Origin of the sequence: Streptomyces sp. NPDC048172 (genome assembly GCF_043202595.1) — a bacterium.
Taxonomy (GTDB): Bacteria; Actinomycetota; Actinomycetes; order Streptomycetales; family Streptomycetaceae; genus Streptomyces.
Window position 1 is genome coordinate 70,152 of sequence record NZ_JBIDAT010000009.1, and the last position, 56,120, is coordinate 126,271.

Annotated in this window: 52 protein-coding genes (1 of these 52 only partly in view); 30 read left to right on the forward strand and 22 right to left on the reverse strand. The window is 73.7% G+C overall.

Annotated elements, in window-relative coordinates:
• Window positions 1-432: 432 nt before the first annotated feature.
• Complete coding sequence (locus ACGF3A_RS34210) at window positions 433-1,485, reverse strand: 2,3-butanediol dehydrogenase (RefSeq protein ID WP_393734335.1); 1,053 nt, start codon at window positions 1,483-1,485, stop codon at window positions 433-435.
• 200 nt (window positions 1,486-1,685) lie between these two features.
• The gene (locus ACGF3A_RS34215) at window positions 1,686-2,360 is read right to left on the reverse strand and encodes a FadR/GntR family transcriptional regulator (RefSeq protein WP_393734336.1); all 675 of its coding nucleotides are present in this window, start codon (window positions 2,358-2,360) and stop codon (window positions 1,686-1,688) included.
• 22 nt (window positions 2,361-2,382) lie between these two features.
• On the opposite strand from ACGF3A_RS34215, the gene ACGF3A_RS34220 reads away from it, so the two are divergent.
• Window positions 2,383-3,696 (forward strand): CynX/NimT family MFS transporter, encoded by a 1,314-nt coding sequence (locus ACGF3A_RS34220; protein WP_393734337.1) that lies wholly within the window; start codon window positions 2,383-2,385, stop codon window positions 3,694-3,696.
• Between the two features lie 35 nt (window positions 3,697-3,731).
• On the opposite strand, the gene ACGF3A_RS34225 is transcribed toward ACGF3A_RS34220, so the two are convergent.
• A complete protein-coding gene (locus ACGF3A_RS34225) occupies window positions 3,732-4,235 on the reverse strand; it encodes an Lrp/AsnC family transcriptional regulator (protein ID WP_393734338.1) in 504 nt (167 codons plus the stop codon).
• Between the two features lie 63 nt (window positions 4,236-4,298).
• Here ACGF3A_RS34225 and ACGF3A_RS34230 point away from each other — a divergent pair, with 63 nt between their 5' ends.
• On the forward strand, window positions 4,299-5,219 hold the full coding sequence (locus ACGF3A_RS34230) for a DMT family transporter (RefSeq protein ID WP_393734339.1): 921 nt from the start codon (window positions 4,299-4,301) through the stop codon (window positions 5,217-5,219).
• Window positions 5,216-6,196, forward strand: coding sequence for an aldo/keto reductase (locus ACGF3A_RS34235; RefSeq protein ID WP_393734340.1), 981 nt, complete (start codon window positions 5,216-5,218; stop codon window positions 6,194-6,196). Before ACGF3A_RS34230 ends, ACGF3A_RS34235 begins: the two co-directional genes overlap by 4 nt.
• Here the strand turns inward: ACGF3A_RS34235 and ACGF3A_RS34240 are convergent, their stop codons facing one another.
• Window positions 6,197-6,442, reverse strand: a complete 246-nt coding sequence (locus ACGF3A_RS34240; RefSeq protein WP_393734341.1) for a hypothetical protein — start codon at window positions 6,440-6,442, stop codon at window positions 6,197-6,199.
• Window positions 6,443-6,539: 97 nt separating this feature from the next.
• Between ACGF3A_RS34240 and ACGF3A_RS34245 the strand changes: the two genes are divergently transcribed.
• Entirely contained in the window at window positions 6,540-6,824 is a 285-nt protein-coding gene (locus tag ACGF3A_RS34245) for a putative quinol monooxygenase (protein WP_393734342.1), read from the forward strand.
• 14 nt (window positions 6,825-6,838) lie between these two features.
• Here the strand turns inward: ACGF3A_RS34245 and ACGF3A_RS34250 are convergent, their stop codons facing one another.
• Entirely contained in the window at window positions 6,839-7,411 is a 573-nt protein-coding gene (locus ACGF3A_RS34250; RefSeq protein WP_393734343.1) for a helix-turn-helix domain-containing protein, read from the reverse strand.
• A gap of 96 nt (window positions 7,412-7,507) precedes the next feature.
• On the opposite strand from ACGF3A_RS34250, the gene ACGF3A_RS34255 reads away from it, so the two are divergent.
• Window positions 7,508-8,563, forward strand: coding sequence for an alpha/beta fold hydrolase (locus ACGF3A_RS34255; RefSeq protein ID WP_393734344.1), 1,056 nt, complete (start codon window positions 7,508-7,510; stop codon window positions 8,561-8,563).
• Between the two features lie 134 nt (window positions 8,564-8,697).
• Complete coding sequence (locus ACGF3A_RS34260) at window positions 8,698-10,965, forward strand: MMPL family transporter (RefSeq protein WP_393734345.1); 2,268 nt, start codon at window positions 8,698-8,700, stop codon at window positions 10,963-10,965.
• A 51-nt stretch (window positions 10,966-11,016) separates the two neighbouring features.
• Here the strand turns inward: ACGF3A_RS34260 and ACGF3A_RS34265 are convergent, their stop codons facing one another.
• From ACGF3A_RS34265 to ACGF3A_RS34290, 6 genes are all read right to left on the reverse strand, one after another.
• Entirely contained in the window at window positions 11,017-12,192 is a 1,176-nt protein-coding gene (locus tag ACGF3A_RS34265) for a CaiB/BaiF CoA transferase family protein (RefSeq protein WP_393734346.1), read from the reverse strand.
• 36 nt (window positions 12,193-12,228) lie between these two features.
• Window positions 12,229-15,519 (reverse strand): lantibiotic dehydratase, encoded by a 3,291-nt coding sequence (locus ACGF3A_RS34270; protein WP_393734347.1) that lies wholly within the window; start codon window positions 15,517-15,519, stop codon window positions 12,229-12,231.
• Window positions 15,516-16,877 carry a lanthionine synthetase C family protein gene (locus ACGF3A_RS34275; RefSeq protein ID WP_393734348.1) on the reverse strand — a complete coding sequence of 454 codons (1,362 nt, stop codon included), beginning with the start codon at window positions 16,875-16,877 and terminating at the stop codon, window positions 15,516-15,518. The genes ACGF3A_RS34270 and ACGF3A_RS34275 overlap by 4 nt, the downstream gene beginning before the upstream one ends.
• A gap of 144 nt (window positions 16,878-17,021) precedes the next feature.
• Window positions 17,022-17,174, reverse strand: coding sequence for a hypothetical protein (locus ACGF3A_RS34280; protein WP_393734349.1), 153 nt, complete (start codon window positions 17,172-17,174; stop codon window positions 17,022-17,024).
• 247 nt (window positions 17,175-17,421) lie between these two features.
• Window positions 17,422-19,407 carry an ATP-binding cassette domain-containing protein gene (locus ACGF3A_RS34285; RefSeq protein ID WP_393734351.1) on the reverse strand — a complete coding sequence of 662 codons (1,986 nt, stop codon included), beginning with the start codon at window positions 19,405-19,407 and terminating at the stop codon, window positions 17,422-17,424.
• A 266-nt stretch (window positions 19,408-19,673) separates the two neighbouring features.
• A complete protein-coding gene (locus ACGF3A_RS34290) occupies window positions 19,674-20,588 on the reverse strand; it encodes a DUF2867 domain-containing protein (protein ID WP_393734352.1) in 915 nt (304 codons plus the stop codon).
• Window positions 20,589-20,632: 44 nt separating this feature from the next.
• Between ACGF3A_RS34290 and ACGF3A_RS34295 the strand changes: the two genes are divergently transcribed.
• The 8 genes from ACGF3A_RS34295 (at window position 20,633) to ACGF3A_RS34330 (ending at window position 32,662) form a co-directional block, all read left to right on the forward strand.
• Window positions 20,633-21,241, forward strand: a complete 609-nt coding sequence (locus tag ACGF3A_RS34295; RefSeq protein ID WP_393734353.1) for a TetR/AcrR family transcriptional regulator — start codon at window positions 20,633-20,635, stop codon at window positions 21,239-21,241.
• 286 nt (window positions 21,242-21,527) lie between these two features.
• Complete coding sequence (locus ACGF3A_RS34300; protein WP_393734354.1) at window positions 21,528-23,768, forward strand: serine/threonine-protein kinase; 2,241 nt, start codon at window positions 21,528-21,530, stop codon at window positions 23,766-23,768.
• Window positions 23,769-23,803: 35 nt separating this feature from the next.
• On the forward strand, window positions 23,804-25,903 hold the full coding sequence (locus ACGF3A_RS34305; protein ID WP_393734355.1) for a PQQ-binding-like beta-propeller repeat protein: 2,100 nt from the start codon (window positions 23,804-23,806) through the stop codon (window positions 25,901-25,903).
• A gap of 33 nt (window positions 25,904-25,936) precedes the next feature.
• The gene (locus ACGF3A_RS34310) at window positions 25,937-28,231 is read left to right on the forward strand and encodes a PQQ-binding-like beta-propeller repeat protein (protein WP_393734356.1); all 2,295 of its coding nucleotides are present in this window, start codon (window positions 25,937-25,939) and stop codon (window positions 28,229-28,231) included.
• Between the two features lie 161 nt (window positions 28,232-28,392).
• Complete coding sequence (locus tag ACGF3A_RS34315; protein ID WP_393734357.1) at window positions 28,393-28,974, forward strand: DUF1707 domain-containing protein; 582 nt, start codon at window positions 28,393-28,395, stop codon at window positions 28,972-28,974.
• A 259-nt stretch (window positions 28,975-29,233) separates the two neighbouring features.
• Entirely contained in the window at window positions 29,234-31,852 is a 2,619-nt protein-coding gene (locus ACGF3A_RS34320; RefSeq protein WP_393734358.1) for a DEAD/DEAH box helicase, read from the forward strand.
• 50 nt (window positions 31,853-31,902) lie between these two features.
• Window positions 31,903-32,121, forward strand: a complete 219-nt coding sequence (locus ACGF3A_RS34325; protein ID WP_393734359.1) for a hypothetical protein — start codon at window positions 31,903-31,905, stop codon at window positions 32,119-32,121.
• A gap of 85 nt (window positions 32,122-32,206) precedes the next feature.
• Window positions 32,207-32,662 carry an SRPBCC family protein gene (locus tag ACGF3A_RS34330; RefSeq protein WP_393734360.1) on the forward strand — a complete coding sequence of 152 codons (456 nt, stop codon included), beginning with the start codon at window positions 32,207-32,209 and terminating at the stop codon, window positions 32,660-32,662.
• Window positions 32,663-32,686: 24 nt separating this feature from the next.
• Here ACGF3A_RS34330 and ACGF3A_RS34335 read toward each other — a convergent pair whose 3' ends face one another.
• Complete coding sequence (locus ACGF3A_RS34335; RefSeq protein WP_393734361.1) at window positions 32,687-34,147, reverse strand: amidase; 1,461 nt, start codon at window positions 34,145-34,147, stop codon at window positions 32,687-32,689.
• A gap of 96 nt (window positions 34,148-34,243) precedes the next feature.
• Here ACGF3A_RS34335 and ACGF3A_RS34340 point away from each other — a divergent pair, with 96 nt between their 5' ends.
• The 3 genes from ACGF3A_RS34340 (at window position 34,244) to ACGF3A_RS34350 (ending at window position 35,941) form a co-directional block, all read left to right on the forward strand.
• Window positions 34,244-34,834 (forward strand): TetR/AcrR family transcriptional regulator, encoded by a 591-nt coding sequence (locus ACGF3A_RS34340; protein ID WP_393734663.1) that lies wholly within the window; start codon window positions 34,244-34,246, stop codon window positions 34,832-34,834.
• An 80-nt stretch (window positions 34,835-34,914) separates the two neighbouring features.
• On the forward strand, window positions 34,915-35,688 hold the full coding sequence (locus ACGF3A_RS34345; RefSeq protein WP_393734363.1) for a phosphotransferase: 774 nt from the start codon (window positions 34,915-34,917) through the stop codon (window positions 35,686-35,688).
• Window positions 35,689-35,740: 52 nt separating this feature from the next.
• Window positions 35,741-35,941, forward strand: a complete 201-nt coding sequence (locus tag ACGF3A_RS34350) for a hypothetical protein (RefSeq protein ID WP_393734364.1) — start codon at window positions 35,741-35,743, stop codon at window positions 35,939-35,941.
• Between the two features lie 30 nt (window positions 35,942-35,971).
• On the opposite strand, the gene ACGF3A_RS34355 is transcribed toward ACGF3A_RS34350, so the two are convergent.
• Window positions 35,972-37,036, reverse strand: a complete 1,065-nt coding sequence (locus ACGF3A_RS34355; protein ID WP_393734365.1) for an aldo/keto reductase — start codon at window positions 37,034-37,036, stop codon at window positions 35,972-35,974.
• A 135-nt stretch (window positions 37,037-37,171) separates the two neighbouring features.
• On the opposite strand from ACGF3A_RS34355, the gene ACGF3A_RS34360 reads away from it, so the two are divergent.
• Together ACGF3A_RS34360 and ACGF3A_RS34365 are read left to right on the forward strand one after the other, a co-directional pair.
• Window positions 37,172-38,026, forward strand: coding sequence for a helix-turn-helix transcriptional regulator (locus tag ACGF3A_RS34360; RefSeq protein WP_393734366.1), 855 nt, complete (start codon window positions 37,172-37,174; stop codon window positions 38,024-38,026).
• 105 nt (window positions 38,027-38,131) lie between these two features.
• A complete protein-coding gene (locus ACGF3A_RS34365; RefSeq protein WP_393734367.1) occupies window positions 38,132-38,398 on the forward strand; it encodes a GlsB/YeaQ/YmgE family stress response membrane protein in 267 nt (88 codons plus the stop codon).
• Window positions 38,399-38,425: 27 nt separating this feature from the next.
• Here ACGF3A_RS34365 and ACGF3A_RS34370 read toward each other — a convergent pair whose 3' ends face one another.
• On the reverse strand, window positions 38,426-39,007 hold the full coding sequence (locus ACGF3A_RS34370; RefSeq protein ID WP_393734368.1) for a TetR/AcrR family transcriptional regulator: 582 nt from the start codon (window positions 39,005-39,007) through the stop codon (window positions 38,426-38,428).
• Window positions 39,008-39,103: 96 nt separating this feature from the next.
• On the opposite strand from ACGF3A_RS34370, the gene ACGF3A_RS34375 reads away from it, so the two are divergent.
• The 6 genes from ACGF3A_RS34375 (at window position 39,104) to ACGF3A_RS34400 (ending at window position 46,887) form a co-directional block, all read left to right on the forward strand.
• Complete coding sequence (locus ACGF3A_RS34375) at window positions 39,104-40,381, forward strand: NADH:flavin oxidoreductase/NADH oxidase family protein (protein WP_393734369.1); 1,278 nt, start codon at window positions 39,104-39,106, stop codon at window positions 40,379-40,381.
• A 278-nt stretch (window positions 40,382-40,659) separates the two neighbouring features.
• Window positions 40,660-42,033: an alkaline phosphatase family protein gene (locus tag ACGF3A_RS34380; protein ID WP_393734370.1), complete on the forward strand. Its 1,374-nt coding sequence runs from the start codon at window positions 40,660-40,662 to the stop codon at window positions 42,031-42,033.
• Window positions 42,034-42,117: 84 nt separating this feature from the next.
• Window positions 42,118-43,440, forward strand: coding sequence for an MFS transporter (locus tag ACGF3A_RS34385; RefSeq protein ID WP_393734371.1), 1,323 nt, complete (start codon window positions 42,118-42,120; stop codon window positions 43,438-43,440).
• An 18-nt stretch (window positions 43,441-43,458) separates the two neighbouring features.
• On the forward strand, window positions 43,459-44,556 hold the full coding sequence (locus ACGF3A_RS34390; protein WP_393734372.1) for a zinc-binding dehydrogenase: 1,098 nt from the start codon (window positions 43,459-43,461) through the stop codon (window positions 44,554-44,556).
• A 59-nt stretch (window positions 44,557-44,615) separates the two neighbouring features.
• Complete coding sequence (locus ACGF3A_RS34395; protein ID WP_393734373.1) at window positions 44,616-46,082, forward strand: aldehyde dehydrogenase family protein; 1,467 nt, start codon at window positions 44,616-44,618, stop codon at window positions 46,080-46,082.
• A 46-nt stretch (window positions 46,083-46,128) separates the two neighbouring features.
• Window positions 46,129-46,887 (forward strand): class I SAM-dependent methyltransferase, encoded by a 759-nt coding sequence (locus ACGF3A_RS34400; protein WP_393734374.1) that lies wholly within the window; start codon window positions 46,129-46,131, stop codon window positions 46,885-46,887.
• Here the strand turns inward: ACGF3A_RS34400 and ACGF3A_RS34405 are convergent.
• Window positions 46,874-48,325: a pyridoxal phosphate-dependent decarboxylase family protein gene (locus ACGF3A_RS34405; RefSeq protein ID WP_393734375.1), complete on the reverse strand. Its 1,452-nt coding sequence runs from the start codon at window positions 48,323-48,325 to the stop codon at window positions 46,874-46,876. The two genes, ACGF3A_RS34400 and ACGF3A_RS34405, sit on opposite strands and share 14 nt — an antisense overlap.
• Window positions 48,326-48,528: 203 nt before the next feature.
• Here ACGF3A_RS34405 and ACGF3A_RS34410 point away from each other — a divergent pair, with 203 nt between their 5' ends.
• Window positions 48,529-49,422, forward strand: a complete 894-nt coding sequence (locus tag ACGF3A_RS34410) for a LysR substrate-binding domain-containing protein (RefSeq protein WP_393734376.1) — start codon at window positions 48,529-48,531, stop codon at window positions 49,420-49,422.
• Between the two features lie 31 nt (window positions 49,423-49,453).
• Here the strand turns inward: ACGF3A_RS34410 and ACGF3A_RS34415 are convergent, their stop codons facing one another.
• The 4 genes from ACGF3A_RS34415 to ACGF3A_RS34430 form a co-directional block, all read right to left on the reverse strand.
• The gene (locus ACGF3A_RS34415; RefSeq protein WP_393734377.1) at window positions 49,454-49,873 is read right to left on the reverse strand and encodes a hypothetical protein; all 420 of its coding nucleotides are present in this window, start codon (window positions 49,871-49,873) and stop codon (window positions 49,454-49,456) included.
• Window positions 49,870-50,301, reverse strand: coding sequence for a hypothetical protein (locus ACGF3A_RS34420; RefSeq protein ID WP_393734378.1), 432 nt, complete (start codon window positions 50,299-50,301; stop codon window positions 49,870-49,872). The genes ACGF3A_RS34415 and ACGF3A_RS34420 overlap by 4 nt, the downstream gene beginning before the upstream one ends.
• 120 nt (window positions 50,302-50,421) lie before the next feature.
• Window positions 50,422-51,129, reverse strand: a complete 708-nt coding sequence (locus ACGF3A_RS34425; protein ID WP_393734379.1) for a VOC family protein — start codon at window positions 51,127-51,129, stop codon at window positions 50,422-50,424.
• Window positions 51,130-51,306: 177 nt separating this feature from the next.
• Window positions 51,307-51,540: a hypothetical protein gene (locus ACGF3A_RS34430; protein ID WP_393734380.1), complete on the reverse strand. Its 234-nt coding sequence runs from the start codon at window positions 51,538-51,540 to the stop codon at window positions 51,307-51,309.
• A gap of 115 nt (window positions 51,541-51,655) precedes the next feature.
• On the opposite strand from ACGF3A_RS34430, the gene ACGF3A_RS34435 reads away from it, so the two are divergent.
• Window positions 51,656-52,378: a VOC family protein gene (locus ACGF3A_RS34435; protein ID WP_393734381.1), complete on the forward strand. Its 723-nt coding sequence runs from the start codon at window positions 51,656-51,658 to the stop codon at window positions 52,376-52,378.
• A 52-nt stretch (window positions 52,379-52,430) separates the two neighbouring features.
• On the opposite strand, the gene ACGF3A_RS34440 is transcribed toward ACGF3A_RS34435, so the two are convergent.
• Both ACGF3A_RS34440 and ACGF3A_RS34445 read right to left on the reverse strand, forming a co-directional pair.
• Complete coding sequence (locus ACGF3A_RS34440; RefSeq protein WP_393734382.1) at window positions 52,431-52,724, reverse strand: DUF1330 domain-containing protein; 294 nt, start codon at window positions 52,722-52,724, stop codon at window positions 52,431-52,433.
• Between the two features lie 36 nt (window positions 52,725-52,760).
• On the reverse strand, window positions 52,761-53,354 hold the full coding sequence (locus ACGF3A_RS34445) for a TetR/AcrR family transcriptional regulator (protein ID WP_393734383.1): 594 nt from the start codon (window positions 53,352-53,354) through the stop codon (window positions 52,761-52,763).
• Between the two features lie 95 nt (window positions 53,355-53,449).
• Between ACGF3A_RS34445 and ACGF3A_RS34450 the strand changes: the two genes are divergently transcribed.
• Entirely contained in the window at window positions 53,450-54,406 is a 957-nt protein-coding gene (locus tag ACGF3A_RS34450; RefSeq protein WP_393734384.1) for an alpha/beta hydrolase, read from the forward strand.
• Window positions 54,407-54,451: 45 nt separating this feature from the next.
• Window positions 54,452-55,225 carry an NAD(P)-binding domain-containing protein gene (locus ACGF3A_RS34455; RefSeq protein ID WP_393734385.1) on the forward strand — a complete coding sequence of 258 codons (774 nt, stop codon included), beginning with the start codon at window positions 54,452-54,454 and terminating at the stop codon, window positions 55,223-55,225.
• Window positions 55,226-55,240: 15 nt separating this feature from the next.
• On the opposite strand, the gene ACGF3A_RS34460 is transcribed toward ACGF3A_RS34455, so the two are convergent.
• Entirely contained in the window at window positions 55,241-55,702 is a 462-nt protein-coding gene (locus tag ACGF3A_RS34460) for a winged helix-turn-helix transcriptional regulator (RefSeq protein ID WP_393734386.1), read from the reverse strand.
• A gap of 83 nt (window positions 55,703-55,785) precedes the next feature.
• On the opposite strand from ACGF3A_RS34460, the gene ACGF3A_RS34465 reads away from it, so the two are divergent.
• On the forward strand, window positions 55,786-56,120 hold the beginning of the coding sequence (locus ACGF3A_RS34465) for an MFS transporter (protein ID WP_393734387.1). It continues 865 nt past the right edge of the window; only the first 335 of its 1,200 coding nucleotides appear in the window; it begins with the start codon at window positions 55,786-55,788; its stop codon lies off the right edge, out of view.

Genomic DNA, 56,120 nt, shown 5'->3' on the forward strand with positions numbered 1-56,120 from the left:
GACGGCCAGCGGCCGGAGGCGATCAGCCACCGGAGACGGCCAACCGCCGAAGGCGATCAGCCACCGCAGGCGGTCAACGACCGCAGGCGGCCCGCCACCGGGGACGGCCACCCACCAGACACGGTCCGCCACCGGAGGCAGCCAGCCACCCGAGACGGTCCACCCCCGGAGACGGTCCAGCCACCCGAGACGGCCAACCGCCGAAGGCGATCAGCTGCCGCAGGCGGTCAACGACCGCAGGCGGCCAACCACCAGAGACGGACCACCGCCGAAGGCGACCAACCACGAGGAACGGCCAGCCACCAGAGGCCGTCAGCCACCGCAGGCGGCCAGCGGCCGGGGGAACGGCCAACTGCCGCAGGCGGCCGGCGGCCGGAGGCGATCAGCCACCGGAGACGGCCAGCCGTCGGAAATGGTCAGCCGCCGGGGCCCTCAGGTGAGTTGGAGGAGGATCTTTCCGCCGACGCCGCCTCGCAGCGAGTGGAGCGCGGTGACGACGTCGTCCAGTGGTAGCTCCCGCACCCAGCCGGTGGTGTCGTAGACGCCGTCGGCCATGGCGGCGATGACCTCGTCGAATTCCTCGGGGCGGTATCCGACCGCGCCGACGATCTCCGTCTCGCCCATCATGAGCTGCGTGGGCTGGAAGTCCATCGACTGTTCGTGCAGCGCGACCACCACCAGGCGGCCGCCGGGGGCAAGGGCCGCCAGGGCTGAGGTGACCGCCGGTCCCGCGCCCGCCGCGTCCACCGCGACGTCCACGCCTTCGCCGCCGGTGAGCGAGGCGACGGCGGCCGCGAGGTCCTCGTTCACCGGGTCGACGACCCGTGCGCCCAGCGCGGCGAGGGTCGCGCGGCGGTCCGCGCTCGGCTCGGAGACCAGCACCTTCTCCACGCCACGGGCCTTGAGCGCGAACCAGGCGCCGATGCCGATGGGCCCGGCGCCCGCGACGAGGGCGGAGCCGCCCGGCTCGACGCCACCGCGCGCGACGGCGTGCCAGGCCACCGCCATCGGCTCCACGAGGGCCCCCATCCGCAGGTCCACCCCGTCCGGCAGCACATGCAGCTTCGACGCGTCGAGCGTGGTGTACGCGGAGAGGCCGCCGCCCTCCACGTTCGACCCGAGCGCGCCCATCAGCCGGCAGGAGAACGGCAGGCCCTCGCGGCAGGCGGCGCACTCCCCGCAGGAGACCGCCAGTGGATAGACGGCGCCGCGGTCGCCGACCCGGACGTCTGTCACGCCCTCGCCGACCTCCACGACGGTGCCGGAGAACTCATGGCCGAGGATCTGCGGCAGCGTGGCACCGGTCAGCGGGTGCGGCTCGTCCAGGGAGAACGGCAGCGACTCGGGGTGGAAGAAGAAGTGGAGGTCGGAGCCGCAGATACCGGCGAAGGCGTTGCGCAGTTTCACCTGCCCGGGCCCGGGGCTGGGCTCCGGCACCTCTTCGATACGGAGGTCTTCCCTGGCGTGGAAGCGGGCAGCTCGCATTCTTCTTCTCCTTCTCCGAGGAAAACGGAAGGCGAACGCGGCGCCTGAGCCTGCGCCTGTGCCTGTCCTCGGATGTCCTTCGTTCTTCACCGCACGACCGCGATATCCGCTTGATCGTCGCGTCCCCCCGGCCGTACGGACCACCGCCAGCCGCGGCGGATTCCGGGGACGCGGCCCGCCAATCGCGCGCGGCCGGCCGGTCAGTCCCGGGGCGGGCCCGGCGTGTACGACGCGGCCTCGGCCTCCGCCTCCTCGGGGGCCGAGGCGCGGATCGCGTCGCGCAGGCGGGCGTGGTCCATGTACTGCCCGGGCGGCAGGGACGCGTCGTCGAAGTGGCTGCGCAGCGAGGCCCGTACGACCTGGGCGAGGTCCGCGTAGAGCCCCGCCAGCACCTCGTTGTGGGAGGCGGCGACGACCGCGAGGTGGAATCCCGCGTCCGCGTCCACGAACGCGTCGCGGTCGCCGGACTCCCAGGCGCGCTCCCGCCGCTCCAACGCCTCGTCGAGCCTGCGCAGGTCCTCTTCCGTACGGCGCTCCGCCGCCAGCCGCGCGGCGGTGGCCTCCAGCGCGCCCCGCACCTCGATCACGTCGCGCTGCCCGGCCGCCTCGAAGCGGCGCCGCATCACCTCGGCCAGCTCGCTGGTCGCCGCGACGTAGGTGCCCGAGCCGTGGCGGATGTCGAGCAGACCGTTGTGCGCGAGCGCCCGCACGGCCTCGCGCACCGTGTTGCGGGCCACGCCCAACTGGCGCACCAGCTCGGGCTCGGTGGGGATGCGGGAGCCCACCGGCCAGGCCCCCGAGGTGATCTGCTGCCGCAGCCGCGCGACCACCCCGTCGAAGAGCCCGCTCGGCCGCGGGACTGGACGGAGACTCATCCCATGATTATACGATGCGGGGGTGTCCCGTGAGGAAGTGTCCGGTGAGGCGGCGTCCGGTGAGGGCCTGGCGGCCCAGTACCCGGCGGAGGCGCGGCAGTTCGGGGTCCACGCCCCCGGCGGCCGGGTGCGCCTGCTCGCGCCCGTGGCCCTGATGCTGGCCGCGCTGAACCTGCGGCCCGCCGTCACCAGCGTCGGCCCCGTGCTCGAAGAGGCCCGCGCCGACCTGGGGATGAGCGCCACCACCGCGGGGCTGCTGACCTCCCTGCCCGCGGTCTGCTTCGCGCTCGTCGGCTTCTCGGCCTCGCGCCTGGCGCACCGCTTCGGGCCCGACGCCGTGCTGACGGCCGCCATGGTCACGCTCGCGGCCGGGCTGGCCCTGCGCCCGCTGCCGGGGAGCGGCGCGCTCTTCCTCGCCCTGAGTGCCGTCGCGCTCGCCGGGGTCGCGCTGGCCAACGTGCTGCTCCCCGCCGTCGTCAAGCGGCGGTTCCCGGACCGGGTCGGCGCGATGACCGGCTTCTACTCGATGGCGCTCAACGCGGGCGCCTCCACAGCCGCCGCCGTCACCGTCCCGCTCTCCGGCGCACTCGGCGGCGCCCTCGGCGGCGACTGGCGGGGCGGCCTGGGGATCTGGTCGCTGCTCGCGCTCGTCGCCGTACCACCCTGGCTCGCCCTCGCGCGCGACCGTACGGGCGGAGTGGGCGAGGCACCGCCAACTGCCGCCTCAGCGCCCACGACATCCGCCACCGCCACCGCCACCGCGCGTACGCGCCTCTCCCGCAGCCCGACCGCCTGGGCGCTCGCCGTGTACTTCGGGCTGCAGGCCACCGCCGCGTACGTCGTCATCGGCTGGCTGCCGCAGATCTTCCGCGACGCCGGGCTCTCCGCCGGGACCGCGGGCCTGCTCTTCGCCGTGACCTCGGTGCTCGGCATCCCCCTCTCCTTCGCGCTGGCGGCCGTCGCCGGGCGGCTGCGCGACCAGGGCGGGATCGCGGTGACGATCGGGCTGTTCGGCCTCGCCGGGTACGCGGGGCTGTGGGCGGCGCCCGCCTCCGCTCCGTGGCTGTGGGCGTGTCTGCTCGGGGTCGCCAACTGCTCGTTCCCGCTGGCGCTCACGATGATCGGGATGCGCGGCAGGGACAGCGCGACCGTGGTGCGGCTGTCGGCGTTCGCGCAGAGCACCGGCTATCTGCTGTCGATCCCCGGGCCGGTCCTGGTCGGCGCGCTCTACGAGCACAGCGGCGGCTGGCGGGCCCCGCTGGTCCTCATGGCGCTGCTGATGCTGGCGCAGCTCGCGGCCGGTCTCCTCGCGGGGCGCGACCGCCGGATCGGCTGAGCGAGGGCCGCGCGGGCCGCGAGGGCCGTGAGGGCCTACCGGTGGGAGAGCGACACCGGGAGCGGGCGCGGCGGCACCGGGGTCGAGACGACGATCGACGTCGTCGTACGGCCGAAGAGCAGGAACGCGTCGAGGATCCCCTCCAGGTCCTCGATCGACGGCGCGTGGACCTTGAGGTGGAAGCAGTCCTCGCCGGTGATCCGGTGGCACTCGACGACCTGCGGGGTGTCGACGGCGGCCTTCGCGACGTTCGGCAGCTGGCCGGGGCCCGGGGAGACGCGGACGAGCGCCGTCACCGGCATGCCGAGCGCGGCGGGGTCCACCTCCATCCGGTAGCCGGTGATGACGCCGAGCCGCTCCAGGCGCTGCACCCGCTCGGTGACGGCGGGCGCCGACATCCCGACGCGGCGGGCCAGCTCCGACATGGACAGCCGCGGGTCGTCGTGGAGCTCGCCGAGGAGGCGCACGTTGACGGCGTCGAGGAGCCTGGTTCGTTCGCTGTAGGTCTTCTGGTCGTTCGGCCTTGATTCTCCAGGCATCCCGCGCCCCCGGGCTTCAAACAGACATTCAGTTCGGCTGCTGTGGCCTGCAAGATACCCCTCATGACCCGCACTGCGACGGTCCCGGTCCCGGCCTCCTCGGTCCCGGCGCCGGTTCTCTTCGGGGTCAGCGCGGTCTTCCACTATGTCGGCCCGGCGCTGGCCGTGCTGCTCTTCGCCCACCTGGACGTGCTCGGGGTCGCCTGGCTCAGGATCGCCGGGGCGGCCGTCGTCCTCGCGCTGTGGCGCAGGCCGTGGCGGACGAGGGTACGGCCCGCGCGGGGGCAGTGGCGGGACCTGGCCGGGCTCGGGCTGGTGCTGGCCGCGATGAACTCGGTGTTCTACCTGGCCGTGGCGCGGCTCCCGCTCTCCACGGTCGCCGCGATCGAGTTCCTCGGCGTCATCGGACTGGCCGCGGCGGGCGCCCGTACGGTCCGGAACGTCCTGGCGCTCTGCCTCGCCGTCGGCGGCGTGCTCGTCCTGACCGACATCAGGCTCACCGGGGAACCGCTGGGGTTCGGCTACGCGTTCGCGAACTCCGCGCTGTTCGTGCTGTACGTGGTGCTCGGCCACCGCGCCGCGAACGCCGCCCCCGCCCCGGGGGTACGGGGTCGGCCGGGCGGCATCGACCGGCTCGCCGTCGCCATGGTCTGCGCGGCGCTCGTCGCGACCCCGGCCGGGATCGGGCAGGCGTGGCAGGCGTTCACGCACCCGGTCTGGCTGCTGGCCGGTGTCGGCGTGGGCCTGTGCTCCTCCGTCATCCCCTATGTGGCGGACCAGTTGGCCATGGCCCGGCTGCGCCGCTCCACGTTCGCCCTCATGCTCACCATCCTGCCCGCGACCGCCACCGCCGTGGGGCTGATCGTGCTCGCCCAGCGCCCCACCGTCCCGGACCTGGCGGGCATCGCGCTGGTCGCCGCGGGCATCGCGGTCCATCAGCAGGCGCGGCCCCAGGCACGCACGCCCCGGAAGGAACCGTCATGAAGTACACCAGGCTCGGCTCGACAGGGCTGAAGGTCTCGCGGATCTGCCTCGGCATGATGAGCTACGGCGATCCCGCGCAGTGGGCGTGGCTGCTGGACGAGAAGGCCGCCGAACCCTTCGTACGGCGGGCGGCGGAGGCCGGGGTGACGTTCTTCGACACCGCCGACTCGTACTCGGACGGGGTGAGCGAGGAGATCACCGGGCGGCTGCTCCGCGCCGCCTTCCCCCGCCGTGACGACTACGTGCTCGCCACCAAGGTCTACTTCCCGGTGGGCGACGGGCCCAACGACAGCGGCCTGTCGCGCAAGCACATCCTCTCCAGCATCGACGGCTCGCTCCGGCGCCTGGGCACCGACCATGTGGACCTCTACCAGATCCACCGGTGGGACCACGAGACCCCGATCGAGGAGACGATGGAGGCCCTGCACGACGTCGTACGCTCCGGCAAGGCCCGCTACATCGGCGCGTCCAGCATGTACGCCTGGCAGTTCGCCAAGGCCCAGCACGTCGCGGAGCGGCACGGCTGGACGCCGTTCGTGTCAATGCAGAACCACTACAACCTGGCCTACCGCGAGGAGGAGCGCGAGATGATCCCGCTCTGCCTCGACCAGGGCGTGGGCTGCGTCCCCTGGAGCCCGCTGGCGCGCGGGCTCCTCACCGGCTCCCGCGAGCGCGGCGGCGCGCGGTCAACGGCCCGCTCGGACAGCGACGAGATCGCCGAGGAGATGTACACCGACGCCGACTTCGACGTCGTCGACGCGGTGCGCGAGGTCGCCGCCGCCCGCGGACTGCCGCCCGCGCGGATCGCCCTGGCCTGGCTCCTCGGCAGACCGGCCGTGAGCGCCCCGATCGTGGGCGCGACCAAGCTCTCCCACCTGGCCGACGCCATCGCCGCCATCGACGTCCCCCTCACCCCGGAGGAGACCACCCACCTCGAAGCCCCGTACCGACCACACCCGGTGCTCGGCCACTCCTGATCACGTGCCCTGATACGGCGGGATCCACTGCAGGTTCCGCTGGACGTACGAGGCCATGCGGCCCTCCAGGCGCAGGTGGAGCTGGGTGTGGCCGCACGCCGCGCAGACGTAGGCGTCGAAGACGGGCTGTTTGCCGAGGAGAGAGCCCGACTGCCGCAGCGCGCCCTGCGCCGTGTACTCGCCGCGGAACACCTCGTGCGCGCCGCACACGGTGCAATGTCCGTATCGCATGTCCCCGTTGGTCATGGGCGACAGCGTAGGTGGTGTCTGCTCGCACCGATGAGTTCCGCGTGCCGTCGTGGTCGGTCTCCTCGACCGGTCCCCGACGCGAGGAGCAGCACACATGATCGTCATCGCCGGAACGCTGCGGGTGGAAGCCGCGGAGCGCGACGCCTATCTGAGCGGATGCGCCGAGGTGATCGAGCAGGCCCGGGCCGCCGCCGGGTGCCTGGACTTCGCGCTGTCGCCTGACCCGGTCGAGCCGGGGCGGATCAATGTGTACGAGCGGTGGGAGTCCGACGAGGTGCTCGCGCGCTTCCGCGGCGAGGGCCCGGAGGCCGAGCAGACGGCCCGAGTCCTCGACGCGGAGGTGAGCAAGTACCGGATCTCGGCCGTCGAGGCTCCCTAGGAACGGCGGGGGGCTCAGACGTCCGTGATGTGGACGCGTTCGCCCTGCTGGCCGTAGATGGCGAGCGTCTCCGCGGGCATGTCGTCCCGGGCGTTGCCGATCCAGTGGGCCGCGTTGGTGTCGAACTCCGCGGCCTCGCCCGCCTTCAGCTCCGTCCGGGTGCCGGTGAGCACGAGTTGGACGGTGCCCTGGAGCACGTAGAGCCACTCCCGGCCGGGGTGCGTGTGGAACGTGGGCGGCGGGAGCTGGGAGACGGGCGGGTAGATCACCTTGTACGCCTGGAGGCCGCCCGTCTTCAGGCCCAGCGGCACGAAGGTCAGGCCGTGCTTGCGGAACGGGCGCAGGTGGACGCGCGGGTCGCCGGTGGCCGGTGCGGCGACGAGTTCGTCGAGCGGCACCGCGTAGGCGCGGGCGAGCGGCAGGAGCTGCTCCAGCGTGGGCCGGATCAGCCCCCGTTCGAGCCGGGAGACGGTGCTCGGCGTGATTCCCGTGCGCTCCGCCAGGTCGGCGAGGGTGATGCCGAGGGCCTTGCGGAAGCCGCGCAGCCTCGGGCCGACGTTCTCCAGCACCGCGTCGTCGTCGGTCACTTATCGGCTCCTTCACCTCGGGCCCCCGCGTCAGGGTGATTTGCAATCCTGCAAAAAATGAGACGGGTTCGCAAGGAACCCGCTCAGGATGGCGCCATGACACCGACCCGCAGCCACACCCCCCTCTCCCGTCGCCGCCTCCTCCTCGGAACCGGCGCTCTCTCCCTCTCCCTCGCCGTGGGCGGCACCGTCGGGTGGAGCACGCTCGACGGCGCCGCCGCGACGCCCGCCCCGACCGCCGCGCACTCCTCCTCGTACGACGCAGCGACCCGGCACGACGCGGCGTTCAACGCGACGTTCAAGCACAGGTTCGCGACGGTGCGCGGCGTGCGCATGCACTACGTCACGGGCGGCAGCGGCCCGGCGCTGGTGCTGCTGCACGGCTGGCCGCAGACCTGGTACGAGTGGCGGAAGATCATGCCGAAGCTCGCCCGGCACCACACCGTCTACGCCCTCGACCTGCCCGGACTCGGTGACAGCCAGGGCAGCCCGTCGAGCTTCGACAAGAAGACCCTCGCGCGCTACGTCCACGGCCTGTTGCGCGACCGGATCGGGCTGGACCGCTTCGACCTGGTGGCGCACGACCTCGGCGCCGGGGTCGGCTTCCAGTACGCCGCGCAGTACCCGCGCCAGGTGACCTCCTATGTGCACATGGACTATCCGCTCCCCGGCCCGGCGCTCCCGGCCGACCGGTACCGGACGTTCTCCTGGCACATGGCCTTCAACAGCCAGCAGGGCATCCCCGAGAAGCTCGTCGACGGCAGGGGCGACGTGCGCGACTACATCACGGCCTTCTCCACCCAGGTCGCCCACGGCGGCTCGGCGTTCGGCGGTACGAGGACCGAGCCGCCCTTCTCCCGCGCCGAGACCGCCGAGTACGCCCGTACGTACAGCCGCCCGGACGTCCTGCGGGCCGGGTTCGAGCTCTACCGGAACCTGGACGAGGACGAGCGCGACAACACCGCGGCCGCCCGCCCGGAGACCCCCACGCTGCTGCTGACGGCGACCGGTTCGCTCGCCTCCACCAAGCCGACCCTGAAGCCGCTGCTGCCCAAGGTGGTCCGCGCCGTGGAGATCCCCGAGTCGGGGCACTGGCTGGCGGAGGAGAACCCCCGGGCCGTGGCGCGGGAGATCCTCGCGTTCACCCGTTAAAAAAATCTCACACTGCTCAACTCCTTCGCACACCGCTAACGTCGGCGACGGCGAAGAGGAGGAGGAGCGAGGCGCCGCGCTCCGGACCCATCCCGCCGTATGTCTTCCACCGCGAGTTCCAAAGGAGTAAGTGCGTGTTCGAACGCATAGCCGAGCTGGCGATCCGCCGGTCGCGGCTGGTACTGATCGTCACCGTCGTGGCCGTGGCCCTCCTCGGCGCCGTGGGCGCCACCGCCTTCACGAAGCTGCAGGCGGGCGGGTTCGACGACCCGTCCTCCGAGTCCTCGCAGGCGAGGGACGTCATCGACGAGAAGTTCGGCGGCGAGACGAACCTGGTGCTGCTGGTCCGTTCGCCCGACGGCCGCGTCGACGCCCCGGCCGCCGAACGGACCGGCAAGGCCCTGGTGTCCGACCTCAAGAAGGAGGGCGACCTGGAGAACGTGGTCGGGTACTGGGACACGAAGAGCCCCGACCTGCGCTCCAAGGACGGCCGCGAGGCCATGGTGCTCGCCCGGGTGAAGGGGAGCGAGACGGAGCAGCAGGACAACGCCAAGGGCGTCATCGACGACTACAAGGGCTCGTACAAGGACACCCTCACGGTCAAGGCCGGTGGCACCGCCGGGGTGAGCTACGAGATGGGGCCGCAGACCGGCGAGGACCTCGTCCTGGCCGAGAGCATCGCCGTACCGCTCGTCCTCCTGCTGCTCCTGGTCGTCTTCGGCACCGTGGTCTCGGCGCTGCTGCCGCTGGTCATCGCGCTCATCGCCATCGTGGGCGTCTTCGCACAGCTCGCCCTCGTCGGCGGCGTCACCGACGTCTCCATCTTCGCGATCAACCTGACCACGGCCCTCGGCCTCGGACTGGGCGTCGACTACGCCCTGTTGATGATCAACCGGTTCCGGGAGCAGCTCGCGGCGGGCGCGAGCGTCGAGGACGCCGTCCGCAGGACGATGAGCACGGCGGGCCGTACGGTCGCGTTCTCGGCCGCCACGGTGGCGGCGGCGCTCGCGGCGCTCATGGTCTTCCCGCAGTACTTCCTCCGCTCGTTCGGCTACTCCGGCGTCGGCGTCGTCCTCATCGCGGCCCTCGCGACCCTGTTCGTGATGCCCGCGCTGCTGAACGTCCTGGGGCACCGGATCGACAAGGGGCGGATGCCGTGGGCCAAGCGGGGCCGCGCGGGATCCGGCGCCTCCGGCGCGTCCGCCGCGTCCGCCGACGCGGGCGCGTCCGGCTGGGGGCGGCTCGCCCGTACGGTCATGCGGCGGCCCGCGCTCACCGCGCTGCCCGTGCTGGCGGTCCTGGTGGCCGCGGCGAGCCCGCTGCTGGGCATCACCTTCGGCACGGCCGACGAGCGCGTGCTGCCCGAGAGCGCCGAGAGCCGCCAGGTCTCGACGTCCCTGCGGGAGAACTTCGACGGCAACGACGCCGCGGCCCTGCACCTCGTCATCGACGAGCGCGTGGAGAAGGAGCCGCTGACCTCGTACGCGGCCCAACTGTCCAGCCTCCGGGGCGTCGTCCGCGTCGAGACGAGCGTCGGGGTCTACGCCAAGGGGCAGGCCAAGCCGTCGGCCCCCGGCAACGCGACGCTCGGCCGCCCCGGCGCGCAGCAGCTCAACGTGGTGAGCGGCCTGACGCCGAAGTCGGACGCGGCCAAGGACCTGGTCGACGACGTCAGGGCGGCCGCGCCGCCCGCCGGGACCCACCCGCTGGTCGGCGGGGGCGACGCCGAACTGGTCGACTCCAACAGCTCCATCGGCGACAAGCTCCCGCTCGCCGCGGGCCTGATCATCGTCACCACCTTCGTGCTGCTCTTCCTCTTCACCGGCAGCGTCGTCCAGCCGCTGCGTGCCCTGGTCCTCAACATCATCAGCCTGGGCGCGACGATCGGCGTCATGACCTGGATCTTCCAGGACGGCAACCTCTCCGGCCTCCTCGGCTTCACCCCGCAGCCGATGGAGACGTCGATGACGGTGCTGATGTTCTGCGTCGCCTTCGGCCTCTCCATGGACTACGAGGTCTTCGTCACCAGCCGCATCAAGGAGCTCCACGAACTGGGCGAGGACAACGAGTCCGCCGTCGTGAACGGCCTCGGGCACACCGGGCGCATCGTCAGCGCCGCGGCCGTCCTGCTCGCGGTGAGCTTCTTCGCCTTCGGCGCCGCCGAGATCAGCTTCATGAAGCTGTTCGGCCTCGGCAGCGGCCTGGCCATCCTCATCGACGCCCTCGCCGTGCGCGGCGTCCTCGTCCCGGCCGCGATGCGCCTCCTGGGCCGCACCGCCTGGTACGCGCCGGGTCCCCTCCGCCGCTTCCACAACCGCTTCGGCCTCAGCGAGGACGCCCCGGCCGCCAAGCCGGAGCCCGTGCCGGAACCCCCGTACGAGAGGGACTCGGCGGGCGTCTGACCCCGCTCCCCCGCCGCCGCGTCCCGCCCGTCCGGGTGGGGCGCGGCGTCCTCATGCGACGCCCTGTGCCACCAGCGTGTCGATCTCGCCGTCCGTGAGCCCCAGTTCGCCGAGGATCGCCCGGGTGTGCTCGCCGAGCGCGGGGACCGGGTCCATGCGGGGCGCTTCGGTGACCGGTCCCGGCGGGGCCAGCGACGGTACGGGGCCCGCCGGGGTCCCGACCTCGTGCCAGCGGCCGCGCGCGGCGAGCTGCGGGTGGTGCCAGACCTCGTCGAGCGTGTTGACCCGCGCGCTGGCGACGGGGACGGCGGCGAGCAGCTCGACGGCCTCGGTGCCCGTCAGCTCGGCGAAGCGCCCGGAGACGATCTCGCCGAGGGCCTCGCGGTGCGCGTCGCGGGCCGCGTTGCTCGCGTAGTCCGGGTGGTCGGCCAGCTCGGCCCGGCCGAGGAAACGGTCGCAGAACGCCGCCCACTCGCGCTCGTTCTGGACGCACATCATGACGACCTTGCCGTCCCCGGCGACGAACGGGCCGTACGGGTAGATGGTCGCGTGCGCGGCACCGGCGCGGGGCGGGGGCTCGGCGCCGTCGTAGGTGTAGTGGAGGGGGAAGCCCATCCACTCGACGGTGGCCTCCAGCATCGACACGTCGACATGGCTGCCCCTGCCCGTCCTGCCGCGTTCGAGGAGCGCGGCGAGGACCGAGCTGGCGGCGTGGGCACCGGCGGCGATGTCGGAGACGGGGATCCCGGCCTTCGCCATCTCCTCGGCCGTGCCGGTGACCGAGAGCAGGCCCGACTCGCTCTGGACCATCAGGTCGTAGGCCTTCCGGTCGGCGTACGGGCCGTCGGCGCCGTAGCCGGAGATGTCGCAGACGATCAGCCGGGGGTGCTCCTCCCGCAGCGCCTCGAAGCCGAGCCCGGCGCGGGCGGCGGAGCCGGGGGCCAGGTTCTGCACGAACACGTCGGCACCGGCGAGGAGTCCGCGCAGCGCGTCCATGCCGCGCGGGTCCTTGATGTCGAGCGTCAGGGACTCCTTGTTGCGGTTGACCCAGACGAAGTGGGAGCTGAGGCCGTTCACCCGCGTGTCGTAGGCGCGGGCGAAGTCACCGGTGCCGGGCCGCTCCACCTTGATCACACGGGCGCCGAGGTCGGCGAGCTGGCGCGTGGCGTACGGGGCGGCGATGGCCTGTTCGAGCGAGACGACGGTGAGACCGCTGAGGGGACGCATGTCGTCCATTCTTTCCCCCGGCCGGGACGGCTCGGCTCAGCAGGAGGCGGCGGCGTGTGCCGCGCGGTCCAGGAGGCGGCGCCACACTCCGTTGGCCATGGCCTCGTCGGTGGGGCGCAGGCCCAGGCGGTTGGCGTGCATGTGGAGCAGGCTCAGCACGATGTTCTCGCGCTCGTCCTGGAGTTCGCCGGTGCGCTCCAGCGCGTCCATCCGCCCGGTGAGCCGCTCGGCGGCCGGACGCCAGGTGGCGGCGGCCTGGTCGAGCAGCGCGCGCACCGGCCCGTCCTCGGTACGGGCGGTCCACAGGGCGCGTCCCGCGGTGCGGTGGAGGCCGCCGCCCGCGTTCTTCTGCGCCGCGAGGCGGGCGAGGGCGTGCCGCGCCCCGCCGTCGGGGATCAGGCAGGCGCAGAGCCGGTCGAGGGTGAGGGCCCCGAGCGCCGCGCGCTCCTCGGCCGCGTCCAGGCCCAGGTCCGGCAGGCCGGTCCCGTTCTCCCGCAGGTGCCGGAGGAGTCGGACGACGGCCGCGCTGTCCTGCCGGAACCACTCCTCCACGTCGCCCATCAGTTCGGGCCCGCCGTACCGCTCGACCTCGCGCTGGTAGCTGACGTAGGTGTGGTCCGCGATGTGCCCGCCCCTGGCCAGGTCGTACGCCCATGACGTGACCTCGCGCAGCACGTCCGCACGCGTGGACTCCTCGGGCGCGTGGAACCGTACGCGCAGGTGGGGGGCCGGGTCGTGGTAGCGCAGGAAGAACGGCGCCGGTACGCCGTACCGTTCGGCCAGGCGCTCGGTGAGGCCCGCCAGGCCGACGCCCAGCAGGGTGTCGTGGGCGTCGGGCTCCGCGTAGAGCTTCACGGCCAGCCAGTCGCTGCCGATCCGCTTGATCCGCTCCCCGGGGTCCCCCGTGGTGGCGCGGACCGGGCGAGGCGTGAGGTGCCGGGCCACCCGGCCCGGGTCCCGGCCGTTCCGGACGAGGGGCACCACGATCTCGGAGACGTACGGCTCTCCGGCGGCGTCGCGCAGGTAGCTCTCGTCGGGCGCGGGCAGCGCCTCCTCCAGGACGACGCCTTCCTCCGGGGCCTGGTCCAGGCTGTCGCGGAGCTCGCGCAGGGAGGGGGCGCTGGTGAGGTCGAGCAGCAAGGTGTTGTCGTTGTGGGCGAGGTTGACCAGGCGGGGCACCATCCACGTCCCGGCCCAGGCGCCGACGGACTCGGCGAACGCGGCCAGGCCGTCCCCGTACGGCGCGAGGTCGCCCGGCCGGAGCCGCCACCGCGCCCGGCGCAGCACCAGGTCGCCCCGCTCGACCCGGGGCAGGAACGGCATGGTCCATCCCAGGCCTTCCCAGCTGAACGCCGAGATCGGGGCCGAGAGGGCGTGGGAGACGTCCAGCAGGAAGCGGCAGGGGTCCGGCGCCCCCGCGCGGTTGAGCATCGTGCGGTCGGTGACGTACAGCCGTCGGCCCAGGGAGCGGCTGCGCAGATAGAGCTTCCCCTCGGCCACGCCGACGAGGATGTCGTCCAGCCGGATCACGCGCTCCTCGTCCCGGCCGGGCGTCACGTTGACCGGCAGCTCCCAGGTGTGCGCGGTGGGGCGGATCAGGACGTTGATGGACCGGGACTCCTGGGGGAGGGAGGACAGCTCGGCGCAGACCGCGTCGCCCTGGCACTCCTCCTCGACGGCGGCCAGCTCCCGCAGCGACGACCGGGTCTCCTCGTCGAAGAGGTCGTGGAAACGGGAGAACGTCCGCCCGCCCATCACCACCCCCGAGGTGCCGCAGACAGCGCGCCAGCGGTCACGCGCGGGGCCCGGTGCCAGCAGGCTGAGGTAGAGGTCCAGGACGGGCAGCGGCGGGCGGCCGTCGTCCTCGGCGGCCGAGGCCGGGGCGAGTTCGTCGAGCAGCCGGTCGTCGAGCTGGACGCTCGGCTCCCGGCGGGCCAGGGCCCCGGTGATCATCCGGTGCAGCACGGCCTCCCGCGACGACACCTGCGATCCGTCCGACGGGTCCTTCGGGCCCGCGGTCTCCGGGACGACGCCGGGCAGCGGGTACGTCCGGCCCGGGGAGCTGTAGCCACGCGGCGGGCCGAGGCCCGTCTCCGGGGTCAGCGCCTCCAGCAGGGGGACCTCGGAGCGGTGGCCGTACCGCTCGGAGAAGGCGTCGGCGTACTCCTTGAGGTGCGGCGGGTAGCCGTCCTCCGCGCCCACGCGCAGGAACACGTTGACGGCGTCCTCGGCCAGTCCGGCCACGGGCCGGGGCAGGATCAGGGGTCCGTCCGGGTCCAGCGCCGAGTCGATCTGGAGGGTCGGGCCCGCGTGGCCGCCGACGGCCTCGGGCACCGGCGCGCTCGCCGCCCCGAGCAGCTCCGCCACCGGGAGTTCGCCCTGGTTGAACGCGCTGATCGCGGACTCCACGTCGTCGACCGCCCGCGCGACGGCGGGGTCGGTGACGGGCGGCAGCATCGCGCGCAGCAGCGAGCCGTCCCGGTCCGTCGCACCGGCCGGCGGGACGAGCAGCCGGGGGCGCTCGGCGGTGATGAGGACGTCGCTGTCGAGGAGACCGTCGAGGAGGGCCGCGATCCGCTCGGCACCGGCGCTCGGATAGGCCTCGGTGAGCAGCGCGGTGAGGTCGCCGAGCGTCGTCGGCGTACGGGTGCTGTCGAGCACGGTCCGTACGGGCGCGGTGAGCCGGACGCTGACGGAGCGACGGCCCTTGCGGGTGGCGCTCCCCTCCTCGTCGTGCGCGCCGTGCCTGTTGTCCTGGCCGTAGCCCTCGGCGGTGGACAGCCACGCCCGGCCGCGGGAGACATGGAGCAGGTCGTTGCGCCGCACCCGCAGCTCGCGGGGGCGCTCGGCGCCGAAGGCGAGCCGCTGCACCAGGTGCATGACCCACCCGGAGTCGGCGCGTGCGCGGGCCGTTCCGATGGCGCCCTGCCCGAGCCGCGTGTGCTGCTCCTCGCCGAACACGCCGGAGGTCACGCCCGCGAAGAGGCCGAACGGCGTCGGGCGGAAGCTCATCCGGTTCAGGTAGCGGCTGAGCCCGCGTACGGCCTTGCGCCTGTTCTTGCCGGTGAGGGTGTCGAACCGCTCGACGGCGTCGGCCAGATGGGGCGAGGCGGCGCGCACGGCGTCCGGTACGCCGGGGGTCCCCCAGAGCTTGAGGAGCTGGTCCGCGTACGCGTCCTGCCAGTCGTCCGTGCCGTCCGCGGCATCCACCACGTCCGCCACGGGCAGCGAGCCGAGCAGTTCGAGCATCGGGCGTGCGGGCAGGGCCGGAGCCCTGAGCATGAAGAAGCCGCAGGCGCGGTACGTGTCGGTGGTCTTGTCGCTCATTTCTCCCCCATGCCTGGGTCCTGCCTCGGGGTCAGGAACAGCAGCTCGTCCCACCCGGCCGCCGCGTCGGACACCGCGCCGAGCAGGGTGAGCAGGACTCCGGACGCGCCGTTCAGCAGGCCGGGGTTGTGGTCCCGCGTCCCCCACGGGTCGTAGTCGGGGAAGAGGTAGGGGTGGTCCGGGTCCGCGTACGCGCACAGCCGCGCCAGGAACTCGTCGCGCAGCCGCCACAGGTCCGGCACGCCGGTCTGTGCGGCGGCGCGGCCGTAGACGGTCACCAGCCCGGCCAGCCCGTGGCAGAGCGTGGGCGAGTTGAGGCGCTGCTCCTCGGCGGGCGTACGTTCGATGCCGAGCAGCGCCTCCACGGCGAGGTCCGTCGGCTCCGGGTCGCCGCAGGCCGCCGAGGCCGGAAGCAGGCCCGCGGCGACACCGGGCACGCCGTAGCACCACGCGCTCCTGGCCGGGATCCGCCGGGAAGCGGGGTCGGGGCGCCCGGAGTCCGGGTGGGGCAGCAGGAGGTTGGTCCACGCCGGGCGGTCGAGGCCGTCGACGCGCAGCCCGTCGAGGGTACGGGCGAGGGCGCGGACCCCCTGCCGTACGCGGCGCGACCGCTCGTCCCCGTGCGCGGCGTCGGGGCGGGAGAGGGCCGCGAGGATGCCGCCGGGGCCGTGCGCGAAGCCCAGGTTGTAGACGCCGTCGGGAAAGTCCTTCACGTACCCGGGAAGGGGCGTCGGCTCGCCGTCGGGGCCCGGGATGCTGGGGAAGTGGGAGGGCGCGCAGAACCACCGGAGCGGTCCGTCGCCGTCGTCCCGGGTCAGCTCCGCCAGGTAGTCGACGAGGCGGGCGGTGGCCTCCGCGACCGTGTCCGTCGGGGGTCCGCCGAGGACGCCGGTGGCCTTGAGGAGTGCGGCGAGCCAGCCTGCCGCGCCGCCGACGACGTCGTACTCGTGCGCGGCGACGCTGCGCGCGGCGGTGGGGAGCGGGATCGCCAGCGTCTGCTCGGCGAGCTGGTCGGTCATCGTGGCGAGCGTCGGGAGGTAGCGCGGCTCCGGACGGGCGAACTCGGTCACCGCCCAGACCACGCCCGCCGTGCCGAGGTACAGGCCGGGCGCCCGCAGGGGCTCGGCGGCGCTCATCTCGGCGGTGCGCCGCAGGTGGCGGCGGCCCGCTGTGAAGTAGCGGTCGTCGTCGAGGACTTCGGCGGCGTAGCGGAGGGCGATCGCGACGCCGGGGGCGCCGTCGGCGAGATCGGCCTTCTCCGCGGCGGCTCCGGCCGATTCCAGGAGCCGGTCGGCCACCTCGCGGGCCAGCCGCAGGACCTCGTCGTCGGTCACTTTCCCCGCGGAACGGGACTCCATGGCTGCGCCGTTCCCTCTCTCAACCTTCTCGGACTTTCTGTTCCCTCGGCGAACGACCATACGGAGGGCTCAGAGGCCCCTGTGCGGACCGCGGGGCCCTCCGCGTGGCTCGTGACGGATGTGCGTCACCTCAGGGGAGAGGTGTCAGCAGCAGCCGCTCAGGGTGTCGGTGCACAGCGAGGTGCGCGACGTCTCGCAACCGCCGTTGTTCGTGGCAGCCGCGGAGCTGGTCGAACCCGCCGCGTGACCGACGCGCAGGTCGAGGGAGAATTCGTCCTCCAGCAGGTCTTCGCTCATTTTTCTTTCCCTCCGTTTAGGGGACCGCACGGGATTCTCCGGGGCAACGGCCTTTGTGAACGCCGGATTTCCCGGAGGTTCTTGGAACGTAGTGGAGCGCCGCGATCACCGTCAACTACCGGGCCGCCCCGACTTCTTGAGAAACCCGAGGGGGGAGGCAGGAATACAAGGGAAAACTGCCCCGTGTGCATATCTGTCTTGTCCGGAATCAGAGTGATTGGTTCGGCAAATTGCCACTGAACGGTGATCAGTTGGTCCCGGACGCCGCCGGGCGCGGGCCGAGCCCGTACTGCGCCGCCTGCGCGTCGAACATGCCGCGGTAGAGCCCGTCGTCGCGCTCCATGAGCCGCTCGTGGGTGCCGTGTTCGGTGATGTGGCCGCGGTCCAGGACGTAGATGTGGTCGGCGGAGGCGGTCGCGGCGAGCCGGTGGGTGACCAGCACGACGGCGACGCCGCTGTCGGCCAGGGTCCGCAGCCGGTCGAACGCCTCGATCTCGGCGTGCGGGTCGAGCGCCGAGGTCGGCTCGTCGACCAGCAGGAACGGCGCGCCCCGGTAGAGGCTGCGCGCCGTGCCCAGCTTCTGCCACTGGCCGCCGGAGAGCTGGACGCCGCGCTCGTACCCCTTGAAGACGATGGAGTTCCAGCCATGCGGCAGGCCCTCGATCAGCTCGTCCACGTCGGCGCCGCGTGCCGCTTCCCTGACGCGCGCCATGTCCCGGGGAAGGTCGCCCGCGCCGACGGCGACGTTCGCCGCCGCCGTCATCTGCCAGTTGGGGAAGTCCTGCGTCAGCATCCCCACGGAACGGAAGACGTCGGCGCGCACGGCCTCGCGGACCTCTACGCGTTCTCCATCCGGGCCCACCCACCACACCTCGCCACCGCCCGGCAGCAGGAGCCCGCCGAGGATCTTGGCGAGGGTGGACTTGCCGGAGCCGTTCGCCCCGACGAGCGCCGTCACCTCGCCCCGCCGTACGGTCACGTCCACGCGGTGCAGCGCGGGCACCGTCGCGCCGGGGTAGGTGAAGGAGACGTCCCGCACCTGGACCTCCCGTACGGGCGAGGGCAGCGGCGTGCCGGTGCGCGGGATGGCGTGCTCGGCCGCCAGCCGGGTGGCCTCCTCGGTGTCGCCGAGCTGGAGCATCTCCTCGTACATACGGTTGACCTGCTGCACCAGCGAGGTGAGCCGTCCGGTCGAGGTGCGGATGGCGATCACGGCCGTGCCGCCCACGGCGATCGGGAGGCCGCCGCTGGTCAGCAGCCACCACAGCACCCCGTAGCAGCCCAGGGACGCCAGCCCCGAGAACGCCCCGGCGACGAGATCGGTCCGGGCCTGGGCGCGGGCCAGCCGCCGCTGCTCGGTCTCCATCAGCCCGGACATCTCCTCGTACCCGCGCAGCAGCAGCGAGCCCGCGGCGTGCGCCCGTATCTCGCCCGCGGCGTGCGGCATCGTCAGGAACTGGAGGAGGGTGACGACGGCCCGGCGGTGGTCGATCCAGTGGCGCCGCGAGATGTACTCACGGCGCGCGGAACGCACCGCTCCCCAGCCCTTGGGGAACGCGATGACCAGCAGCATCGGCAGCAACGACCAGTGCAGCGAGGCCAGCACGACGGCCGAGGCGACCATGCTGATCACGACGTTGGCGACGCCGACCGTCAGGGTGAGCATGCGCCGCGCCGAGTCCGTGCCGAACCTCCCCGCCTCCAGGTGGCGCTGGATGTCGGTGCGTTCGGTCGCCTCGACCTCCACCTGCGTCACCGCGCGGTAGTAGCGCAGCGAGACGGCCCGCTCGACCTGGGGCTCCAGCCGTCCGGACATCGCCGTCGACCAGGCCGTCAGCAGCGCCGTGCCGATGGAGACGACGGTCAGCAGGACGAGCGCGGGCAGGGACTCCTGGAGCTTGTCGCCGGTCGGGCCGTTCGCGAAGAGGCTCGCGAGCACGCCGTTGACCGCCACGAGCCCGAACGCTCCGGTCAGCCCCTGGCCGATCTGCGAGAGCACCAGTCCGGCCGTCGCGCGCGGGTCGGTCTCCCAGCCCGCGCGCATGACGACGCCCACCATGCGCGGCAGCGCGGCGGCCATCTTCCTGAAGCGCAGCCGCGCCACCGCGCCCTCGTGCTCGACGAACGCGTCGTCCCAGCGCAGCCGCCCGCCGAACAGCTCCCGCTCCACGGCCGATACGCCGTCCGCGTCCGTCGGGCCTGCGGTGGGCTCAGTGGCGCGACGTCGGGTCACGGGTGCCTCCAGTTCGGGCGCTGCGGAGGGCGCCGGAGAGGTCGTCGGAGAGTGATCGACGTCACCGTACTCGGATTCGACCCCGCCCCGTTCGCACGAACGGGGCGAAATGCCGCATGGCCCGCGAAAATTGAGACTGACGGGGAGAGGGAACGAGGGCTTCCCGAATTACTTCGGTTTTACGCAATGCAGAAACAGGAAAAGGAAGCCGTGTGCTAATGCGCGACCGGGCATCCTGGAATACGCGCGCCGCCCGCCTCTCTCCCTTACCGGACCCGGTTCCATTCCCGCTCCCCCGCGCTCGGCGCGGCGAGCGCGAGGCGGCGGTGCGTACGGCGCAGCATGAGCCGGACCATGAGGGGGTGGACGCGCCGCACGAGCGCGAAGTAGAGCCGTCCGCCCGCGTGGTGCGTACGGACGACCGTGCCGAGGGTGACGCGGCCGTCGGCGACGAGGACCGAGGCGCGGAAGTCGAGATGCCGGGCGTCCTTGCCGAGCAGGATCTCCCGGTCCTCGTGGTCCCGGCCGAGGACGGGGAACGCGCCGCGCAGCACCCCCTGCCACGCCTCCGGCCGCTCGGGCATGCCCGGCTGGATCTCCAGCTGCCAGGCGTCCTGGAAGTCGGTGCGGGGGAAGGCCGCGCGGGCGAGCCGCGCCTCGGCGGGGAGGTCGACGGCGCGGGCGCGGGGCCAGGTCAGCCGATTGAACAGCCGTACCCGCAACGGCCGTTGGAAGGGGGCGCCGGAGACGGCGCCGGTGGCCGCCCGTTCGACGTTGTCGAGCATCTCCTCGACGACCGCGCCGTGCACCGCCTTGATCACCGCCTCCCAGAGCAGCCGCTCGCCCGCGCCGAACCGCTGCTCCAGTGCGTGCTCCACGTGGCAGCGCTCGGCGTCGAGCGCGCGTATCCGGATCTCGTGGAACCCGCCCGAACCGTCCGTGAAGTCGAAGCGGATGCGGCGGCCCGGCTCGTAGGCGCTCACGCGGTAACGGACGAAGCCGTGCCCGCCGTCGGCGCCCACACCCAGCGGCCGGTCGAAGCGCATCGGGGGCCACACCGGCGTGGGGAAGAGCGGATCGTCCTCCCCGCCGATGCGGTCGAGCAGGGCCGCGACGGTGTCGAGCGGAGCCCGGACCACGCGGGTGTGGACGTCACGGACCTGCCCCTTGAGGGAACCCATGGAAGACCTCCATACGGGTGCGTATGTTTTCCATACGGTACCGTATGGTCATGGCACGAGGCTCCTCCCCCACCCCCCACCGCTCCCCCGGCACGCGTCGGCGGCTGACCGCGCAGGACTGGGCCGCCGCGGCCCTGACGGCCATGGGCGAGGGCGGCGGGCTCGCGGCCGTCTCCGTCGAGGCGCTGGCCACCCGCCTGGGAGCCACGAAGGGCAGCTTCTACTGGCACTTCGCCAACCGCGACACCCTGATCCAGGCCGCGCTGGAGCGCTGGGAGCGGCTCGACACCGAGGCGGTGATCGACTCCCTGGAGGCCGAGCCAGACCCGGAGAAGCGGCTCCGCTCACTGCTGCTCCGGGCGACCGACGCGGCCGCCGAGGACCCCCTGGAGCTGTCCCTCCTGGCGAACGCGGCGCACCCCGCCGTCGCCGCCGTCCTCGGCCGGGTGACCGAGCGCCGCATCGGCTATGTCACCGGCCTCTTCCGGGAACTGGGCTTCTCCGGGACCGAGGCGGAGCGCCGCGGACTGCTCTCGTACTCCGCCTTCCTCGGCCACGCCCAACTGGGCCACTCCGTCCCGCGATCGCTGCCCGCCGGCGCCGCGCGCGACCGCTACCTCGACGCGGTCATCGACACGATGCTGAAGCGGTAGCCGTAGCCGTAACCGTAGGGGGAGGGGCTGGGGGCTCCACCATGTCCGCCGCCTGTGGGCACGGTGTTTCGGGCAGCGCCGAAACTCCTGGAGATGGCGCGTGAAGGCGGCGACCATGGCTCCAGCGGTGCGCGTGCCTCCTCATGGGGGAGTGAGGAGGGCCGCGCACCGCCCGGGGGGGGCGAGCGGATGAGGGGGAACGCATGCGGGGGATGCGTACGGCGGGGAGCGGGCCCGGCGGGGACGGCCCGTCCTGGGGGATGACGCGGTGTCGGGTGTGCCGGGTGTGCCGGACGTATCGCGGCAGGCTGTCGGGCCCGGGCGGATCGGCCCGTATCTGATCGTCGGCACGCTGGGAGAGGGCGGCATGGGGGCCGTCCATCTCGGCCGGGACCCGTGGGGGCGGGCCGCGGCCGTGAAGGTGCTGCGCCCCGGGCTCGCAGGGGACCCGGAGATGCTGCGCCGCTTCCGGCGGGAGGCGGACACCGCGTCGGCCGTACGGGGGCCCGGCGTAGCGGCCGTACTGGCGCACGAGCTCGACGGTGCCACGCCGTGGATCGCCGCCGAGTACCTCGCGGGGCCCACGCTGCACGGCGCCCTCCGTACGGCGGGGCCGTTCGCCGAGCCCGCGCTGCGCGCGCTCGGCGCGGCGCTCGCCACCGGCCTGACGACCATCCACGCGGCGGGGCTCGTCCACCGCGACCTCAAGCCGGGCAACATCGTGGTCACCCGCGACGGTCCCCGCATCATCGACTTCGGCATCGCCCGGCCCGAGTACGGGCTGACGCTCACCGCGCCCGGCAGCGTCGCCGCGACGCCCGGCTACGCCCCGCCCGAACAGGTACGGGGCCACCGCACCGGCCCGGCGGGCGACGTCTTCGCGCTGGGCGCCGTCCTCGCGTTCGCCGCCACGGGACGCCCGCTGTACGGCTCGGGCCACCCGGCGTCCGTCCACTACCGGGTCGTCTACGAGGAGCCCGAACTGGACGGAGTTCCGGCGCCGTTGGTGGAGCTCGTCCGCGCGTGCCTCTCCCACGATCCGGCGGTACGGCCGCGTCCCGGCGGGCTCGTCGAGGCGTTGGCGGACGGGGGTGGGGCTGGGGCGTCGCCGCCCTGGCGTACGGGCGTACTGGCCGCGGAGATCGCACGGCGGGAGAGCGAGGCCGCCGAACTGCTGGCTGACGCAGGGCCGTTGCCGCCCGAGGGACCGCCGTCCGGCACCGGGGCGTCGCGGCGCCAGGTGCTCGCGGTGGCCGGTGCGGCGGGGGCCGTCGCCGCGCTGGCGGGCGCCGGGTGGGGAGCCTGGCGGCTGAGCGGCGGGGGTGGCGAGGGCGGCGGCGGAGGTACGGAGACGTCCGCCGCGGGCGTACCGGTGGCCGGGCCGGTGCGCCGGAAGGCGGACGGCGCGGCACCCGCCCCGCTCTGGCAGGCCGACGGCCTCCGCGCGGACGGCCCCGGGCCCGTCGTCGCGGGCCGCGTGGTCGCCGCGGCGACCGGGCGCGGACTCGCCGCCTGGTGGCAGCACACCGGGAAACGGGCCTGGCTCTGGCACTGGCCGGACGGCGACGGCCCGAACGCCAACGGCTCCGACAGTGCACGCGGAGCCGTTCCCCCGGCCCTCCTCGGCGCCGCCCCGCCCGGCGGACCGTTGCTCTGCGTGACCGGCGGGGGCCGGATCACGGCGCTCGACGCGCGGACGGGCGAGCGGAGTTGGAGCACCCGGGAGGCGGACGCGCGCGAGGTGCTCGCGGTGGGGTCGGCACGCGCGTACGTCCTCGACGGCGAACGCCGCGTCCGCGCCCTCCGGCTGTCCGACGGCGCCCCGCGCTGGCGCGCCACCGGACCCGTCGGGGGAAAGGGGCGGGTGGCGGCGGCGCTCGCGGGCGGCAGCCTCCTCGTCGTCGGCGCGGAGGGCGAGGCCGTCGCGCTGAACGCGGAGACCGGGAAGGCCCGCTGGCGGCGACGGCTGTGGCAGCCCTCGGACGCCCGCCGCGCGGGCCACCCCGGCGCGGGCGCGCTCGCGCCCGCCGCGTTGGCCGAGGGGCCCGGCGGGTCGGGCGGACCCGGCGGATCCGGCGGGGCGTTCTGCGTGGGCGGCCGCGAACTCGCCGTGCTCGACGCGCGCGACGGCTCCGCACGGTGGACCCGGCCCGCGCAGGACGTGCTGTGGGGTGCGCCCACGGTCGCGGCGGGGCGCCTGTACGTCTCCGGCGGCGACCAGCTCACCTGCTGGGACGCGGGGTCCGGACGCCAGCGGTGGACCGCCGAACTGCGGCACAGCGCCCTCCCCCAACTGCCCGCCGTCGTCCTCGGCCACGCGCTCTACGAGGCGCTGGGCGCGGTGCCCCTCGGGGCGGACGACACCCGGGTCTCCGACGCGGGCGTCGCCACGGTGGACATCCGCGACGGCTCGCACGCCTGGACCCTCTCCGACGACCGGCCGGTCGCGGGCTGGCACCTGGCGGGGGCCGCGGGGCGGGTCTTCGTACGGCGGCGAGGGGCGCTGCGCGCGATGCCGGTGCTGTGACGGACGAGGGACACAGGACACAGGGGGTGTGGTCCGTGAGAACGGGGACAGAACCGGGGACAGGGAAAGACCGCGGCGCTGCACAGGGCGACGGCGGACCCGACACCGTCGCGCGCTACCGGGTGCTCGGCCCCCTGACCTCGGCGGGCGGCGAACAGCGCTTCCTGGCGCGCGACCCGCGCACCGGGGCCCTGGCCGAACTGACCCGCGTCGAGGGCGACGACGGCACCCTCGCCCTCACCGAGTCCGCCGAAGCGCTGCGCCGCGCGGCCGGGCCGGGTGTGCCGCTGGTGCTCGACACCGTACGGGGCGCGGACGAAGGCTGGCTGGTCAGCCCGTACGTGCCCGCGCTCACCTGCGCCGAGGCGGGCGCGCTGATGTACGGCGGGCTGCCCGCGCGGACCGTACGCGCCCTCGGCGCCGTACTGGACGCGGCGCTCGCCCGGCTGCACGCCACCGGTACGGCGCACGGCGCGCTCGCCGACGACGGCGTACTGCTGCGCGGCGACGGCCCCTGCCTCACCCGGCCGCGCCCCGAACGCGGCGGCACGTGCGAGGGGGACCGCGCCGATCTCGCCCGGGTGCTGGGCCAGTTGGCGTCCGGACCGCTGGACGGGGCCCCCGCCGACGCCCCCGCCGAGGCGTCCACGCCCGTAGCCCTGCCCGCGCGCCTCGTCGGCGCGCTCGCCCAGCAGACCGAACGGGCCCTCGCCCTGGAGCAGGACGACCCACCGCCGGAGCGGGAGCCGGAACCGGTATCGGAGCCGGACACGTTCCCCCTCGACACCGCCGCCCCAGGCCCCCGTACGCCCGCCCGGCGCACCCTCCTCGCGGGCGCCGTCGGCGTGCTGGCCGGTGCGGGCGGCGTCGCCGCGTGGGTCGGAGGACGCGGCGGCACGGCGGCGCTCACCGGGTCCCGCGACCGCGACGGGGACCGGGGCCGGGACGGGGCCGCCGGGCACCGCGTGCCGCGCGGCACCGCTCCCCCGGCCCTGTGGCGGTACGACGGCCCGGCGCCCGGCACCCCGCACCGCCAGGACCAGGTGCTCACGGACGTGGACGCCGACCGCGTGTACCTCGTCGAGCCCCCGTACGTCACCGCGCTGCGGCTCTCCGACGGCAGCCGGGTGTGGCGGCGGGACGACACCGGCATCCAGACGGGCGGCCTGCGTCCGCTCTCGGAGGGGACGCTCGTCGCCGTACGGCGGGGGCGCCTGCTCGGCCTGTCGGCGGGGACCGGTCGGCAGCTGTGGGAACGCCGCGTCGAACTGCCCACCGGGTGGGGCGAACTGGAGCTCGTGGGCGTGGAGCGAGGTTCCGACGTCGTCCACCTGATGGCGGACGACCTCTCCCAGGGCCGCTCGACGCCGACGCCCTCCGGCCTCAAGGTGCGGGTGTTCGCGTACGACACGCGCCGCGCGGCCGTCCGCTGGGAGCACACCTTCTCCGCGCCCCGGCGGACCAACGTCGGCTTCGGGCCGCTCGGCGAGGACGGCCTCCTGCTGAGCGTCGGGCAGGGGGACGAGGGCATCGAGCTGAGCGGGCTGTCGTCCTCGGACGGCACCCGCACCTGGCGGCACACCCACCGTTGGACGGCGGACCGGCTCCGTTCCTCCGACGCCAACGCGTGGTCCGACGCCGCGTCCCGGCGTCTCCTCTGCTCCGCCGAAGGCCGCCTCTACGGCACGTCCTTCACCTCGACGGCGGGCCCCCGCTGGACGACGGACCTGCGCGACGACAAGGAGCACCCGGGCCCGGCGGCCCTGCACATCGCGGGCACGCGGGCGCTGCGCGGCAGGCGGCGCACGCTGGTGGTGACGGACCCGTACCAGACGGTGTACGCGGTCGATCCGCGTGACGGACGCGAGCTGTGGCGGCATCTCCTGGAGCGGGACCGGACGTTCCCGGCCCGCAAGGACACGCGGGCGCCGGACACGGCGGCGAGCACCGCGTGGCGGGGCAGACCCCTGCTCGTGGGGGGCCGCGAGGGCGTCACGGCCCTGGACCCGCGTACGGGCGTTCCGCTGTGGCGGTTCCGGGCGGCCGAGGAGACCACGGTCTGCTCCACGTTCGCGGCCGGGCGCCTCGCCCTCCTCGCCGCCTCCGGTTCCGTCTACGCCCTGCGCCTCGGCTGAGGCGACGTCGCCCGTGAGGAGAGCGAAAGCCAGATGACCGAGAACGTGGATCAGACGGGGCGGACCACGGCGTACCTGCCGGGCCCCCTGCTCGCCGGGGACCCCGAAACCATCGCCGGGCACGTGCTGCTGGGCCGCCTCGGCGCCGGGGGCAGCGGCACCGTGTACCTCGCGCGGACGCCGGGCGGCCGTCTCGTCGCCCTCAAGTCCCTCCACCCGGCGGGGGCGGAGGACCCGTCGGCGCTCGCCCGGTTCCGCCGGGAGACGGAGGCGGTACGCGCGCTGGGCACGCTCCCCTGCTTCCCCGAGGCCGTGGCGGCGGGGACCGAGGAGAGCCCGGACGGCCCCGGCCCCGGCCCCGGGCGGCCGCCCCGCCCCTGGCTGGCGACGGCCTATGTGCTCGGCCCGTCGCTGGCGGCGGCCGTACGCGCGCACGGCCCGTGGCCCGAGGAGGCGGTACGCACCCTGGGCCGCCACCTGGCCGCCGCGCTGGCGGCGCTGCACGGCGCGGGGCTGGTGCACCGGGACGTGAAGCCGTCGAACATCCTGCTGTCGCCCGCGGCACCACAGGTGATCGACGTCGGGGTGGCGGCGCTCGCCGAAGGGGACGGCGCGCTCCTCACCGGCACGGGCCAGCACCCGGGCACGCCCGCCTACATGGCGCCGGAGCAGACCGGGCACGCGGCATCCGCATCCGGCGAGGTGGGTCCGGCGTGCGACGTCTTCGCGCTGGGCGCCGTACTGACGTACACGGCGACCGGCCGCCCGCCGTACGGCGAGGGCGAGTCCGGCGAGGTGCTGTACCGGCTCACGCACGAGGAGCCCGAACTGACTGCGGTGCCGGAGGCGCTGCGCCCCCTCGTCGCCGCCTGCCTGGACCGGGATCCCGGACGCCGCCCCGCCCCCGCCGAGCTGGCGGAACGGCTCGGCGGCGCCGCCTGGTTCGGCGGCGGGCTCCCCGCACCGGTGCTGGCCGACCTCCAGGCGGGCACGGCGCGGGCGGGCACGCTGGGCGTACGGCGCACCGCCGAGGACACGGCACCCCTCCCCTCACCGGGCGGCGGGGGTCGTATCACCCGACGCCGCGCGCTGGCCGGTGCGGCGGCGCTGGCGGTCGGCGGCGCGGCGGGGGCCGCCTGGCTGCTGCGCCCCGCCGGGGCGGAGGGCCACCCCGGCGGCCCCTCGACGCCCGCCCGGAAAGGCGGCAAGCTGCCCGGCGGCGCGCCCCGGCCGCTCTGGACGCGGCGGGCGAAACTCTCCCCCGCCTCGGGCCCCTTCGCGGTGCTCGGCGACACCCTCGTGGTGTCCGGCGACGACGACGCGCTCCTCGGTCTGGACCCGCGCCGCGGCACGCTGCGCTGGCGCCGCGAGGTGGCGGCGGGCGGCCTGGCCGTCGCGGGACGGGTCGTACGGGCGGGGGCCTCCCCCGTCACACGGCTGGCCGTCGTGGAGGCGGCGGACGGCCGCACCTGGTACACGGAGGATCTCGGCGCCGACTTCTCGTGGATGAACGAGGCCGTGTGCGCGGCGGACGGCGACACCGTCTACGCCGTCGGCCACGACTGGGTCGCGCACCGCGAACGCGCCCGGAAGCACCCCGTCGAGAAGCTGGACCGCTTCCTCGTCGCCTACGACCTCCGCGCGCGGCGCCGCCGGTGGCGCGTACGGCTCGCCCCGAGCGAGAACGGCACGGCGGTCGCGGCGGCGGGCTCCGGCATGCTGGTCCTCCTGGAGACGGACGCGGTCACCGCGTACCGGGCCCGCGACGGCTCCCGGGCCTGGCGCCGGGAACTCAGCACGGAGGCCGTGGAGAAGGACAAGGTCTTCAAGGACACCGACCGCGCGGTGACGGTCGCGGACGGCACGGTGGTCGTGACGGGCCGCGGCGTCCTCGTCCTGGAACCCCGCGACGGCCGCACCGTCTGGAGCCTCGACCCGGAGGAGACGGGCAAGGGCATGCCGGGCAAGCCCCTGTACGGGCGCGCGACGGTCCACGACAGGACGGTGTACGTCGTCATCCTCGGCCGCGAGATGTTCGTGACCGAACGCGACCGCCGCAAGATGCGCTGGCGGTGGCAGACCTCCGTACTCCTCCAGCAGCCCCCGGGCCAGGCGCCGTTGCTCGCGGGCCGGTACGTCTTCCCCCCGGCGGACGGCGAAGCGGCGGTCATCGCGGTCGACCGCCGCACCCACAAGACAGCCTGGACCCTCCCCACCTCGGGCCCCGGCCGCAACGCCACCCACCTCACCACCCACGGCACGGGCCGCACCCGCACGCTGTACGTAGCGGACTCGGAGTCACTCCGGGCACTCCCGCTGGGCGATTAGCCCCCGGGCCCGTATGGCCGGGCTCCGTACGGCGCTATACCGTGAGGACGCGCGACGTACGGATCAGGACGGGCCGGGACGGGCCAGGACGGATGGAAACGGACAGCATGCCGGGAGACACCTCACCCGCCCGAAAGCCCAGCGGTGCCGGGCAGGAGCCCGTGTTGCGGGCCTCTCACGCGGACCGGGACCGGGTGGTGGAGGCGTTGCGGATCGCGGCGGGCGAGGGCCGGCTGACCACGGAGGAGCTGGAGGAGCGCGTCGAGGCCGCGCTCTCGGCCCGTACGGTCGGCGAACTGGCCCCTCTCACCGCCGACCTGCCCGCCGTGTCGGTCTCCACCGGCGCGACCGTGGCGGAGGTCGAGGACGTGGTCCGCGTCGAGCAGCGGTTCGCCCCGGTGGAGCGCACGGGGCGCTGGGTGGTGCCGCGGAGGCTGGAGTTGGTGACCGAGTGGTGTGAGGTGACGCTCGACTTCACGCGGGCGGTCGTCACGCAGGACACGCTCGTGATCGACATGGCGATGCGCGGCAAGACCCTGACTCTCGTCACGGGCCCGGGTGTCGTGGTCGACACGGACGCGCTGGCCCTGGAGCACTGCAAGGTCAAGCGGCGCGAGGACGACGACCCCGACGCGCCGGTGACGCTACGGGTGCGGCTGACCGGCAAGAAGACCTTCGGCGGCGTCGTCGTACGGCCCCCGCGGCGCCCCCTCGGCGAGCGCCTGCTCGGCCGCCGCTCCTAGGCGTGTCCGGCGAACCTTGGTTGCCCTTTGCTGTGGCCACTGGGCAGGGGCTGCCCCTACCTGTCTGTCGCAGGCTGCGGGTTGTAGGTGGTTGCTCGCGCAGTTCCCCGCGCCCCTGACGGGGCGCTCCGAGGAGCGCCCCGTACCTCCAGAGGGGCGCGGGGCAGCCCCTGCCCAGCCCTCAGTTGAGGGCAACCACGATCCGGCGGGCGGAGGGAAATCGGGGCTTCGGGTGCCGTCCGCGCCGTAGGGTTCTCGCGTGACGAGCGACGAACGAACGGTGGCGTACACGGAGATACCCGACTTCGAGCAGAATCTCGCGGATTTCGACTCGGCGAGATTCACCCGGCTCCGGCCGGGTCAGCGCCAGGTGCTCGCGGCGTATGCGGAGCAGCACCTCGACGCCAGGGATCTGGCCGTCGAGATGCCCACCGGCGAGGGCAAGACGCTGCTGGCGTTGCTGATCGCCGATCACGCTCTCTCCCGCGGATGGTCGGTGGCCTACCTGACCGGCACCCGGCAGCTCGCCGAGCGGGTAGAGGAGGAGGCCGAAGCGCTGGGGCTGGAGATCGTCCGTTTCGCCGCGGGGCAGTACGGCGGCGCCGGACTCGACGACTACCACCAGGCCCAGTCCGTCGGCGTCATGAACTACTGGGTCTACTTCAACAGCAACCCCGTCCCGAAGCCCGCCGATCTGGTCATCTTCGACGACGCCCATCTCGCCGAGCAGCCCCTCAGCGGCTTGCAGACCCTGCGCATCCCCGACAAGCCCGGTCCAGCTCGCCGGCTCTACCAGGCGGTCTGCGAACTGGTGGTGGCGCACACGGACGCGTATCCCGGTCTGCGCGCGATGCTCGACGGCACCGCCCAGCCCGGCACGCCGCCCGAACTGCTCTCCTTCCGGGACTGGGACGCGATCGCGGGCCCGGCGCGCGACGCCATCGAGGCGTCGCCCCTCGTCACGGAACGCAAGCGCAAGGACGAGGCGATGTACGTCTGGCCCACCGTCCGCGACCACCTCACCCAATGCGGCGTCCTCATCGGCCCCTCCGGCATCGAGATCCGCCCCTACCACCCGCCGACCGCCCTCAACAGCCAGTACAGCCGGGCCAGACAGCGCGTCTACCTGTCGGCCACCCTCGGCTCGATGGACGACCTGCAGCGCCGGATCGGCGGCGGACCGGTCACCCGCCTGACCACCGCCGCGCCGCTGCCGTCCGGCGAGACGGGCGAGCGGCTGCTGGTGCTCAACCCCGGCGCCGAGAGCCCCTCCGACCCGAAGGTCCTCGGCTGGGCGCTCGCCCAGGCCCGCGCGGCCGGTGGCCGGGCCGCCTGGCTGTGCGCGGGCCACGCGGAGGCCGACACCCTTGAGGAGACCCTCACCGACCGCGGGGAGCAGGTCTACCGTCTCCGTTCCGGCGACGACGCGATGGTCGAGACCTGGAGCGGCGCCGCGAGCGGACACCTGATCACCGCTGGCCGCTACGACGGGCTCGACCTCGCGGGCGACCTGTGCAAGCTGGTCGTCATCACCTCGGTCCCGCAGGCCAGCAGCGAGTTCGAGCGGTTCGTCGTCGCGTATCTCGGCGACGCCGGTTTCATGCGCCACCGCGTCGGCCAGCGGGTCACACAGGCGCTGGGCCGCGCCAACCGCGAACGGACCGACCGCTCCCTCTACCTCGGACTGGACCCGAGCTTCGCCCAGATGCTCGCCGACCCGGCGGTCCGCAGGTCGATCCCCGCGGGCACCGAACCCACCGTCCGCGCCGCACTGGAGACCCACGAACAAGGCTGGGAAGGCGCGCTACGGGCCTGCGCCGCCTTCTGGGAACCAGAATCGGCCGCCGCGGAGGCGGAAGCCGCCTCCCCCACGGGCCCGCGCCGCAAGGCCCGGCCCGGCCGTGGCTCCGGCGGGAGCGGTGCGGTCTCCAGCGCCGAGGCCGAGGTGTTCGCGGCGACCGACCTCTGGCTGGGCGACCACGCGGGAGCGGCCCGGAAGGCGGGCGAGGCGGCAGCCCAGCTCACCAAGGCCGGAGAGACCGAGCACGCGGCGTTCTGGCGCTACGTGGAGGCCCACGCCCGCTACGACCGAGGGCGGCCCGAGGACCGGGCCGCCGCGCGCAGGGCGTTGGAGGACGCCATCGCGGGCGGCCCCCGGACCGCCTGGTTCCGCCGCCTGGCGCGCGACATCGCCGACCTCGAAGGCTCCGGGCACACCGCTGACGACACCGACCGGTTCTTCCTCGCGTGGGACGAGTGGCGGCGTGAAGCCGGTGCCCGGCTCGACCGTGTGCTGTCCCAGGGCCGCGCTCTGCTCGTCGGCAGCCACGATGAGCAGTGCGAAGGGCTGATCATGCTGGCCCGCCTCGTGGGTGCCGGTGGCGAACGCCCGCCGAAGAAGGAGCAGAGCGCCACGGACTGCCGGTGGACCTGGTCCACGAGCAAACGGGCCGAGCGCCGGGTCTGGGAGGTCAAGACCGCCCCGGAGGGTGAGCCTCATCCGCTCAGCCGCGGCGACGTGAACCAGTTGCTCGGACAGATCGAGGTCGCGACGAGACGCTCCGCGAAGACCCGGGTCCTCGGCTGCCTGCTCACTCCGGCGACGGCTCCCCAGCACGACGCCGCCGAAGCGGCTCACGACAGGATCGTGCTGGTCAACCACGGCGCGGCGGTGAGGCTCTACGACGCGCTGGCCGATCGCCTCCGCCAGTACGACGCGCTGTGCGGTGACAACGACGCCGAAGCACGCGGTACGGCCCGCACGAGGATCGAGGCGCTCCTGCCCCAGGAAGACGACTGGCTGGGCAAGCTCCTCGCGCCCTCCCGCGGACGGCTCGTCACCGCGGACGACGTGAGCGCGATCTTCCCGTCGACGTGAAGGCGCACGGCGGACGGCACGGCGGACGGGGCGCTCAGGGGGTGCCGCACATGAGGCTGTGGGCGGGACGGCTGCTCTTCTCGCTGCTGTACGGCACGACGGCGGCCGTGGTCTGGTCCCTCGTCCGCGGCGAGTGGGGAGCGGATTCCGTCGTGTACGGGGTCACCCTCGCCGTCGCCGGTGCGGCGCTGCAACCGGTGCTCGGCCGGTGGCAGCGCCGGATCCGCGAGGTGGACGAGGAGAACCTGCGCCGGGCCCGAGGGGAGTGATCCCCCGCTCCTTCGCCGAGGTGCGGGCGTACGGGAGGGTCGTTACGTTTGCTCAGGGGAGGCAGAAAGAAGGAGCGTGGTCGGCGTGGCACGGAACCGGCGCCTGATCCTGAGCCCGCCGTCCGAGGTCTGGGACCTGCTGGCCGACGGTCACCGGTACGGGGAGTGGGTGACCGGCACTCAGTCCGTGCTCGCCGCCGACCCGCACTGGCCCGAGGTGGGCGCCCGGCTGCGCGTACGGGTCGGCGTGGGGCCGCTGACGTTCGACGACACCTGCGTCGTCCGTATCTGCGAGCCCCGGCACCGCCTGGAGCTGGAGGCGAAGGCGGACCCGTTCGGCGCGGCCCGTATCGCCATGAACCTGATCCCCTGGGGCGACTGCACCCTCCTCATCCTCGAATGGCACCCCCTGCGCGGCCCCGGCACGCGGATGCACGGGCTGCCCGTGGACTACGTCGTGGCGGTCCGCAACGGCATGATGCTCACGAAGTTCGCCCGGATCGCGCTCCGCGAGCACGGCATGCTCGGCCAGAAGACCTGACCCCCGGCCGAGGAAGAGCGCCCGTCAGGCGTCCGCCGTCCCCGCCCACACCCCGGGCGTACGGCCCGACCACGGGCTCGCCTCCTCCAGTTGCCCGGCGAGCCGGAAGAGGAGGTCCTCGCGGCCGTGTCCGGCGGCGAACTGCATGCCGACCGGGAGCCCCGTCGCGGGGTCGGCCGTCACCGGTACGGACATCGCGGGGGTGCCCGCGACGTTGAACGGGAGGGTGAACGGCGAGCGGTCGGTGAGGCGTTCGATCCAGCCGAGCCCGTCCAGCGCCTCCCCGCCCTCCGCATACGCTCCCAGGCGCATCGGCAGTTCGGGCAGGGTCGGGGTGAGCAGGACGTCGTACGAGTCGAAGTCCCGTGCCAGGCTCCGCGCGACCCGGTTCCGCATCCCGAGCGCGGCGGCGAACTCGGCGCCGCTGACGCGCTGTCCGTACCGGTAGCCCGCGAGGGTCTCCTGTTCGAGGGTCGAGGTGTCGACGGGGCGGCCGGTCGCGGCGGCCAGTCCGTCGATGAGGGCGGTGAGATTCACCGTCGAGAGCCGGGCACAGGCCAGGACGAACTCCTCCCAGCCGACCCCGAGCCCAGCCGACGTCTCCGCCTCCACCTCCTCCACCCGGTGCCCGAGCGACGTCAGCAGCCGTACGGTGCGGTCGAGCGCCTCGGCCACCGGCGCGGCCGTGCGGCGCCCGCCCCACCCCTGCGCGAGGACGCCGACGCGCAGCGGCCCCGGTCGGCGCCCGACCTCCTCCGCGTACGGCCGCGAGGGCTGCGGCGCCGCGTAGGGGTCGCCCGGCTCCGGGCCGCGCATCCGGTCGAGCAGTACGGCGCTGTCGCGCACGGTACGGCTCACGCTGCCCTGCACGGCGAGGCCGCTGAGGACCTCGTCGGCCCCGGGCCCCATCGAGACCCGGCCGCGCGTGGGCTTGAGCCCGAAGAGGCCGGTGTACGCGGCGGGGATGCGCAGCGAACCGGCGGCGTCGGTGGCGTGCGCGACCGGGACCGCTCCGGCGGCGACGGCCGCCGCCGCTCCCCCGCTGGACCCGCCCGCGCTCAGCCCCGGGTCCCACGGGTTGCGGGTCGGGCCGTGCGGCGCGGGCTCGGTGGTGATGCTGTTGGCCAGCTCCGGTGTCGCCGTACGCCCGAACGTCACGAGCCCGGCGCGGCGGAAGCGCCGCATCACGTACGAGTCGGCGTCGGCGACATGGCCCGCCGCGAGGCGGCTGCCCAGCTCCGTGCGGCGCCCGGCCATGGCGACGCCGATGTCCTTGATCAGGAACGGCACCCCGCCCAGCGGCCCGGAGGCGGGGCCCGGCTCGTCGTCGGCGGGCCAGGTCTCCACGACGGCGTTGACCCGCGGATCGACGGCCCGTACGGCCGCGCGCGCGGCCTCCTCCAGCTCGGCGGGGGTCACCTCGCCCCTGGCCACCAGCTCCGCGAGCCCGACCGCGTCGAAGCCCACGTACTCGGAAACTCTCACTGTCACTCACTCCCGGGGAACGAACGGTACCGTCTGGTCCCGCGTGATACCGATCGGTATCACGCGGAACCGACTGGTACCGTAGCAGCCGTGACACTGACCACGGGAAGACCAGCCGGAAGGCCGAGCAGGGTGGCGAAGCTGCCGCCCCGGGAGCGCGTCCTCGACGCCGCGGAAGAGCTCTTCCAGAACGAGGGGATCCAGCGGGTGGGCGTCCAGGCGATCGCCGACCGGGCCGGGACCACCAAGATGGCGATCTACCGGCACTTCGCGACCAAGGACGAACTGGCCGCCGAGTGGCTGCGGATCGTCGCGGCGGACTACCGGGCCGCCTTCGACCGCGTGGAGGCCGAGCACCCCGGCAGCCCCCGGCAGCAGATCCTGGGCCTGGCCCGTTTCATCGCGGAGGGGCTGCCGGAGATCTCGTACCGGGGCTGCCCGTTCATCAACTCCCTGGCCGAACTCCCCGACCGCGCCCACCCGGCCCGGCAGGTCGTCGAGCGGCACAAGGCCGAACAGGCCCGCAGGCTGGGCGCCATGTGCGCGGCGGCCGGGCTGCCCGACCCCGAACAGGCCACCGCCGAGATCACCTTCGTCCTCGAAGGCGCGCTGGTCAGCATGCAGAACGGCAGCGTCGACCGGGTCGCCGAGCGCGTGCTGCGGAGCGTCGAGCGGATCCTCGGCTGACCGACCCGGTCCGTACACGCGTCGGCGGTTGGCCGGTACGCGCGTAGGGGCGGACGCCCCGCGCGCGGTACAACCGGCTCATGACCGAGGAGCGGCTGCCCGGCGGCAGGACCGTGGGGGCCGTACGGATCGGGGACACGGTCCACCGGCCCGTACAGCCCTGGACGCCGACCGTGCACGCGGTGCTGCGCCATCTGGAGTCCGTGGGCTTCACCGGCGCGCCCCGGGTGCTGGGCCTGGACGGCGAGGGCCGCGAGATCCTGACCTATCTCGCGGGCGAGAGCGCCGGGGAGGACCTGCCGTGGCCCGCGTGGGTGTACTCGGACGCGGCGCTGGCCGACGTGGGCACGTGGGCCCGGCGGCTGCACGACGCCACGGAGTCCTTCGTGCCGCCGCCGGACGCGCGCTGGCTCGCGGGGGTGACGTGGCGGCCCGGCCTGGTCGTCGGCCACCACGACGCGGCGCCGTGGAACGCGGTGTGGCGCGAGGACGGGCTCGCCGGGTTCTTCGACTGGGACAGCGCCGGGCCCTCCTCGCGCGAGGTCGACCTGGCGTTCATGGCGCTGACCTGGGTGCCGCTGCAGGCCCGCGGCCTGGCGGAACGGACCGGGTTCACCGCGTTCGAGGACCGTTCCCGACGCCTGCACCTGCTGCTCGACTCCTACGGCTACGAGGGCGACCGTACGGCCTTCGGCACGGCGGTGACGGCCCGGGCCCGTATGCACGCCGACGTCGTCGACCGGCTGGCGGCCGCGGGCGAACCCGGCTACACCCGGCCGGGCCCGATCGCCGCCGACCTGCGCCGGGCCGCCGACGAGGTCGAGGCCCTGCCCGCCTCGTTCTGGTCCCGCTGAACCGTCTGCGAGCATGGCGCCGACCCTCACACGCACACGAACGGGGTGGACCATGCTCGTGCTCCTGCTGTCCGTCGTCCTGCTGCTCGTCATCGGCGGCTGCGTCTGCGTCGTCTGGACGGCCCGGGGCGACGCCCCGCGCTGGGCGCGCGGCGTCGCCAGGGTGACGCGGCTCGGCAGCGACGTGACCCGCAGCGTCACGCCCCGGAACTCCCGCTCGCAGCAGAACAGCAGCAGCAGCGCGGACGAGTAGGCGCTCCCCGGCGGAGCCCGGCCGGTCAGCTCACCGGCGCGGTTCGAACGTCATGTCGCCCCGGGTCGTGTTGCGGATGTGGTCGCTGGCGAGCATGTCGTGCGGGAAGCCGAGCGAGGGCGCGCTCGCCTCGTCGAGGCGGGCCAGCTGGGAGGGGGTGAACTCGACGTCCAGGGCGCCGAGGTTGTCCTCCAGCTGCGCGGGGGTACGGGCGCCGATGATCGGTGCCGTCACGCCCGGGTTGCGCAGCGTCCAGGCCAGTCCGACCTGCGCGGGCGTACGGCGCAGCTCCGTGGCGACCTCCTTCACGGTGTCGGCCACGGTGAGGTTGCGCTCGGTGAGCTGACCGACGGCGAGGTTGAAGCTCTTGCGGGTGCCGTCGCCCGCGTCGGCGTTCGCCGCGACCAGGTCCTCGCGGCTGTACTTGCCGGTGAGCACCCCGCCCGCCAGGGGCGAGTACGGGACCACGCCCAGCCCCATCTCGCGCGCCATGGGGATCAGGTCGCGCTCCCCGCCGCGCTCGATCAGGTTGTACTCGATCTGCAGCGCGGTCAGCGGCGACCAGCCGCGCAGGTCGGCGAGCGTCTGCATGCGCGACACCTGCCAGGCGGGGGCCGCGCAGATCGCCACGTAGAGGATCTTGCCCTGCCGGACCAGGTCGTCCATGGCGCGCAGGATCTCCTCGACCGGCGTCGTGAAGTCCCAGACGTGCAGGTAGAGCAGGTCGATGTACTCCGTGTTCAGCTGCCGCAGGCTCGCCTCCACCGAGGTGGACAGGCTCTTGCGGCTGCTGCCCGCGGAGTTCGGGTCGCCGGGCCTGCGCAGCGTCGTGTACTTCGTCGCCAGCACCAGGCTCTCGCGGTTGTCGCGGGTGAACTCGCCGAGCATGCGCTCGGAGGTGCCGTCGGTGTAGGTGTTGGCGGTGTCGATGAAGTTGCCGCCGCGCTCGACGTAGAGGTCGAACAGCTTGCGTGCCTCGTCCTTCTCGGCTCCCCAGCCCCATTCCGTACCGAACGTCGCCGCGCCCAGTGCCAGCGGGGAGACCCGCAGTCCCGAGCGGCCCAGCAGCCGGTACGTGTCGAGGGTGAGCGGCATCGTGTCCTCCTGTGCTTGTGATGCGTGTGATCCGTGCGATCCGTTGCCGGGATCAAGGCTGTGACAGCCGCGCACAGGGGGTAAGGGAAAGCGGATCCTGGGAACGCCGGTCCCACCCTGATTGTTGGACCAGGCATGACGACCTCCACAGCCCCCGCCGTCTCCCCCACCGTGGACACCACGCACGAGCTGGCCGCGTTCCTGCGGACCCGGCGCGAGCGGCTCGACCCGGGCGCCCTCGGCCTGCCCGCCCGCCGCCGGAACCGCCGCACCCCAGGCCTGCGCCGCGAGGAGGTCGCCGAGCTGGCGGGGGTCAGCGTCGACTACGTCGTCCGGCTGGAGCAGGGGCGCGGCCTGCGGCCCTCGGCGGACGTGCTGGAGGCCCTGGCACGGGCCCTGCGCCTGGCCCCCGCCGAGCGCGCCTATCTCTTCGACCTGACCCAGCAGCGTCCCCGTAAGGAAGAGAAGCCCGCCACCGCGGCGGCGCCCCCGCTGGCCCGGCTGGTCACGGACCTGTCGCCGCTCCCGGCCATGCTGATGAACCACCGCTACGACATCCTGGCCTGGAACCACGAGATGACGCGGCTGCTCCTGGACTTCGGCACCCTGCCCCCGGCGCAGCGCAACTCGATGTGGCTGTGCCTGATGCACCCGGAGGTCCGCGAGTTCTACGTCGACCGGGAACGCGTCGTTCGGGAAGGGATCGCCCACCTGCGCGCCGCGTGGGCCGCGCATCCGGAGGACCAGGCGCTGACGGACCTCATCACCGGATTCCTCGCCCAGGACGAGGAGTTCGCGCGCCTGTGGGCCGAGCGGGACATCAAGGTCAACGGCCGCGGGCACAAGCTGATCCGGCACCCGGAGGCCGGGACGCTCGGCGTCCACTTCGAGGTGCTGATGCCGCTCCAGGACCCGGACCACCGCCTGGTCATCTTCCGCGCAGCGGACGAGGAGAGCCAGTCGGCCCTGGACCACCTCTGCGCCGACTGACGGCTGACGACTGACGGCTGACGACTGACAGCCCGCGAGGGAACCTTCGTACGCCTCCCTTGCGTCTACACCGGTGTCGAAACAACGCGAGAGAGGCGGGACGCCATGGGCATCGTCAGCTGGATCATCCTCGGCCTGCTGGCAGGCGGCATCGCGAAGGTGCTGCTGCCCGGACGGGACCCGGGCGGACTGGTGGGCACCACCCTCATCGGGGTCGCGGGGGCGTTCCTCGGCGGCTGGATATCGTCCAACTTCCTGGACCGGCCCATCCAGAAGGAGTTCTTCGACCTGCCCACCTGGGGCGCCGCGATCGGCGGTTCCCTCGTCCTGCTCATCGGCTTCCGGCTGCTCTTCGGCAACTCCCGCGACTGACGGACGCCGCGGTCCGTCTCCCCGCCCTCAGAGCGCCGGGGAGGCCGCGAGCAGGGCGAGGATGGCGGTGCGGACCTGGGTGGTGACCGCCTCGGGGGTGGAGGCGTCGAGCTTGCCGTCGAGGTGGAGGAACGCGAGGCCGTGGACGAGGGCCCACACCGGGGTCCAGAGGGTGTCCGGGTCGGCGCCGGGGAAGGCGCGGCGGACGATGTCGCGGACGTACTCCGAGATGACCTCGGTGGCGCTGACCCGTTCCTCGCTGGCGGGGTCGCAGGGCTCGGCGAACATCGCCCGGAACAGCGCCGGGTGGTCGAGCGCGAAGCGTACGTAGGCGACGGCGACGGCCGCGAGGTCGTCCGGGGTCGCGGGCGCGGGGTGGGCCGCGGCCAGGTGTTCGGCGAGCTCACGGTAGCCCTCGGCGGCGACGGCGGAGACGAGCGCGTCGCGCTCCGGGAAGTGGCGGTAGGGCGCCGTCGCCGAGACGCCCGCGCGCCGCGCGACGGCCCGCATCGACAGCGCGGCGCTGCCGTCCTCCTCCAGCAGCTCCCGCGCGGCACGCAGGCAGGCCGCGCGCAGGTCGCCGTGGTGGTACGCACTCGCTTGTGGCACAGGTCACGCTCCCTCATGTGTGCACTGCTTACATTCACTGGTTAATGTGAGCAGTGCACACATCCTAAGTGATCGACCAGGGAAGAGAGGAAGCGGATGACCAGCGAGCTGTTCTCGCCGTTGTCCCTGCGCTCCGGACAGGTGCTGGGCAACCGCGTCGCGAAGGCCGCCATGGAGGAGAACCTGGCCGGGGACGGCCAGCTCCCCGACGCGCACCTGCTGGCCCTCTACCGCCGCTGGGCCACGGGCGGCACCGGACTGCTGATCACCGGCAACGTCATGGTGCACGCCGAGGCGCTGACCGGACCCGCCGGTGTCGTGCTCGACGAGGCGGCGCCGCTGGAGCCGTTCGCCGAGTGGGCCGAGGCGGCGAAGTCCGGCGGCGGGGCCGTGTGGATGCAGATCAACCACCCGGGCCGCCAGGTGCAGGCCGGGATGCCGGGCGTCGTGTGGGGCCCGTCCGCCGTGGGCGTCGACCTGGGCAGGCACAGCGGCCGCTTCGGCCACCCCGTCGCCATGACGCCCGGGCAGATCGAGGCCACGGTGGGCCGCTTCGCCGTCACCGCACGCCGCGCCGAGGAGGCGGGCTTCGACGGGGTGGAGATCCACGCCGCGCACGGCTATCTGCTCTCGCAGTTCCTCTCGCCCCTGGTCAACCGGCGCACCGACGCCTGGGGCGGCTCGCTGGAGAACCGGGCCCGGCTGCTGCTGGACGTCGTCCGCGCCGTGCGCGAGACCGTCTCGCCGTCCTTCGGCGTCGGGGTGAAGCTCAACTCCGCCGACTTCCAGCGCGGCGGCTTCGACGCCGACGACGCACGGCAGGTCATCGAGATGCTCGAACCCCTCGGCGTCGACCTGATCGAACTGTCCGGCGGCAGCTACGAGAGCCCGGCGATGACCGGCCGCCCCGCCGAAGCGCGCGACCGGGCCGGTGGTGACGCGCGCGGGGACGCCCGTACGCGGGCCCGCGAGGCCTACTTCCTGGACCTGGCCCGGGACCTGGCCCGCACCAGCCCGGTCCCGCTCATGCTCACCGGCGGCATCACCCGCCGCGAGACGGCCGAGGCCGTGCTCGACAGCGGCGTCGCGCTCATCGGCATGGGCACGGCCCTCGCCGTCACCCCGGACCTGCCCGAACGCTGGCGGAACGGCCGCGAGGCCGACGGCCGCATACGGCCGGTCACCTGGTCCGACAAGGCCCTCGCCTCGGCCGCGAGCATGGCGCAGGTCCGCCACCAGATGCGCCGCGTCTCCCGCGGCGGCGAGCCCAGGCCCGGCACCCACCCCGCGCGCGCCCTGCTCTGCGAGCAGCTCCAGCAGCGCCGGGCCCTGCGCCGTTACCGCACCTGGCTGACCACGTCCCGGGCCGCCTAGCCGTCTCCGGCGCCCTCGTCTCGGGGCGGCTGGACAGGGGCTGCCCCGCCTGTCTGTCGCAGACCGCGGGTCGTGGGTGGTTGCTCGCGCAGTTCCCCGCGCCCCTGAGGCCTCAGGGGCGCGGGGCAGCCATGAACCGCCGGGCAGCAAGGCCCACGAGGCGCCTGTGACCTGCTGGTTATCGGAGCCATAGGTGAAACGGGGGTTCCTCGGGCGGAGCGGTCACGGGACGCTCGGAGCGCTTCAGATTCCCGTCGCAGAAGCGCGAGGAGCCCTTCGTGAAATCTCGGACCTTCACGGTCAACGACCGCTCGTACACGATGCCGGACAGCCCCGTCGTGGTGATCTGCATCGACGGCAGCGAGCCCGACTACCACCTGGAGGCGGCCGCGGCCGGGCGGATGCCGTGGCTGAGCAAGGTCCTGGCGAACGGCGGCACATCGTGGCCCGCGCACTGCGCGATGCCCGCGCTGACCAACCCCAACAACGTGTCGATCGCGACGGGGCACCCGCCGCGCAGGCACGGCATCAGCGGCAACTACATCTTCGACACCGCGACCGGTGAAGAAGTGCTGATGAACGACAAGCGGTTCCTGCGCGCCCCCACCCTCTTCGCCGCGGCCAACGACGCCGGGCTGGACGTGGTCGTGGTGACCGCCAAGGACAAGCTGCGGCGGCTGCTGGGCGCCGGGCTCGTGGAGGACGGCCCGGCCCTCGACGGCCCCGAAGGGGCCGACGGCTTCGTCGCGCCCCGGCGGCGCGGCATCTGCTTCTCCGCGCAGAAGGCGGACGAGGCCACCGAGGAGGCCAACGGCATCGGCCAGGTGCTGGAGCTGGTGGGCAGGCCGCTGCCGGACGTGTACTCCGCGGAGCTCAGCGAGTTCACGCTGGCCGCCGGGGTGGAGATCCTGGCCACCCGGGGCGCCGACCTGATGTACCTCTCCCTCACCGACTACATCCAGCACAAGCACGCGCCGGGCACCGAGACGGCCAACGCGTTCTACGAGATGATCGACCGTTACGCCGCGAGGCTGGACGAGCTCGGCGCCGTCGTCGTGCTGACCGCCGACCACGGGATGAGCGCCAAGTCGGACGCCGACGGCTCCCCCCGCGTCGTCTACGTCGAGGACGAGGTACGGGAAGCGCTGGGTACCGGGGACGGGGGCGGGGACGGGGACGCCGAGGGGCTCCGCGTCATTCTCCCGATCACCGACCCGTACACCGTGCACCACGGCGCGCTCGGCTCGTTCGCCAGCGTCCATCTCCCCGCGGGCGCCGACCGTACGGCCGTCGCCGAGGCCCTGCGCGGCATCGACGGGGTGCAGGAGGTGGCGGAGCGCGCGGAGGCCGTGGAACGGTACGCGCTGCCCGGCGACCGCATCGGCGACCTGGTCGTCCTCGCCGAGGCCGGAACCGCGCTCGGCCGCTACGCGGCCTGGCACGACCTCAGCCAGCTCGACGCGCCGCTGCGCTCCCACGGCGCGCTGGGCGAACTGCGGGTTCCCTTCCTCATCAACCGGCGGCTACCCGAACGTGCGGCGCAGGACAGCCGGTTGGCCGAGGCTGCCCGCGTCCACAACTACGACGCGTTCTGGGTGGCCACCACGCTGGTCGCCGAGGCGGGAACGCCCGCCGGGACACGCACCGAGTAACGCTCCGCCCTCCTCCGCTCCCCACATCGCCAGATTGGTTGAGAAGCCATGCCGGAGCCTGGAAAAGCAGTGTCTGAAAGAGCGGTGTCCGCACAGCGGGAAGCGTCCCCGCACGACGCGGACCCCGAGCTCGCCCCGGTATCCCGGCGGGCCTTCACCCGGCTGAAGTGGCGCATGCTGCTCGCGGCCATGTTCTGCTACTTCTTCTTCTACACCGGCCGCCAGACCTTCGGCTTCGCGATCCCCGGCATGGAAGAGGATCTCGGGCTCAGCAAGACCACCCTGGGCGCGATCAGCGGCATCCTGCTGTGGTGCTACGCCGCCGGGCAGATGATCAACGGCAATCTCACCGACAAGTGGGGCGGCCGGCGCATGATGAGCGCCGGTGCCGTCCTCTCCACGGTCCTCAACTGGGCCACCAGCTTCGGCACCGGCGCCCGGAGCCTGGGCCTCCTGTGGGGCATGAACGGCTACGCGCAGTCGCTGGGCTGGCCCGCGGGCGGGCGCGTCATCTCCAACTGGTGGACGCCGCACGAGCGCGGCAAGAGCTTCGGCTTCTACACCTTCGCCGCGGGCATGGCCTCGGTGCTGGCGTTCGTCACCTCGACGCTCGTCGTCGACACCTTCGATCTGGACTGGCAGTGGATCTTCCGGGTGCCGGTGCTGCTGATGCTGGTGGGCGGCGTGGTGTTCTACGTGGTGGCCCGCGACACCCCGGCGCAGGCCGGGGTGGCCGCGCCCGAGGAGTTCAGGGACGACACCGAGCACACCGAGATCGACCGGCCGGACGCACAGGCCGAGGGCGGCTTCCTGCAGCGCTACAAGGCCGTGCTGCGCATCCCGAAGATCTGGTCGACCGGCATCGCCATCGGCTTCCAGAACGCCGCCCGCTACGGGCTGCTGGTGTGGGTGCCCGTCTACTTCCTCGGGGACGACTGGGAGGACGGCGGCGGCGACAGCGGCGTCAGCCCCGTATGGATCTCGGTCGCGCTGCCGGTCGGCATGGCGGTGGGCGCGCTGGTCAACGGGCAGCTGTCCGACCGCCTCTTCGGCTCCCGGCGGGACCGGCCCATCGTGCTGTTCATGCTGCTGGGCGCGGTCGCCTCGCTCACGATGTACCTCGCGCCGCTGAGCACCGCCACGGGCATCGGCGTCCTCTTCCTGACCGGCTTCTTCGTCTACGGGCCGCAGTCCTCCTTCTGGGCCCTGTGCCCGGACATCGCGGGCAGGAAGATGGCGGGCACCGCGACCGGCGTCGTCAACTTCTTCGCCTACCTCTTCGCCGGGGGCGCCGAACCGCTGGTCGGCGCGGTCATGCACGCCACCGGGAACACCGACCTGATCTTCCCCATCGTGGCCGGCGCCTGTACGTGCAGCGCCCTGGTCGCCCTCACCATCCGACGCTAGGCAGGGACGGGACGCACCATGACGACCGAACTGAGCAGCCGTACGCCGGAACAGCGGCTGAGCGCGACCGCCGCCGTGTGGGCGGGCCTCGACGACGGCTTCACCGTCGGTCCCCAGCCGCTCCCCGAACTGGCGCCCGGCGAGGTGCTCGTACGCGTCGAGATGGCCACCGTCTGCGGCAGCGACCTGCACACGCTGGCGGGCGACCGGCCCACGCCGCTGCCGACCGTGCTGGGGCACGAGGCCGTCGGGGTGGTCGAGGCGACGGGCGGCACGCCGCGGCTGTCCGACGGCACGCCGCTGCTGCCGGGGCGGCGCGTGACCTGGACGATCGGCACCTCGTGCGGCGCCTGCCGCCCGTGCTCCCGGGGCGCCTCGCAGAAGTGCGTCCACGTACGGAAGTACGGCCACGAGGAGTTCTCCGGCCGCTGGCGGCTCAACGGCGGGCTGGCCACGCACTGCCATCTGGCCGAGGGCACGGGCGTGGTGGCCGTACCGGACGAGCTGCCCGCCGAGGTCGCCGCGCCGGTCAACTGCGCGACCGCCACCGTGGTGTGCGCGGCGCGGCGGGCCGGGCTCGCCGCGGGCGACACGGTCGTGGTGACGGGCTGCGGCATGCTGGGCCTGACCGCCGTCGCCTACGCCCGTGATCAGGGCGCCCGGCACGTGCTCGCCTGCGACGTGGACCCCGCGCGCCGCGCGGCGGCCGTACGCTTCGGGGCCACCGCGAGCTGCGCCCCGGAGGAACTGCCCGAGGCGGCACGGCGGTTCGGGGCCGACGTGGTCCTGGAGCTGTCGGGCAGCGGCAGCGCCGTGCAGACCGCGCTGGACATCGTCGGGCTGGACGGGAGCGTGGCGCTCGTCGGCTCGGTCTCCCCCGGCCCCGAGGTCCGTATCGAGCCGAACGCCTTCGTCCGGAACCTCTCCTCCGTCGTCGGCTGCCACAACTACCGCGTGGACGACCTGGCCGAGGCGGTCGCCTTCGTCGCCCGTACGCCCCACCGGGAGCTGCTGGCGGGCCTGGTCTCCCGGCCGTTCGCCCTGGAGGACATCGACGGGGCCGTCGCCGCGGCGCGCGAGGGCACCTGGCCCCGGGTCGCCGTCCGCATGACGTGAGAGCCCGGAGTCCCCCGCATCCCCTCCCCCTCCCCCTCCTACCTGTTACGGAGCACCCCATGGCGCACCCGAAGACGGACCCGCACCCGGACCACCTCCTCAACCACGTCTCCGGCCGCTGGCTCGGCGCCCGTTCCGGCCGTACCCGCGCGAACGTCAACCCCGCCGACACCACCGACGTCATAGGCGAGTTCGCCGAGTCGGGGGCCGCCGAGGTGACCGCCGCCGTCGACGCGGCGGCCGGGGCGCAGGCCGCCTGGGACGCCGAGGGTCCCATCGGCCGCGCCAAGGTGCTCTCCGCCGCCGTGCGCCTGATCGAGGAGCGCGCCGAGGAGTTCGCGCGGGCCGTCACGCGCGAGCAGGGCAAGAGGCTCAGCGAGAGCCGCGGCGAGGTCAAGCGCTCCCTGGCCATCCTGGACTTCACCCTCGGCGAGGCCCGGCGCATCAACGGGGTGACGACCCCCGCCGAGGAGCCCCGCACGATGGCGATGACGTTCCGCCGCCCGCTCGGCGTCGTCGGACTGATCACGCCGTGGAACTTCCCCGTCGCCATCCCGATGTGGAAGGTCGCCCCCGCCCTGGTCTCCGGCTGTACGGCCGTGCTCAAGCCGTCGCCGCTCACGCCGTGGACCTCGGCGCTGCTGGTGGCCGCGTTCACCGACGCGGGCGTGCCGCCCGGCGTGCTCAACCTCGTGCAGGGCGACCGGGAGCCGGGCGAGGCGCTGGTGGCCGACCCGCGCGTGGCCGGGATCTCCTTCACGGGCTCCCTCCCGGTGGGCCGGGCCATCAACCGCGCGGGCGCCGGACGGCTGCTGCGCACCCAGCTCGAACTGGGCGGCAAGAACGCGCTGCTGGTCCTCGCGGACGCCGACATCAAGGAGGCCGTCGACGCCATCGTGCACGGCGCCTTCGGCCAGAGCGGCCAGCGGTGCAGTGCCACGAGCCGCGTCGTCGTCGACAGGGCGGTGAAGGCGGAGCTCCTCGACGCGCTGCTCCCCCGGGTCGCCGCGATGCGGGTGGGCGCCGGCACCGAGGAGGGCGCCGACATCGGCCCCGTCGTCAACGAGGAGCGGATGCGGGCCTGCCTGGACGCGGTGGACTCCGCCCGTACGACGGGGGCCCGTATCGCCTGCGGCGGGGAGGCCGCCGAGTGCGCGACCCTGGGCCACTACGTCCAGCCGACGGTGCTGACCGAGGTGCCCTGGGACAGCGAGATCGCGCAGGAGGAGGTCTTCGGCCCGGTTCTCTCGGTCATCGACTGCGACGGCTACAAGGACGCGATGCGCATCGCCAACTCGGTGCGGTACGGCATGTCCGGCACCGTCTTCACCCGGGACCCGGCGCTGATCTTCCAGGCCCTCCAGGACTTCCAGGCCGGAATGCTGCACGTCAACCGCCCCGGCGTCGGCGCCTACGCCCACCTCCCGCACATGGGCGCCAAGGCCTCGCAGCTCGGCGCGCCGGAGTGCTCGCCGGAGGTCTGGGACTTCTACACCGACCTGCGCTCGGCCTGTATCCGATACTGAGCGGGAGGATCACGCGCGATCACGCCGACGAAAGGCTCCGCCTCTCATGAGCAGTGTCTATCAGGACGAACGTCTGGCCCATTCCTACGAGTCGGGCAACGAGATGCCCGAGAGCGCGCTGCGCGCCTGGGTGGAACTCTTCGCCTCGCACAGCGACCGGCCGTCCCCGGCCGTTCTCGAAGTGGGGGCCGGGACGGGCATGTTCGCCGCCGGGATGGCCCGCTGGATCGAGGGCGCGAGCGTGCTCGCGGTGGACCCCTCCGAGCCGATGCTGGCCGAGGCCCGCCGCCACAACCCGCACCCCGCCGTGCGCTACCTCCCCGGCTCGGCGGAGGCCGTGCCCGCTCCGGACGGGTCCTTCGACCTGGTCCTGCTCTCCCGGGTGATCCACCACGTGCCCGACCGCCCGGCGGCGGCCCGTGAGCTGGCCCGCGTGCTCCGGCCCGGCGGCGTGGCCGTCGTCCGCACCACGGTCAGGGAGCGGCTGGACGCGGTGGTGTACGACTACTGGCCGGAGGTGCGGGAGAGCGACGCCGGTCGCTTCCCCCGCGAGGACGACCTCGTCGCCGACTTCACCGCCGGGGGCCTCGACCCGTACCGGACCACCTCGTTCGCCCAGCCCGTGGCCCGGAGCCTGCGCGAGTACCACGCCCGGATGGCCACCCGGCCGCAGTCGAAGTTCGCGCATCTGACGCCGGAGCGGTTCCAGGAGGGCCTGGAGCGTCTCGCCCGCGCGGCGGAGAGCGGACCGTCCGACGAGCCCGTCCTCGAACGGTACGACGTGCTCTCCTTCATCCGCCGCTGACGGACTGCCGGACCGCCCCCCTGAGCGCCTCCGCGATGCGGTCCACGTCCGTCTCGTCCGTACGCCAGTTGCTGAACGCGGCCCGTAGCGCGGGGACGCCGTCCAGGACCGTGGGCGTCAGCAGGGCCTCGCCCGTGTCCGCGACGGCGCGGGCGAGGCCCTGGAGCTGCTCCATGGCGGGTGCCGTGCCGTCCTCGGTGGCCCCGGTTGTCACGGTTGTCACGGTGAAGCAGACGATGTTGAGCCGCACCGGGGCCAGCAGCCGCAGCCCGGGTACGTCCGCGAGGCGCTGCCCGAGGAGGCGGGCGCAGCGGAGGTTGCGCGCGACGATGTCGCCGTGCCCCGCACGGCCGTACGCGGCGAGCGCGAACCAGGCCGGAAGGGCGCGCAGCCTGCGGGAGTTCTCCGGCGTCAGATGGACGAAGTCGGGCTCGGCGCCCTCGTCGGGGGCGCCGAGGTAGGCGGCGGCGTTCTGGAAGACCCGGGTCTGGAGCGCGCGGTGCCGGGTGAACTGCACGGCGGCGTCGTAGGGCACGTTCAGCCACTTGTGCAGGTCCACGCAGACCGAGTCGGCCGCCTCGATGCCGTCGAGCAGGTGTGCGTGGTCCGGGGAGAGCGCGGCGAACGCGCCGAAGGCGGCGTCCACGTGCAGCCAGAACGGACGGCGCTCGCGCAGCTCGGCCAGCGCGCGGAGGTCGTCGAAGTCCCCGGTGTTCACGGTGCCCGCGTTCGCGACGACGACGGCGGGGCGCGGGTCGGCGTCCAGCTCCGCCGCGAGCGCGGCGACGTCCACGGCCTCGCGCCCCGGCAGCAGCGGCACGGTCCGTACGGCGTCCCGCCCGGCGCCGAGCAGCGAGAGGGCCTTGAACACGCTGGAGTGCGGGGCGCCCGACAGCACGCGGAACGGGCCGTCGAGCGCGCCGAGCCCCCGCTGCGCGACGGAGACGCCCTGCTGCTCGCCGACCCACTCCCGGGCGAGGGCGAGCCCGACGGTGTTCGACATCGTCGCGCCGGTGACGAACGCGCCCCGCTGCTCCGCGCCCAGCCCGAACAGCTCGCGCAGCCGCTCGACCGTCTCGCGCTCCAGCTCGGTGGCGGTGGAGTCGCCGCCCCAGACGACGTTCTGGTCGTACGCCGCGACCAGCCAGTCCCCCATCAGCGCGGCGGGGGTCGCCCCGCCGGTCACGAAGCCCAGGTAGCGGGGCCCCGCGCTCCCCGAGAACCCGGGCTCCCAGCGCCGCGCGAACTCCTCCAGCGCGCCCCGCGCCCCGGCTCCGGTCTCCGGCAGCCCGGCGCGCGGCCGTACGGTCCCGGTCCCTGTCCCGCCCCCCGCGACGGGCCGCTCGCCGAGGCCGTCCAGCATCGCCGTCGCGCCCTGCCGGACGGCGTCCAGAAGATCGGGCAGTTCCGCGAGGTCCGCCGCAAGACGAGGGTGCACATCCGCTCCACAGGCTCGTTCCGAAGTGCTGGGATTCCGGGGTTCCGGGGTTCAGCAGTCCGGAAACTAGCCCGCGGACCAGGCCACGTCATGGGCCAATCGCGCGGGAGTGGCCCGGCGGAGCCCGGCGGAGCCCGGCGGAGCCCGGCGGAGCCCGGCGGAGCCCGGCGGAGCCCGGCGCGGCGCGTGGGAGGCTGGCGGCCATGGTGAGCCTGATCCAACTGGAAGTGCTGGTCAAGGTCGTCGAGTGCCGGGGCTTCTCGGGGGCCGCGAAGGCCCTGTTCATGAGCCAGCCCGCGGTCTCCCAGCACATCAGGAACCTGGAGAGCTCCTACGGCGTACCGCTCGTGCACCGCACCACGCAGGGCGCGCGCCCCACGCCCGCCGGGGACCTGGTCGTGGAGCACGCGCGCGAGGTGTTCGCGCTCCTGGACTCCCTCGACCGCGCCGTGGCCGCCTACCGCGGCCTGGGCGGCGGTCAGCTGGTCCTCGCCGGGACGACGACGCTGGGCACCTATCTCCTCCCCCGCCTCGTCGCCGACTTCTCCGTACGGGCGCCCAAGGTCACCTGTCAGATCCGGGTGGGCAACGAGGACGCCGTGGAGGCGTGGCTCGTGCGCGGGGAGGCCGCGCTCGGCCTGTGCGTGGACACCCCGCGCGACGAACGGCTCCAGGCCGAGGAGATGTTCCAGGAGAACATGGTCCTCGTCGCCTCCTCCGGCTCCCCGCTGGTCGGCCGCGAGCTGACGGCGGCCGACCTGGAGGGGCAGCGTTTCCTGATGCGCGAGGTCGGCTCCGCCACCCGCCGGATCCAGGAGCGCTCCCTGCGCGCCTGGGGGCTGGAGGCGGCGGAGCAGTGGGACCTGTGGGGCCCGGACACCCTCAAGGAGGCGGTGTACGAGGGCCTCGGCGTCACCCTGCTCTCCGAGCACGCCGCCCGCCGGGAGATCCGCTCGGGCATCCTCAGCACGCTCAGCGTCACCCCCGCGCCCCCGACGCGCGCCGTCTCCCTGGTGCGGCGCGCCGACCGCGTCCTCACCCCGCCGGAGGAGGCGTTCGTCCAGCTCGTACGGTCGGTGGCGGCGTGGCCCGCATGACCCGGGCCTGACCGGACCCGGGCCGGTCCCGTCAGGCCGGGTAGTACCGGCTCCAGGGGCTGCACTTGGCCTTCTTCGTCCACGAGGTGCAGACCTTCACGCGGACCCTCCAGCTCTCGCCGAAGTCCCCACGGACGGTCCGGACCTTCTTCCCCTTGCTGCTGAAGTACCGCTTCGGGTGGCCCTCGGCCTGCACGATCGCCTTCGTCCACCGGCCGTTGTCGTAGCGGTCGGTGATCTTGATCTTGTCGCCCTTGTCGTAGTACGTGACCTGCGTCCAGCGGGTCTTCGAACTGCGGCAGAACGCGGCGGGCTCGACCATCACGGCCTGGCACGTGGTCTTCTTCACGCGCGGGGCCGCCTCGTCCGCCTGCGCGACGGCGGGCGCCGCGAGAAGGGCGGGCACGAGCAGCGCGCCCGCACCCGCGGCCACGAAACGCTTTCCGGTCATGTCGTCCCCCACCCGCTCCAGTCGGAGCACTTGGCCTTCTTGCTGAATGAGGTGCACACCATGAGGCGCACCTTCTTGCCCTCGGTGAATTTGTTGCCGATGATCCTGCGCTGCTTCCCCTTGCTGGAGAAGACCGCCTTTCCGCTCCCCTTGACGTGAAGCACGACCTTCGTCGACCGGCCGTTCGCGAAGCGGTCGACGATGTCGACCTTGTCCCCCTTGTCGTGGTAGCTGGCCTGCGTCCTGCCCTTCGAGCTGGACTCGCAGCGCGCGTAAGGCTCCCGGAATTCCTCGCAGTAGGCCGCCGCTTTACGCGCCTCCGCCCCCGAGCCGTTTCCGGCGTAAGCGGTGGTGGCCCCCGCGGTCAATCCGCCACTCGCGACCAGAACGGCACACGCGTACGCGGCCGTCTTCCGTACTGTTCTCATGCAGTCGTCCCCCAATTTCCCGTGCCGCGGAATTCCGTAACGGACGCGACAGCAGCAGAGTGCACGGCCGCCCGGAAACGGACCAGGACTTTCGGGGACACCCGAAACTCTCCCCGGAACTCACGGGGTCAGGGGCCGCACCTGGAGTGTGAGGCCCTCGGGGCTGGTCACGCGGAGTACGTCCTCGGTGCGGGTCGCGGCCTCCGGTCCGTACGCCCGTGCCCGTACGGCGACGGCTTCCGGGTCCTCGACGCCGACGGCGAGTTCCCAGCGCGGAGTGGAGGGGACGGGGCGGCGGGCCGGGACGAAATCCGCGCGGGCGAGGCTGGCGCCCAGGACCTCGCGGTAGAAGTGCCGGGCCTGGTCCGGCTGTTCGCTCGCCAGGACCATGCGCTGGGGTGTGCCGGGCACGCGGGGCGGGAGGTTCCACCCGCCGAACGTGTACCGCTGCCACAGCGAGAACGCGGCGCCCAGCGGGTCGACGAGCATCGCCATCCGGCCCTGGTCGCCCGCGTCGAAGGGCGGGACGACGAGGCGCGCGCCCTTCGACGTCGCGGCCTCGATATGGCCGTCTACCTCGTCCACGGCCAGGTAGTGGGCGAAGTGCGGGGCCGCTCCCGGCGGATACACCGGGTTCGCCAGGTCGCTCACGCCGCCGATCAGGTGGCCGCCCGCGGAGATCTTGGTGGCCCGGCGCCAGTCCTCCTCGTCCACCGCGAAGCTCCACCCGAGGACCTCCGAGAAGAAGGCCGCCGTCCCGGGAAGGTCGCGGGTCTTCAGGTCCATCCAGCAGAATTCGTTCACTGAACCCAGACGGGCGTCGGTCATCTGTGCTCCTTGTCGTCCGGGGCCTGGGTACCAGCCACCCCCTCGGCTTCACAAACGGATTTCCCTGTTTCCGCCGTGAGTTCACCGAGTGGCCGCCGGAGGGCGGAGAACGGACGTGCCAGCGGGCGCCGTTCTTCAGCCGCCGCCGGTCAGGAGCCGCCCCTCAGGCGCCGCCCGTCAGGAGCCGCCCGCCCAGTCCCAGCGGCACGGGTCCACGCGCCGGGGCCGGTACAGCGCGCCCGCGCCCGTCCCCGCCCCGGGCCCCTCGCCGATCCCGGAGACGAGGAACGCGCCCTCGCGCAGCTCGGCCCCGACCTCGCCGGAGACGCCGGACACGTCCAACCGGAGGCCGTCGAGCGGTCCGCCGATCAGCTCGACGTGGTCGTGCGCCTGACGCGGCAGTTCTTCCACGGCCCCAGCCTCGCACCCGCCACTGACAACTCCGCCCAATCCAGGCGCCGTGTCGCCGCGCACCGCATACGCTCGCGGCGGCGACGGTCGCCCGGCAGAGCGAAAGGCACGGGAAATGACTTCTCAACTGTCCGCGGTCTGCGTCGACGCGCTCCAGCCGCCGCGCCTCGCGCGGTTCTGGTCCGGGGTCCTCGGCAGGCGGACCGTCGAGGACGCCCACGGCGGCCTCACGATCCCGCCGGCGGACGGCACCGGGTTCCGCCTCCGCTTCCCCCGGGTCCAGGAGCCGAAGACGGGCCGGAACCGGATGCACTTCGACCTGACGAGCACCTCGCTGGAGGACCAGCGGCAGACCGTGGACAGGGCGCTGGAGCTCGGCGCGCGCCCTATCGACGTCGGGCAGCGCCCGGAGGAGGGCCATGTGGTGCTGGCCGACCCCGAGGGCAACGAGTTCTGCGTCTGCGAGCCGGACAACGCCTTCCTCGCCGGTTGCGGCTTCATCGGGGCGCTGGCCTGCGACGGTTCGCAGGAGGTCGGGTACTTCTGGAGCGCGGCGCTGGGCTGGCCGCTGGTCTGGGACCAGGACGAGGAGACCGCCGTCCAGGCGCCGCACGGCGGCCCGAAGGTCACCTGGGGCGGCCCCCCGCTGATGCCGAGGGCGGGCAAGGACCGCCTCCACTTCGACCTCGCTCCCCCCGCCGGAAGCGATCAGCGGGCGGAGGCCGAGCGCCTGCTCTCCCTCGGCGCGAAGAGGGCCGACGCCGCCGGAGACGGCACGGGACGGCTGGCAATGACCGACCCCGACGGCAACCCGTTCAGCCTGCTGCCGACCGGGTGACGCCGAGGGCGACGGACCGATGAGTTCCGCTCCCGTCCGTGGTCAGTATCGGTCAGTCGAGGCCTTCGACGATGCGGAAGTCGCGCTCGACGCCGTCGGAGAGGGCGGCCAGCGCCTCCTGGTAGGCGGCGCTCTCGCGCGCCGCGACGGCCTGCTCGAAGCTGTCGAACTCGACCAGGACGGTGCGCTCGGCGATTCCGGCGTCGTACGCCACGACCCGACCGCCGAGGACGAAGGTCCGGCCGCCCGCGGGCTCGACGGCCAGGCGGGCCAGCTCGTTGTAGGCAGCCAGCTTCTCGGGGTCGGAAATGGTGCGGTAGACGCTGACCCAGTAGCCCTTGGGCATGGAACCTCCAGTGTTGAGATGAGTGCGACTGCGCCGTTACGGTCCGCCCCCGGCGGCGAAGTGCGGCAGGACCATGTCGATCAGTGCGTCCACGTCCGCTTCGGCCATCGGCTCGCCCGTCATGCCCATGCGGTGGAGCAGGACGCCGACGACGACGTCGATGAAGAAGAGCACCCGGTGCTCCGGCTCGTCCAGGGCCTCCTGGAACGCGAGGCGGTACGGGTCCTGGAAGCGCGAGGAGAGGATCGCGCGCAGCGCCGGGTCGCTGACGGCGTCGCTGAACACGCCCGCGAACGCGTCGCCCACGCCGGGTTCGGCGACCTTCGCGGCGGTCCAGCGGATGGCCGCCGTCATGATCCCGGCCCGGTCGTCGCCCTCCAGCGGCGCCGGGCCGAACGCGTCCAGGAGGCAGTCCACGATCAGCTCGCCCTTCGTGGGCCAGCGCCGGTAGACCGTCGACTTGGCGACCCCGGCCGCGGCGGAGATGCGCTCGACGGTGGCCCGCGCGTACCCCAACTCCTCGACCGTGCGCAGCGTCGCGGCGAACACCGCGGCGTTGACTCCCGCGCGGGGACGGCCGGGGGGCCTGGCGGAGGGCCCGGAGGGCCCGGCGGGTGTGGTCGAGGTCATATCCCGCAGGATACCTTGTTTCGCTACCTTGGGTATCGATACTCAAGGTAGCGAAACCCAAGGCAGCGAAACTCTCTGAGCGAGGAGCCCCGCGCATGGACGAGATCACCTTTGCCGACCGCCCGCCGGAGCCGGACTACGCGACGCTGACGCCCGAGGGGCTGATCGCCTTCCGCGAGGCGGAGAACCGCGTCCGGGCCTCCGCGGCGGCGCGCGTCGTCCTCGGGCGGCCGGACCCCGAGGCCACCATCGCGTGGCGGGAAGTGGCGCTGCCCGGCCGCGACCTGCCCGTCCGGGTGCACCGGCCGCAGGGCGCGGAGCGGGGCGGCGCGCTGCCGCTCGTGCTCCATGTGCACGGCGGCGGGTTCGTCGGCACGGCGACACAGTGCGACTGGGTCACCAGCCACGTCGCCGCCCGGCTGCCCTCGGTCGTCGTCTCCGTCGAGCACCGGCTCATCGACCCGGACACCCCGCTGTCGGCGGCCGTCGACGACGGCTGGGACGTGCTCCGGCACGTGGTGCGGAACGCCGGGGAGTGGGGCGTCGACCCGACACGGGTCGCCGTGTTCGGCGAGAGCTGCGGCGGACTCGTCAACGCCCTCGTGGCGCTGCGGGCCAGGGAAGCCGGAGCGGCCCTCAGGGCGCAGGTGCTGGTCAACCCGGCCGTCGATGTGACGGAGGCGATGTTCGACCACGCGTCCATCGCCGAGTACGGGCACGCCCCCGGCGCCGCCGAGCCGCTGCTGCGCTACTTCCGGCGGCTCGCCGTCCCCCCGGGCACCGACGCCTCCGAAGTCCGCGCGCTCTCGCCGCTGCACGCCGACGACCTGAGCGGGCTGGCCCCGGCGCTCGTCGTGGTCCCGACCCACGACGCGCTGGCCGATCACGGCCGCCGCTACGCCGAGCGGCTGCGCGGCGCCGGAACGCCCGCGCGGCTGACCGAGTACCCGGGGGCCCCGCACGGGTTCCTCAGCATGCCGGGCCTGGAGGAGCAGGCCCATCCCGCGCGGACGGAGATCCTGGACTTCCTCCGGGCCTCCCTCGCGGACTGACCTCACGAGCTGACACGACATCAACGCACCGAGGAGAAGCACACCATGCAGCGCATCGGCATCATCGGGGTCGGCGAGATCGGCAGGGCCCTCGTCGCGGGCCTGTGCGAAGGCGGCGGCGGGGACGACGAGGCGCCGCGGGTGCACCTCTCCCCGCGCGGCGCCCGTACGGCCGCCGAACTGGCCACCCGTCACCGGACCGTGGAGGTCTGCGCCGACAACCAGGAGGTCGTGGACCGTTCCGAGATCGTGCTCGTCGCCGTACGCCGCCAGGACCGGCACGAGGCGCTCGCCGGACTGACGGTGGGCGACGAGAAGATCGTGGTCAACGTGATGGCGGGCGTCGCCAACGACGACCTGCGCGGCACGCTCGCCACCGGCGCCGCGATCGTACGGGCGATCCCCCTCCCCTCCGTCCGCGAGCGGCGCTCCCTCACGGTGACGTACCCCTCGCACCCGGCGGTGGACGCGCTCTTCACGCGCCTGGGCGGAGCGCTCCCGGTCGCGGACGAGGCGGCGTTCGACGTGTTCTCCGCGCTGACGGGGACGCTGACCAGTCACTACGCGTACCTCGCCACGCTCACCTCCTGGGCCGCCGGGCACGGCATCGCGCCCGAGGACGCGGACAGTTACGTGCGCGGTCTCTTCCAGGGCGTCGGCCGCGCGCTGAGCGACGAGTCGCGCTCGCTGCACCAGCTCGCCGCCGACCACGAGACCCCGAAGGGCAACAACGAGCGCATCCGCACCACCTGGTTCACCGAGACCAACGCCGAGGACCTCCACAAGGCCCTCGACGGACTCCTCGACGACCTGAGGTGACCCGCCCGACAGCCGCTACGACACCTTCCGCACCTGGGTGGAATCGCTGCCCAGGGGCGTGCCGTCGGTGCCCGTCGGCGTGAACTCCGGTACCGGCGTGCCGCGTGCGTCGACGAGGGTCGAGCGCGCCTCGCCGGGCTCGAAGGCGTGCCGCTCGCCCCACTGCCGCAGGGTGAGGACGACGGGGAAGAGGTCACGCCCCGCGTCGGTGAGCACGTACTCCTGACGCCGTCCCGAGGGCGCGGCGCGCTGGGTGAGGAGTCCGTGGGCGATGAGCTTGCGGAGACGGTCGGTGAGGATGTTCCGCGCGATGCCGGTGCGGCGCTGGAACTCGGTGAACGACCGCGCCCCGTCCATCGCGTCGCGGACGACGAGCAGGCTCCACCGGTCGCCGACGAGGTCGAGCGTACGGGCGACGGGACAGTCCGGGTCCGTCCAGCCGGAGCCCGCGGCGCGCGAGCTGCTGCTGCTCGGCATGACACCTCCAATGAGTTGCGGATTGAAACCATCATGCCGTACCGTCCGAACGGTTGCAATCTGCTACTAACTCAGGGGGTGCCATGGACACGTGGCGGCGACTGCTGCTCGCGGTGGTGTGCGGTGTCGCGGTGGCGAGCGTCTACGCCGCGCAGCCGGTGCTGGAGCCGATGGGACGCGACCTCGGCGTACCGGCGGAGCTGACCGGCTGGATCGTGGCGACCGGCCAGTTCGGCTATCTGGCGGGCCTGGTGCTGCTGGTGCCGCTCGGCGACGTGACCGACAGGCGGCGGCTGATCGCCGCGCACCTGGCACTCACGGCGGCGGGCCTGGCCGTCACGGCGTCGGCGGCGGCGACGGCCGCGTGGACCGCGTTCGCCGGGCTCGCGGCGGCCGGGCTGTTCGCGGTCGTGGTGCA

Excerpts from the sequence above, each read along its gene's own strand:
- ACGF3A_RS34210 (WP_393734335.1), bottom strand. The coding sequence starts at position 1,485 with ATGCGAGCTGCCCGCTTCCACGCCAGGGAAGACCTCCGTATCGAAGAG.
- ACGF3A_RS34215 (WP_393734336.1), bottom strand. The coding sequence starts at position 2,360 with ATGAGTCTCCGTCCAGTCCCGCGGCCGAGCGGGCTCTTCGACGGGGTG.
- ACGF3A_RS34225 (WP_393734338.1), bottom strand. The coding sequence starts at position 4,235 with ATGCCTGGAGAATCAAGGCCGAACGACCAGAAGACCTACAGCGAACGA.
- ACGF3A_RS34230 (WP_393734339.1), top strand. The coding sequence starts at position 4,299 with ATGACCCGCACTGCGACGGTCCCGGTCCCGGCCTCCTCGGTCCCGGCG.
- ACGF3A_RS34235 (WP_393734340.1), top strand. The coding sequence starts at position 5,216 with ATGAAGTACACCAGGCTCGGCTCGACAGGGCTGAAGGTCTCGCGGATC.
- ACGF3A_RS34240 (WP_393734341.1), bottom strand. The coding sequence starts at position 6,442 with ATGACCAACGGGGACATGCGATACGGACATTGCACCGTGTGCGGCGCG.
- ACGF3A_RS34245 (WP_393734342.1), top strand. The coding sequence starts at position 6,540 with ATGATCGTCATCGCCGGAACGCTGCGGGTGGAAGCCGCGGAGCGCGAC.
- ACGF3A_RS34255 (WP_393734344.1), top strand. The coding sequence starts at position 7,508 with ATGACACCGACCCGCAGCCACACCCCCCTCTCCCGTCGCCGCCTCCTC.
- ACGF3A_RS34265 (WP_393734346.1), bottom strand. The coding sequence starts at position 12,192 with ATGCGTCCCCTCAGCGGTCTCACCGTCGTCTCGCTCGAACAGGCCATC.
- ACGF3A_RS34270 (WP_393734347.1), bottom strand. The coding sequence starts at position 15,519 with ATGAGCGACAAGACCACCGACACGTACCGCGCCTGCGGCTTCTTCATG.
- ACGF3A_RS34275 (WP_393734348.1), bottom strand. The coding sequence starts at position 16,877 with ATGGAGTCCCGTTCCGCGGGGAAAGTGACCGACGACGAGGTCCTGCGG.
- ACGF3A_RS34280 (WP_393734349.1), bottom strand. The coding sequence starts at position 17,174 with ATGAGCGAAGACCTGCTGGAGGACGAATTCTCCCTCGACCTGCGCGTC.
- ACGF3A_RS34290 (WP_393734352.1), bottom strand. The coding sequence starts at position 20,588 with ATGGGTTCCCTCAAGGGGCAGGTCCGTGACGTCCACACCCGCGTGGTC.
- ACGF3A_RS34295 (WP_393734353.1), top strand. The coding sequence starts at position 20,633 with ATGGTCATGGCACGAGGCTCCTCCCCCACCCCCCACCGCTCCCCCGGC.
- ACGF3A_RS34310 (WP_393734356.1), top strand. The coding sequence starts at position 25,937 with ATGACCGAGAACGTGGATCAGACGGGGCGGACCACGGCGTACCTGCCG.
- ACGF3A_RS34325 (WP_393734359.1), top strand. The coding sequence starts at position 31,903 with ATGAGGCTGTGGGCGGGACGGCTGCTCTTCTCGCTGCTGTACGGCACG.
- ACGF3A_RS34345 (WP_393734363.1), top strand. The coding sequence starts at position 34,915 with ATGACCGAGGAGCGGCTGCCCGGCGGCAGGACCGTGGGGGCCGTACGG.
- ACGF3A_RS34350 (WP_393734364.1), top strand. The coding sequence starts at position 35,741 with ATGCTCGTGCTCCTGCTGTCCGTCGTCCTGCTGCTCGTCATCGGCGGC.
- ACGF3A_RS34355 (WP_393734365.1), bottom strand. The coding sequence starts at position 37,036 with ATGCCGCTCACCCTCGACACGTACCGGCTGCTGGGCCGCTCGGGACTG.
- ACGF3A_RS34360 (WP_393734366.1), top strand. The coding sequence starts at position 37,172 with ATGACGACCTCCACAGCCCCCGCCGTCTCCCCCACCGTGGACACCACG.
- ACGF3A_RS34365 (WP_393734367.1), top strand. The coding sequence starts at position 38,132 with ATGGGCATCGTCAGCTGGATCATCCTCGGCCTGCTGGCAGGCGGCATC.
- ACGF3A_RS34375 (WP_393734369.1), top strand. The coding sequence starts at position 39,104 with ATGACCAGCGAGCTGTTCTCGCCGTTGTCCCTGCGCTCCGGACAGGTG.
- ACGF3A_RS34390 (WP_393734372.1), top strand. The coding sequence starts at position 43,459 with ATGACGACCGAACTGAGCAGCCGTACGCCGGAACAGCGGCTGAGCGCG.
- ACGF3A_RS34395 (WP_393734373.1), top strand. The coding sequence starts at position 44,616 with ATGGCGCACCCGAAGACGGACCCGCACCCGGACCACCTCCTCAACCAC.
- ACGF3A_RS34400 (WP_393734374.1), top strand. The coding sequence starts at position 46,129 with ATGAGCAGTGTCTATCAGGACGAACGTCTGGCCCATTCCTACGAGTCG.
- ACGF3A_RS34410 (WP_393734376.1), top strand. The coding sequence starts at position 48,529 with ATGGTGAGCCTGATCCAACTGGAAGTGCTGGTCAAGGTCGTCGAGTGC.
- ACGF3A_RS34415 (WP_393734377.1), bottom strand. The coding sequence starts at position 49,873 with ATGACCGGAAAGCGTTTCGTGGCCGCGGGTGCGGGCGCGCTGCTCGTG.
- ACGF3A_RS34420 (WP_393734378.1), bottom strand. The coding sequence starts at position 50,301 with ATGAGAACAGTACGGAAGACGGCCGCGTACGCGTGTGCCGTTCTGGTC.
- ACGF3A_RS34425 (WP_393734379.1), bottom strand. The coding sequence starts at position 51,129 with ATGACCGACGCCCGTCTGGGTTCAGTGAACGAATTCTGCTGGATGGAC.
- ACGF3A_RS34435 (WP_393734381.1), top strand. The coding sequence starts at position 51,656 with ATGACTTCTCAACTGTCCGCGGTCTGCGTCGACGCGCTCCAGCCGCCG.
- ACGF3A_RS34440 (WP_393734382.1), bottom strand. The coding sequence starts at position 52,724 with ATGCCCAAGGGCTACTGGGTCAGCGTCTACCGCACCATTTCCGACCCC.
- ACGF3A_RS34445 (WP_393734383.1), bottom strand. The coding sequence starts at position 53,354 with ATGACCTCGACCACACCCGCCGGGCCCTCCGGGCCCTCCGCCAGGCCC.
- ACGF3A_RS34450 (WP_393734384.1), top strand. The coding sequence starts at position 53,450 with ATGGACGAGATCACCTTTGCCGACCGCCCGCCGGAGCCGGACTACGCG.
- ACGF3A_RS34455 (WP_393734385.1), top strand. The coding sequence starts at position 54,452 with ATGCAGCGCATCGGCATCATCGGGGTCGGCGAGATCGGCAGGGCCCTC.
- ACGF3A_RS34460 (WP_393734386.1), bottom strand. The coding sequence starts at position 55,702 with ATGCCGAGCAGCAGCAGCTCGCGCGCCGCGGGCTCCGGCTGGACGGAC.